Raw genomic sequence first — 57,671 nt, 5'->3', positions numbered from 1 at the left:
CACCGGGTTGCTCGCCCGGTCCGGCCCGGCGCCCTTGGCGTTGACCGCGTGCACCTGGAACGTGTACGTCTCACCGTTCGTCAAGCCGGTCACGGTCAGCGCGCGCTGGTCGGCGCCCACGTCGAACGTCTTGTTGTTGCCGGTCACCACGTACTTCGTGATCTCGGCGCCGTTGTTGGGGGCCGCCTGCCAGGTGACCCGGGCCTCGGCGTTGCCGGCCGCGGCTCGCACGTTCTTCGGCGCGCCCGGCTTGCTGACCACCGGCTTGTTCGGCTTCTTCTTCTCCGGCGGCGGCGTGACCGGCGGCGTCTTCACCGGGGGCGGGTCGCCGCCGAGGACGTCGTCCGCATACTTGTCGACCGGGCGGACGCCGTGCTGGTTGTCGACCACCTGCGCGATCGGCGAGCCGGGCGCGTTGACGAACAGGTAGTTCTCCCGGACGTCGAGTTCCAGCGAGCCGCCGGGCCGGTCGAACGTGATCGGCTTCTGCTGAGCGCCGCTCTGGTCGAAGACGTGCACCGTGCCGCCGTCGGTGTCAGCCGCGTAGTAGTAGCCCTCCCACGCGACCGCCGGCTGCAGCTGCGACTCGCCGCCGGGGACGGTGAACTGCGCCTTGATCGTGCCCTGCGGGTCGACGCCGACGATCTGGCGGGTCGCCGGAACGGTGACCGCGACGGTGCTGCCGTCGGTGTGCGGGGCCAGGACGCCCGGCCCGGTCAGCGGCAGCGTCGTCTTCGAGGTCGGGGTGTCGCCGACGCGGAAGAGATCGTTCGTCGTCCGGTCCAGCACCGCGATGCCGTCGTCCAGAGTGGTCATGGTGAAGTCGTGGCTGGCGCCGCCGACCTGCTCGGTGCGCACGCGCTGCGGGTCGCCCCCCGGGCCCTCGGTGGATTTCGGCGCCGGGGAGATGGCGGTGGCCGTGCCCTCGCTCGGCGCCACGATCCAGAGGCGGCCCTTGCCGTCGAAGTCGCCACCGGTGATGCCCGGCGGGAAGCTGACCGGCTGGCCGATCGCCTGCAGGCTCTTCGGGTCGACCTGCTGCACCTTGCCCTGCACCGAGTCGACGACGAACGCCGAGTCGTCGTGCAGGGCGACGCTCACGCCGATGCCGGGCGACGACTGCTGGCCCCAGTACGCCTGGAGCTCCTTGAGGTCCATCGAGCCGATCGCGCCGGTGTTGACGTCGCGCAGGATGACGAACCGGTCGCTCTGGCTGACCTCCAGGCTGTGCCCGCGGGCCTGGCCCACGTCGACCCGGGTGTCGATCTTCGCGGTCACGCCGTTGACCCGGGAGACCTCGCCCTTGCCCTTGCTCCACACCCAGGACGCCGCGTCGTAACTGGCCACCGCCTCGTCGGCCTTGGCCAGCCCGAGGACGGTCGCGCCGAGGCCGGCAGCGAGCGCCAGCACCGTACCCATGGTGACCAGATAGCCACGACTGGGCAATCGACGCTTCCGAGCACCCTCCGGTGCGGCGTCTGTGCTGCTCACAGCGGCTGTCCTCCCCGTTTGCGAAACCTGGCGTGCCAAGGACGCAGGCCACCATACCGGGATCGCGGCGGCCGTCGATACCCACCGTTCCCGGCTGTGGACAACCAGCTAGATCACTTCTTGCCCCGATCGGTGCAGACCTGTGGCGAAGTGGCGAACTTGTCGGTCGCATAAACGGCCACCACGGCGAAGCAGTAGTCGAGTGACGGGCTCAGTCCCTCGATGCGCCGGGAGGTCTGCCCCGGGCCCACGGTGCTGACCGGTTTCAACTGCTCACCCGGGTGCGCCATGGTGACCATGAAGCTCACCGTGGCGTCCGTCGGATCGCTCCAGGTCACGTCGATCTTGGTGCCCGCGTCGGTCAGCTTCACGTTGCCGGGCGGCGCGCCCGCCAGCGTCGGCGAACCCGGCGCAGTGTCACCCTCGTCACCCTCGCGAGTGTCCCGGGCCAGGGTGAAGACCAGCGCCGCCACCGCGACGACGGCAGCGAGAGTGGCGGCGATCACCGCGAACAGCGCCATGCCCCGCTTGCGGTTACCACTTTTCCCGTACGTCGTGAGCGCGTCCGCCGCCACCTCCTGCGCGGGCGCGGGAGCGGGGCCACCCTGCCAGGTGCCGTCCGTGCCCTGGTGATAGACGCCGGGCTGCTGCTGCTCGTAGACACCCAGGTGGGTGGACCGCTGGAAACCGCTCGGCACCGGATCCTGCTGACCGTGGACGTCCTGCTGCCGGTAGACGCCCGGATGCGCAGTCGGCTGAAAACTGCTCGGGGCGACATCCTGCGGCCCGCTCCCCGCCTCGGGAAAGTAGACGGTGGACTGCGGGGCGTCCGCGGCCTCGCCCGGCCACCGGTTGAAGTCCGGCCAGGCGGTGAACGGCTCGTCCCCGGCCGGCCCGGCAGTGACCTGGGGCAGTTGCGAGGTGGCGTCGTCGACGGGGTGCGGGGTCGGCTCGTGGGTCCAGGAGGGGGGTTCCACGACGCGATCGCGTGCCGGTTCAGTCGTCTTCGGCGCAGCCTTCCACTCCGGAGCAGGTTCCCACTCCGGAGCGGGCGTCAACTCCGGTGTCGGCTTCAGCTCCGGTGCCGGCTGGGGTTCCGCCGGCTTGACGTTTGCCGGCCCGAGTTCCGCCGGGTCGGGTTCCTCACGGGCGGGCGCAACCGGAATCGCGGGGAACTGCGGGCGTGCCGGAGAAACCGGGACGGCCGGAGCCGACACGCCCGGAGTGACCGATTCTGGTCGTGCTTCGGGCGCAGGCTCATGCCATACCGGAAACTTGATCTGAGCCGGAACCGGATCGTCCGGGGTGATCGAATCCGGTCGCGGCTCCGGCGCGGGCAGCGGCTCCGAGCGCAGCGGCATGACCACCGGGTCAGGCCGCTGAACAACCACGGCATCATTTGAGCCGCGGTGGAAGAGAGCCGGCCCGGACTCCGCCTTCGGCACACCGAAAACGCCCGGCTTCAGCTGCTGGAACGGCGTTTCGGCAGGCTCTTCGGCGGTCCAGGGCGCGGGCCCCCAGGGCGACCCCGACTCCTTCTTCCCCGCCGGCGGCTCCCTGTCCTCCGGCCGCTGCGACACCTCACTCACGGCCTGCGATCCCGTTTGCGGTGTCGTCCTGCTCTCCGCCGGCCGCGTCGCGTCGCCGCCCACCCGCGGCGTCGCCCTGCTTTCCGCCGGCTGCAGAACCGGCGGCTCCGGCAGGCGCCGCGCGGGAATCGGTTGCCCCGAGGGGGTCGTCGGCTCCGTCACTCCCCGCGGATGGCCAGGACCCTGCGCCCACGGATTGCCCTGCCGCGGCGCCGGGATGCCCTGCCAGGGTGACGGCTGCTCCGGCGCCTGTGCATCCTGGGCGGCAGCCGGGCGGGTGATCTGCGGTGGCGGCGGAAGCTGAACGCTCGGCTCCGGCCGCAGAATCGTCGGGTGGTTGTCCGGCGGCGGCATCGCCGGGCCGCTCTGCGGCATCTGGCGCGCGGGCTCGTCCCGTACCGCCGAAGTCTGATCTTGTCCGAGATAGGCCTGTGCCCGGACGACCGCCCAGTGCCCCGGCCCCAGCATCATCGGCCCGAAGTCCGCCACCCGCCCGAACGCGACCCGCGCCTCGTCCCGGTGCCCGAGCTCCTCGGCGAGCACCCCGAGGTCGTAGGAGATCTGCAGCATCAGCGGGTCATCGTCCCCAAGACTGAACTGCCCGGCCTCGTGCGCCTCCTCCAGCACCAGTTTCGCCGCCGCCGGGTTCCCCGCCTGATGATGCAGCGACGCCAGCTCCCGTTGCGTCGCCAGAACATCCGGATGGTCCTGGCTAAGATTCGCCTGACCGATTTCGATCGCACGTTCGAGCAGCACGGCCGCCCCCGCCAGATCACCAGCGGCAACCAGCGAGTGCGCCCTTTCCAGGGCCGGAGTCAACGGGGAGGGGTGGGACACCCCGCCATGCTGCCCGCTACGCCCCCGCAAAACCAGGCCGGATCCCCATTCGCCCCCAGATGCCCCGCAATGTCCACGCCCCCACCCCTCCTGCGACCCCCCTCCGGGACCGTGTACTGTTCTCACCTGTGCGGCCGACACGGCAGCCGAAACCCCCGACAAACACGGGGAAAACGGGTGCCGCTAAGCTGTACGAGCAAGTCCGGGTGGCGGAATGGCAGACGCGCTAGCTTGAGGTGCTAGTGCCCTTTATCGGGCGTGGGGGTTCAAGTCCCCCTCCGGACACAAACTAAATCCCCATGAGAGTCCGCTACAGACTGTGTCTGTACGCGGACTTTCTGCTTATCCGGGTGATACGTGAGCCGGATCGCCAGTTGCTGATAGACCTCCGCCCGGTCGGCGGGATCCGCCTCATCCAGAACAGTGAAGATGTCACCGAGCTGGCCGACGAGATCCGCGATCTGTTCCCGGCTCATCCCGCGCGACCGGCTGCGGCCGGGGCATGTTCAGCACTTCGAGAACCTGCCCGCGTTCCTTCTGGACCTCGCTGATCCAGCCGGTGACCACCACCAAATCAGCACCGGCCTCGAGCGCCGCCCGGATACGCCTGACGAGCTGGTAGCCATACGGTGGGTGGCCGCGGATATGACGGCCCTGATCACGGACTTGGGCCGTTGTCACCGCGCTGGTCCGCGACCGGTTACGCAGCACCTCGCGCTCCGAGGTGCCGATCAGATCGGCGGAACGCTCACCCAATCCGGATGTCGTCGGTCTTGGTGTCACGGGTGGGCGGATGCCGGACGAGCAGCGCGGCGCCGGGACGGCCAGGATCGACGCCCACTGGCTCTCTCGCTGGCCTGCCGCCTACCCCGGGCCGGGCAGGACTCCTGTGACGCTCATGGACTCATTCGGCCGCGGCGAGCTGGTCTTGCAAGCTTTCCCGGCGCTGCGTGAGGAGGTTGATGACGGCCTCGGTCTCCGCGATTCCGGTCAGACGGCACTCCGCCTCGCACACGGCTGAACGTATCGACGTGGACTTTCGGCGCGGTGATTGTTCACTGAACGCGCAACGCGCACGATCGCTACCGCGGCGAGTTCGCCGACACCACCGCCCCCGGTTGGCGGGCAAGGGCGGTGGTGGCTGGTCCGTAGCGGTATTTCAGCTGGCCGGCGCTGCAGGCAACGTCGCCCGGACCGCGCGCACATTCGCGGCATACATGCGGGTACCGATCATCTTGTAGATGGCTCGGGCGGGTGCCGGCATCTCGTGCAGGAACCAGTGCCGCTCGGCCGGTGTGGCGTCTTCGAGGACGACGCCGGCGAGGATCATGAGTGACTTGAAGTCGCTGGGCAGGTTCTTCATCGCGGCGGCCTGTGGGGCCTTCCACTCCGGCACGCTCAGGTGTTCACGGACCAGCGGCAGGACGTTGCTTTCCTCGAGGTCGAGGTGCTCGTCGAGCAGGGCAGCCAGTTCTTCCAGGTGTTTGGCCAGGCCGGCGCCGGTTTGCGGGTCGGCGACACCTGCCCACCTGGTCAGCCCGGCAGTGATCTGGTCGATGAGCTCGGCCAGCGTCTCATGCTGTTGCTGCATCGTGTCGATGATGGCGTCGCGGTCAGGAAGCCGCTGATGCAGCAGTGGCCAGATGTACTCGTCTTCGCTCTCGTGATGTTCATGGAGCATGGCCAGCATCAACTTGGCGTGCCGCACAACCGTCTCGGAGGCGGCCTGGTCGCCTGGAGACACGGTGGCGACGATCGGCGCCAGCAGCCGGAACTCGCGGCGCAGCGCTTTGTGGATCACCTTCATCTCATCGGTGTCGGGGATGTCCGCCGGGGCAGCGGGATTCAAGGGGACGGCCACGTTTCCTCCAGCATCGGTAGTTCGCTACAGACGACGGCGGACAGCGGCGGAAGTTCACTGCCGTACCAGGAAATTGCGCCTTCTGAGACCTACAACACTGACTGGAGAACGTAACTCCTTCTTCAGTTCACATTTAGTCGGGACCGTCAGACTGGTAAGGACTCAGTCGACGACGAACTTCGACGGCCATGATCCGCGCATCCGGATTTGCGTCCATTTCTTCGAGGAGCTTCGTCCAGACAAGATACGCGTCACTGATTTCACCGCTGGCGTAGAGGATGTCGCCGAGCGAGACTCGTGTGTTCATCTCAGCCTGCACATTGCCTTCGCTGGCGTTCAACGCGAGATAGTAGATGACGATCTTCAGTGCAGCGGCGTGCCTGCCCTGGTCGCTGTAGATGCTGGCGAGAGTCGTCATCATGCGGTCTTCTTGCCGGAGATCTTTCAGTTCCCTCGCCAGCTGTGCTGCCGCCAGCGCTGCGTCTTGGCTACTCTGCAGGTCACCGACAGCCCGGTAGTCGTCGGCGATGATGGTGAGTGCGTTCAGTTGGAGGTCGCGACGCCCGGCGTCCTGAAAGACCTCTAGTGCCGGACGCAGGTGCTGGATCGATTCTTGGTATTTCCGCTGCGTTTGAGCGATGTAGCCGAGGTTCACCAGGATCTGCGCCTGGCCTAAGTGATCGCCGTCCTCCCGGAAAAGGTCCGCAGCTTCTCTGAGATGGTATGAACTGGCGGTCGGATCGCCCATGAAGTGGTATGCGCCGGCGATGCTGTGGTGACTGTAAGCCATACCTTTTATGTTGTTCGAGCGCTGCGCGGCATCGAGTGCTGTTCGCGCCGTCGCCTCCCATTCCCGGAGGAGCAGATGGAAGGTGTACATCTCTTTGGCGAACAGTGATAGATGCCAACATGCGTCACTGTCGTCATCGCTCGCGGCCTCGACGACAGCTCGGATATTGGAACGTTCGGCCATGAACCAGGCAGAGGCCGCCGCCCGATTATCGAATCGCTCCGGCGTGACTCCTGCCAACTGTTCTGGCTGACCGATCGGCGCATATCCGGGACGGATGGCCTGGCTGGTGGCGTACGTGCTGCAGAGGAAGTGACTTATCAGGCGACGGCGTGCCTCGCCCTGGGCGGACAACGACTCCTCAGCTGCGCGGAGTTCAGCAGCGTATGCACGGACCAGGTCGTGCAGCCGGTAACGGTTGGATTGCTGCCGATTCAACAGCCGGGTACGCACCAGTTCGGTCATCTGTGATCGCGCGTGCTCTGGCGCGACTCCGGCAAGACTGGCCGCGACTTCGACGGTTACCTCAGGCCCTGGATGTAGGGACAACAGCCGCAGCATCCGGGCAGATTCTGGGCTCAGCAGCCGGTAGGACCAGGTGAAGACCGTTCGCAGATCTCTTTCGAGTTCGTCGTCACTGAAGCCGTCCAAGGTCGTGGTGTCCGAGCTCAGCTCTTGGGCGATTGCGGTCAGGCGATGATCGGCGTCTGCTGCAGCCCGGGCCGCGACGATGGCCAGAGCAAGCGGAAGCCGGCCACAGCGCTCGATGATCTGGTCAACCGCTCGCGGTTCAGCCGCGACCCGGGCGCTGCCAAGGCGCCGCGCCAGGCAGTCGCGTGCGTCATCGACGGACAGGACGTCCAGGCTGCGCAGATAGGCACCGTTGGTGGCCGCGAGGCTGCTGAGCCGGCCACGGCTTGTCACCAGGACGGCATGTCCGGCCGTTCCGGGCAGCAGCAGCCGCACCTGCTGGGCGTCACGGGCGTTGTCGAGCACGATCAGCATCTGACGGCCGGCGACCATGCTGCGGTAAAGAGCGGCTCGAGCGTCGAGCGAAGCCGGGATCACGTCCTGGCCGACGCCGAGAGCCCCGAGAAAGGCCTGCAGGACGTCGGCCGGTTGAGCGATGCGGCTGTCGGGATCAAAACCACGCAGGTCGGCGTACAACTGACCGTCAGGAAAGTGCGGTGCAACCGCATGGGCGACATGCACTGCCAGGGTCGTCTTGCCGACGCCCGGCATACCGTCGAACACCAGAATGGGCAGGCTCGACCGCTGCCCTCGCAGCAGCCGCACACCGTCGCGGGTCAGTTCGGCGCGCCCGGCGAAAACCCGAAGGTCCGATGGAAGCTGGGCGGGCGGCACAGCAGGCATCGGCGGCACGGGTGGCGCTGCGGCGGCAGCACCCGTTGCCACGGGTGTACCGCTGGCAGGCGCTTCGACGGCCGCGCCATCGCCGCGGCTGATGACAGCCCGGTATGCCGCCTGCAGTTCCGGGCCGGGTTCCACGCCGAGTTCCTCGGTCAGGCGGCCACGGATGCGGCCGTAGGCGGCGATTGCCTCGCTCTGGTTGCCGTCGGCCGCCAGGAGCATCAGGAGCTCGGATTGCAGGCCTTCGTCGAACGGGCTGCGGATTGCGGCGTCGCGCAGCGACGGGAGTGCCCGTGCCGCGCCCCCGCACCGCAGAGCCGCCTGGGCGGCGTCGCGGACGGCTCCGATGTACTCGCGTTCGATGGCGACGAATTCGGGGTGGGAGTCGACAGCTGCGCCGAGGCCTGCGGCGCAGCGGCCCCGCCACAGGTGCAAGCCGGCAAGGGAGGCATCCAGTGCGGCCGAGTCGTCGCCCTCGCCGCTCAGGCGCCGCCCGGCGGTGACCTTGGCCCGGAATTCGGCCAGGTCGAGGCAGCTGTCATGCAGGACGAGCCGGTATCCGCCGACGTCACGCAGCAACCATCGGCCGGTCTCGCGAGGCGGCAATCCAGGTTCCAGGACGCGCCGCAGCGCGCCGACGTAGCGGTGCACCATGTTGACGGCGGTCGGGGGGACGTCATGCCCCCAGAGGAAGTCGACGAGCTCGGACACCTCGACGAGACGACCGGCTTTGGCCAGCAGCAGCGCGAGCAGCAGGCGCTGGTGTCTGGTTCCGATGACAAGCTCGGTGGCGCCTCGCCACACACGGACCGGTCCTAGAACAGCGAAACGCAGCCGATCACCATCGCCGTTACTGACCGGCATTTCTCCCCCGTTCGCCCTCGCCTCTGTGCTCGCGACGGCATCCCAACATACGCCGGTAGCGGTTCGGCCCCTTGCTTACGGGTGAGGATTGGCTACGGGCTGGGCTGCGAAAACAGGCGTGAGCCGTCCCGGTGGTGGGCTGCCCCACAGTCGCTGGGACAGCGGTTCGGCGTACACCACGCGGCACGAAGGCCCGAACGGGCGGAACCAGGCCGGCGGCACGGGTTCGCTGACGCGGGAGAGACGCGAACGGGCAACCCGGCTGTCACTGGGATCAGCGAGCGTTCACTGATCATTAAGACCTACCTGCCTAGCCTTTGCCGTGGCGGTGCGCCGACTGCTTGAAGCAGCAATGCGATCACGGTTGTCGCACTGATACTTTCACGGAAGGGCCCCGGGGTGAGCACGAACAACAGCACCAGTGCAACTGTTGCGACTCGAATGGAGATCGCTCACAGAAACCACTCCCAAGCGTTGTTCACCTATTTGCGCGGGTTGAACCGTCACGAGCCTCAGCTGGCTGAGGACCTGTTGCAGGAGACGATGCTCAAGGCATGGCGACACCGTGACTCGCTTCCGGTCGAGGATGAACGAGCCCGCCGATGGCTGTTCACGATCGCGCGCAACATCACCATCGATTCCGTACGCTCACGTAAGGCCAAACCAGCCGAAGTGCGCCTGGCGGATGCCGGCGACGCGGCCGGCGGTGAGTTCATGGACTACACACTGTCGCTGCAGGCGATGAGGGCGGCGTTCGAGCAGCTCAGCCCCATGCAGCGCACAGTTCTGCACGAGTTGTACGTTGAGGGACGCGCTGCTGACGAGGTCGCCGTGCGGCTCGGTGTGCCTGTGGGCACCGTCAAGTCCCGCGCTTTCTATGCGCTACGGGCCGTACGCAAGGCGATGGCTTAGGCTTCGGGAATCAGTATCAATGTGCGCGCGGGCAGCCATGCAACCAGTCGGCCAGAACCCGCCGCGGTGATATATCAGACTCCAGTTACTGATTTCTTATTTACGAATGAATGCAGTTTGCGATGGCACGCGACGAAGAATCCGAGGTAGCTTTCCCGGCATGTCTGACCATTCCATCAACACCACTGTTGCGCCCTCGGGCACCGGCTGCGTCGAATGTCTGGCCACCGGCCGCTGGTGGCTGCACTTGCGGCGATGCGCCGAGTGCGGGCACATCGGCTGCTGCGACAACTCCCCGTCACAGCATGCGACCAAGCATTTCCATGCCACGGGACATCGGATCATCCAGTCATTCGAACCGGGCGAGGAGTGGTTCTTCGATTACCGCACTGGCCGGTTCGGAGGCGGTCCAGCGCTCGCCCCACCCTCCAGCCACCCCAGCGATCAGCCCGTTCCTGGTCCGGCGGGGGCCGTGCCGGCCGACTGGGAGTCCCAGCTCAACGACTGACACCCGTACCGAAAGCCTGATCCCGCCTCTGAACGTCGCACGTGGCAAGCCCGGCGGGCGGAGCCGGCGGTGCGCGACCTGAACGAGCAACGCCGTTGATCGGGGACCGATCGGCACCGGGAGCACTGTCGGAGGGGTCCCGGCGCCAGCCGGCAGCGGCCAGCCGAGTATCGATCCAGCGGGCGGCTCGCACCGATAAGTGATCATCCACTGCTTGATCAGTGCTGATCTTTACCGTCTTGCATACCGGCACCTAGATGGAAGGCACTTGCATGCGAGTCACCGTCATCCGCGCAGCCGTCGGCCTCGCCGTTGCGGCTACCGCCGGCGAGTACCGCGCTTTCTAGAACCGCTGTGGTGAAGGCGTCAGCGCTGCCGCCCTCACCACTCCTACCCCTCACCGGAAGCCACCGGTACCGCCGCAAGCCACGTGCCGTGGGTGGATCACCATGGGCGAAGGAGCACACCGATGAGCAGGACCAGGGCCACCGTGCTAATCGCGGCGGGAATCGCGATCATCACCGCAGCCGTGATCTGGGCGGTGCACCTGCCACCGTCGGGCACGACCGCGAACACCGCGGCAGCCTCGGCTACGTCCTCCACCCCGGCACCGGCGATCTGGAGCGCACCGGCCGCCTACGACTTCGTCCTCGCCGGTGACTGCCACCGCGGTCCGACCAGCGGCCGGTGGCATGTCACCGTGGCGGGCAACGTCATCGTGCAGGTCACCCCACTCGACGCGGGATTGTCCGCGCCGGCGTCATTCGGTGACTTTCCCACCCTCAGCGACCTGCTGCAGCGTGCCCGGGACGCGATCACCCGCGGCGACGAGGCAACGCTGGCGGTCGACCCCGCCGACGGCCACCCGACCCGGGTGACATTCGGCCGATCCGCCGCGTCCACCGACGGCGCGACCTGCTTCACCATCAGCCAGTACCACGCCTGAGCATGCGCGCACCCGCGCCTGCATGCACCCCCGGCGGTCCACAGGACCTGGCCGCGGCTGCACAGCACACATCTGATCTGAAAGGCACGACATGACTGTCCTCGTCACCGGGGCAACCGGCACCATCGGCAGCCGGCTCGTCCGGGAACTGGCCAAGAACGGCACCGACGTGCGCGCGGCTGTGCGTACCGTCGATCGCGCCGCCGTTCTGGGCGACCTGGCCGACCTTGCGGTCCCCGCGGACCTCGACGACGCCGCTGCCGTCGACCGGGCGGTGGCCGGCAGCGACCAGGTCGTGCTCATCGCCGCGAACAGCGAACGGCAGCTGCAGCAGGAGCTCGCGGTCATCGACGCGGCCCGCCGTCACGGTGTCGCGCACCTGATCAAGTTGTCGGTCGGCGGCCCTGCGCCGGACGCGCCGCTGGCGCTGGCCCGCGATCACTATGCGGCCGAGCAACACCTGAAAGGCACTGGTGTGCCCGCCACCGTCGTGCGGCCCGGCTTCCTGATGCAGAACCTGCTGCAGTACACCGCCTGGATCGAGGCCGACGGCACGTGGCGGCTGCCGTTCGGTGACGGCGCGATGGCCATGATCGACGCCGCCGATGTCGCAGCGGGCCTGGCTGTGCTGGTCGGCCGTGGCACGCCGGACGATGACCAGGTGTGGACCGGACCGGAGTCGATCGACATGTACGAGGCCGCCAAACAGCTCACCGCCGCCACCGGCCGGGTCGTCGCCTATACCGACAGCGACGGTGAGAGCTTCTACGAGCAGTACGTCGGTGACGGCAACGAGCCGCAGTACGCCCGCGACATCGCCACCCTGTATGACCAGATCGTGCGTCCGGGCTGGGCCGCCGCGGTCTCCCCTGGCCTGCAGCAGTTGCTGAACCGTCCGCTGCGCACCTTCAGCCAGTTCGCCGCCGATCACGCCGAAGACTTCCGGGCCTGAGCAACGAGGGCATTGCCTGACAGCGGGCCGGTGGTCGCGCACGCCTTGAGCCGAACAACCACCGCGCCGCAAAAGGAGCCCGAACACCGAGCGCAGGCCGGCACCCCGTTGGCGGCCTGCGCTCGAGCCAACCCCGAAACGGCAGGCGCGAACAGCTTCGAAAGCCCTGGCGACTTCAAAGGCGTGCCTACGCTTGTCGGATGCATCGTAGGATCCACGGCCGATGAAGCAGCCCCTGCTTCGGGCCGCACTGCTCGGACCGTTACAGGTGTGGCACGACGACGTCGAACTGTCGCTGGGGCCCGGTCAGCAACGGCTGCTGCTGGCGCTGCTGCTGGCCCGCGCCGGCGACCTGGTCGAAATCTCCGAGATCACCGCCCTGATCTGGGGAGACGACCCGCGCCCCAGCGCCGTCAACATGGTGCATCGGTACGTGGGAGCGCTACGACGCCTGCTCGAGCCCGGTCTGGCCGAACGATCAGGCGGCCGCTGGATCATGCGTGAAACAGGCGGCTATCGGTTCGTCCCCCGCGACGCCGACCTCGACGTACTGGCGTTCCGCGACCACGTCACCAAGGCCAGAGAGCTAGCTGAGGCCGGCGACGACGCGGAGGCACTCGCTTCCTTCATCGCCGGTCTGCACCTGTGGCGCGGCCGCGCCGGGGCGGGCTTCGGCCACGAGGTCGGCGAGCATCCGGATTTCGCCACGATCAACCGCGAATACGTCACGGCAGTACGCGAAGCCGCACAGGCCGCCCGCCGCTGCCGGCGAAGTCAACTGATCCTGCCGGCAGTCCGCGAAGCCGCCACCCGTAACCCGCTGGATGAGGCGTTGCAGGCCGAGCTGATGCTCCTGCTGGCCGCCGACGGCAAACAGTCCGAAGCCCTGACAGTGTTCGGCGACATCCGTGACCGGCTCGACGACGAGTTGGGCATCAGCCCCGGACCTGAGCTGAACTCAGCGCACGAGACCCTCCTGCGCCGCACCACGCCGGCAGCGGCCACTGTCACCTCCCGACCGGCTGTTCCGACACCCGCCCAGCTTCCCTCCGACCTACCGGTCTTCACCGGGCGGGACATCAGCGTGCACACCGCGCTGCGAACACTCACCGAACCACGCACCGCCTTGTCGATGGTCGCGTTCACCGGCATGCCCGGCATCGGCAAAACCACCCTGGCCGTGCATGTCGCGCATCTGGCAGCACCGCACTTCCCCGATGGGCAGCTCCACGCCGACCTGCACGGCTTCGACGCGCACGGCGACATCACCGCTCCTGCCGATGTGCTGCGCGACTTCCTCGGCGCGCTCGGTTTCGCCGACGCTGACATACCGGCGTCGCTGGACGCCCGCGCCTCACTGTTTCGCAGCGTCCTGGCGGAACGGCGCATGCTGGTGCTGCTCGACAACGCCCGCGACGCCGAACAGGTGCGGCCGCTGCTGCCGGGAACGGCCGGGAACGCGGTCATCATCACCAGCCGCAGCCCTCTCGTCGGGCTGGCCTCGGACGGTGCTGTCGTACAGGCCCTCGACGTCCCCTCGATGGCCGAGGCCCGCACCGGTGTCATCGAGCGCATCGGACTCCGGCGGGCGGCCGCCGATCCCGGCGCCCTGGACGAGTTGATCCGCTGGTGCGGACGGCTACCACTGGCGCTGGCGCTGATCTGCGCCCAAGCCACCGCGCACCCCGATCAACCGCTGGCTTCCATCGCCGATGAGCTGCGCCGGATCCCACGCTTGGACGCCGTCGCCGACGACGACGCCGACCAGGACGTACGAGCGGTGTTCTCCTGGTCCTACCGCCTGCTCAGCGCCGGCGCCGCACGCCTGTTCCGGCTGTTGCCGCTGCATCCCGGTACCGACTTCGCCGCCGAGGCCATGGCCAGCCTCACCGGCGAGCCGGAGCGCACCGCCCGTGTCCACCTCGCCGAGCTGGTACGCACGGGCCTTGTCAGCCGATACCGGCCGACCCGGTACCGGCTGCACGATCTACTGCACGCGTACGCCCTCGAATTGGGCGCCGGCACGGAGACCCCCGGCGAACGCCGCGCAACTCACCGGCGGATCTTCGACCACTACCTGCACACGGCTGCCAACGCTGTGGCTCTGGTACGGCCCGGGTACGCACCGATGACCATCCCCGCGCCGCCCAGCGATGTCACCGCTCAGCCGTTCTCCGACGAGTCAGCGGTCATGGCCTGGTCGGCTGCCGAACGGCACACCCTGTCGACCGTCATCGACGAAGCGGCCACGCGGGACGACGGCACCACTGTCTGGCAGCTCGCCGTACTCGTCAAGGATCTCTACCACCGGCACGGCTGGTGGAAGGACTGGGCTGCCATGTTCAGCCGAGCGCTGAGCGCGGCCGAGCGCGCCGGTGACCTGCAAGGGATGGCACACAGCCACCGCAGCCTGGCCGTGGCCTGTCACTACCTTCACGATCCGGATGCGGCCACGCATCACCTCAAGGTTGCCTACGAGTTGTTCACCTCCGCCGATGATGCGCTGGGACGCAGCATGGTGCAGATGAACGTCGGCTACATCGCCCACCTTCGCGGCGAGCCGCAAGCAGCATTCGACAACCTCAACGAGGCGCTGTCCGCCTTCCGCCGGCTCGACCAGCCGCAACTGGAAGCGGTCGTTCTCGCCACCCTGGCCGATGCCTACCTGGACGTCGACGACGAGGAATCCGGAAGACGCGTGGCCATACAGGCTGCTCAGCTGTGCTGCCGGCTGCAAGACGTCTGGAACGGTACCCGCGCCGCGAACGCCCTCGCTCGCATCCACCGGCGCAACGGCCGATTCATCACCGCGATCCGGCTGCACCAGCACTGCATCGACCTGCTGCGCCGGCGCGACGCTGTCCTGGAGGTCGGTCATCACCGCAACCATCTCGCCGAGACGTTGCTCGCTGCCGGCGACACCGACGCTGCCCGGCAGGTGTGGGCCAGTGTCCGCAGCGACTTCGCCGAGCATCCCACCGCACCACCCGCGATCACCGCCGGACAACGTCTCGCCGGCCTCAGCGGGTGAAGCAGCGGTGGTCTCGCGCGCTCGGTCCTTCGACCGCCGGTGGGATGTCCTGGGTCACGCGGCGCGGTGTGAGCGAGCGGAGCCGGTGTCACCTCGTGCGCCGCGGGTGCCGGGCTCTGGTGCAGTGATGACCGCCAAGGATCGTCGTGCCGCGACGTCGGCCTCTCCCCCGGTCGCCTGTCGTAGTTCGGCAGCGAAGGCGCGGACGATTTCGTGCATGCGGTAGCGGTCGGAGCCGTCGCGACTCAGTAGCCGTGCCCGTGCCAGTTCCTTCATCTGATCGACGACTTGGGATGCGGGTACGCCGAGGAGACGTACGGCCGATTCGGTGGTGATCTCGGGACGCGGGTGCAGTGACAGCAGCCGTAGCGCCCGCGCCGCGCCTGGTGTCAGGAGCCGGTACGACCGGGCGAGGACACAGCGGAGGTCGTGGTCGATGTGGTCGTCGCTGAAAGCGTCGAGCGTGCCGCTGCTCTGCTTCAACTCCGTCACCATCGACTGCAGGGATCGCCCGGGATCCGCCGTGACGCGGGCCGCGCAGACGGCGAGGGCGAGCGGGAGACGGCCGCAGTGCTCGGCTATCTCGTCGGCGACGGCCGGCTCAGCGGCCACCCGTTCGGCGCCGAGCCGTACCCGCAGGCATTCGCGGGCGTCTGCGGCGGTGAGGACGTCAAGGGTCGCCAGATGGGCGCCCTGCTGGGTGGCGAGACTGGTAAGTCGGGTACGGCTGGTGATCAGGACTGCGTTGCCGCCGGCGCCCGGCAGCAAAGGGAGCACCTGGTCGGCGTCGCGCGCGTTGTCGAGCAGGAGCAGCATGCGGCGGCCCGCGAGCAGGCTGCGGAAGAGGGCTGCGCGAGCGTCGCGGCCGGCCGGAATGGTGGCGCGGTCCACGCCGAGAATGATCAGCAGATCCCGCAGGACCTCGGCTGGATCCGCTGGTTGCCCGGTGCGGGCGTAGCCGTGCAGGTCCGTGTAGAGCTGCCCGTCAGGGAAGTCGCCGGTGAGGTGATGGGCCAGGTGCACGGCCAGGGTGCTCTTGCCGACGCCCGGCATCCCGTCGTAGGCCAGGATCGGCATCCCGTTTGCCTGGTCGCGCAAGTGGGCGGCACCCCTTGCGAGCTCGGTGGTACGGCCGGTGAAGAAGCGCAGATCGGCAGGAAGCTGCGCGGGCCGGATCCGATGGGCCGCCGGCGTTGCCGGGAGGGCCGGGCGCTCCGGGGCAGACGGAGAGATCGCACGGTCGCTCTGAGGACGAAATCGGTGTTTCTGCTGGTCGCCGCGAAGTACTGCTTGGAACGCGGCCTGCAATTCCTGGCCGGGACTGATGCCCAATTCGTCGGCCAGTCGTCTCCTGGTCTCTCCGTACAGCGATACGGCTTCGGCTTGGTTGCCGTCGGCGGCGAGCGCGTGCAGCAGGTGAGCGTGTACGGCCTCGTCGAAGGGGTTGCGGGCGGCGACCTCACGCAGCAGCGGCAGAACGCGGGTGACGTCGCCGTGCCGCAGAGCCGTGGTGGCCGCGTCACGGGTGACGGCGACGAGTTCCCGTTCGATGGCCACGACGTCGGGGTGAGCGGTGACGGCAAGGCCGGCGCCGGCAGCGCATCTGCCGGTCCACAGGGCCAACGCGTCGACGTACAGGTGAAGGGCTGCCCGGTCGTCGCCTTTGCCGGTCAGCCGGTGTGCCTGCTGCACCCGGGCACGGAAGTCGAGGAGGTCGAGACTCTGCGGCGAGACGGCCATGCGGTAGCCGCCGGCCTCGCTGAGCAGCCAGCGGCCGCCGTCGCGGGCTGCCAGGCCGGGTTGCAGGGCGCGGCGTAGCAGTCCGACGTAGCGGTGGACCATGTTCACGGCGGTGTCCGGCACCTCCTCGCCGTCCCACAGCAGGTTCACGATCTCGGGGATGCCGACCGGCTTGCCGGCGCGGGCCAGGAGCAGGGCCAGCAGCGTCCGCTGGTGGCCGCCGGCGACGGTGATCTCGGTGTTGCCATGGTGTACGCGCAAGGGTCCCAGCAGCGTGAACCGCAGAGCGTGGGTGATGCTGTGGTGCTCGATCATCGTGGTTCTCCATCTCGGTCCCGGGGGGTGAGGCGCTCACGTGATGGCGCCATCAGCGGGCGAGGCCGTAGACGTCGGGTGTTCAGCTGCGGTGAAGGGCTATTCGCCGGTGAGCAGGCGGGGTGCGTTACGGCGCAGCGCGACGAGGGTGGGTATGACGGTGGCGGGCACCATGAGCAGCGCTGCACCGCAGATGATCACGGCGACGGCGGTGGCCGGCTGCGACACGGTGCTGGGCAGTCCGGTGCCGGCGGCCCAGAGCCCGACGATGCGGGTCACGGTCACCGCGGCAACGCCGAGCAGGGCAGCGGTGCCGACGTAGATGAGGGCTTCGGCGACTGCTGCGCGGATGGCGGTGGCCCAGGTCGCTCCGGTGGCCACGAGCAGGGCCACTTCCCGTTCACGGGTGCGGCTGGACATGAAGACGGACACGGTGGCACCGACGAGCGAAAGCACCAGCGGGCCACCGAGGAGCAGGACGACGGTGCCGGCGGACAGGGATCCGGCGTCGGTGGTGGCTGCGCGGACGGTGTCGTTGGCGGCGTACAGGCCGCCGGCGAGGGCGGTGGCGACGACCAGCGGGTTGATCACGGCGGCGCTGCGGCTGATGTGGCTGGCCGTGGTGTTGCGCGCCAGATACCAGGCACTGGACCAGGTGGTCGGGACGAGCGCGGTCCAGGCGCGTACCAAAGGTGCCATGAAAAGCGGGCCCATCGTGGCGAGGATGCCGGCGACGAGCGGGCCGATCAGCATGAGGGGGACGGCCAGTCGCTCGACAGCGGTGCCGGGCAGCGTGCTGACGATCCAGGCCAGGAGCCCGACCATGATCGTGGCGGTGATCCACCGTTTGCCTGTCATGGGCACGCGCGGCACGTCGGCTTCGCGCAGCGTCGCGATGGCCGGTGTCAGGGCCGCTCGGCGGGCACCGCGCGCGCTGCTGGCAACCGCGAGCAGCAGGACGAACAGCACGACCCCGGCGGCGGAGAGGACGCCGAAGCGAGGTGTGGCGGTGTCGAAGTCGGCGGTGCTGGCGAAGCTGAAGCGGAACAACGGGCCGACGGCGGGCAATGCCAGCGCACAGCCGATGCCGCTGCCGAGGACGGCCAGGATCGCGACTTGGGCGTGAACGACCGCCCGCACGTGCCCGGGCCGGAATCCGACGAGTTGCCACAGCGCGTAGGCGCGCTGGTGCAGGGTGACCGCGAGGGCGGTGACCGAGCCGAGGACGATGATGGCCGTCACGGCGCTGAAGAGGATGATGACGCCGCTGATGGCGTACAGGGCCAGGGCGACGTTGCCGCCGGCGGTGACGCCGGTTTCGATGTCACTGGCGACGACCGCGGCGACCAGTGCGGTGCTGATCATGACGAGCAGCACGCCGAGCCACACCCGGCTGTTGTCGAGCAGGTCGGCGAGGATGAGCCGCCGCATGTCAGGCCACCGCTTTGCGGGCGTGCGCGAGGGCGTCGAAGACGTCGTCGGCGGTGGGCCGCAGCAGCTCGCGGTGGATCGCTCCGTCGCGCAGGACCAGGACGCGATCGGCGCGGGCCGCGGCCTGCAGGTCGTGGGTGACCATGACAACGGATCGGCCGCTGTCGGCGACGTCGCGGAGCAGGTCGAGCACCTGGGTGCTCGCCTCGGTGTCGAGGGCGCCGGTCGGTTCGTCGGCGAAGACGATGTCGGGCCGGGTGGCCAGCACCCGGGCGATCGCGACGCGCTGTTGCTGTCCGCCGGAGAGGGCTGAGGGTTTGTGGGAGGCGCGGTCGCCGAGGGAGACCTGGTGCAGGGCGCGGCTGACGTCTTCGGCGCTGATGGCACGTTTGGCGAGCCTGGCGGGCAGAGCGACGTTCTCCCAGGCGCTGAGCGAGGGGATCAGGTTGTAGGACTGGAAGATGAACCCGACGTGGTCGCGGCGGATCTTGGCTTGGGCGCGGCGGCTCAGGCCGCTCAGCCGGCGCCCGGCGATGCTGACCTCGCCGGAGGTCAGGTCTTCGAGACCGGACAGGCAGTACAGCAGGGTTGATTTGCCGGAGCCGCTGGGACCGACGATGGCCACGAATTCGCCGGGGAACACGGCGAGGGACACGCCGCGCAGGACCGGGGTCGGTGGCTGGTCGTCGACGGGCGGGAATTGCTTGGTGACGGACTGCGCTTCGAGGACATGATCAGTCATGGCCGCCTCCTGGCGGTGGTGTGGGGGACGTCGACCATGGTGGCCGGGTGGTGTGCTGGTGCGCGTCGGTCGTGAGAGCGACCGGGGGTCTGTCTCACGGCATACATGCCGGGCACCGGTGGTGCCCGGCATGGTGGTGTTTGCCGCTGCGATCGGGCGGTGTCTAGGGTGGCGAGCGTGATCATGGGGCGGCGGGTTGCCGTGCCGCTGCCTGCGCGTTTGTGGCGGCGGCTGCTGGATGTCGTGCTGGTGGTTGCGGCATTCGGGACCGGGGCGCTGAGGTTGCAGCCGTGGCATCCGCGACTGGATCTCGGCTTTGCGGCGGCGCTGGTGCTGACTGTCAGCGCGGTGTCGATGCTGTGGCGGCGTCAGCGGCCGGCAACGGTGTTCGTGGTGGCGCTGCTCGGCAACACGCTGCAGCTGTTCGCCGAGGTGTCGACCACGATCAGCATCGACGTCGGCCTGGTGGTGGGCGCGTACGCGCTGGCGGCTCACGGGCGTGGACCGGCGCGGGTGGCGCTGCCCGCGGCCGGGGTCGTGCCGATGGCGGTGGCAGTGGTGCACGGCTTGGATGCCGCGGCCGGGCGGTACACCGTACTGGCCGGTGCCGCCGCCGCCGTGGTGTCGATCGGTGTTCCGTGGCTGGTGGGCGCGAATGTCCAAGCGCGTCGCCGGGCGCTGACCGCCTTGTCGGAGCGGGCTGCCCGGTTGGAGGTCGAGCGGGAGCTCCGGGCAGTGCGGGCCGTTCTGGACGAGCGGGGCCGGATCGCGCGGGAGCTGCACGACATCGTCGCGCACCACGTGAGCGTCATGGGGGTGCAGGCCGGCGCGGCACGACTGGCAATGGCCGCCGATCCGCAGCGCGCGGAGGCGGCGTTGCGCACCGTGGAGTCGACAGCCCGGCAGGCGGTCGGTGAGATGCGCCGCATGCTCGGTGTGCTGCGCGACCCCGCTGATGCGCCGCCGGCTGACAGCGGGCAGGCCGGTGAGCAGGTGCTGCTGAGCCCTCAACCGGGGTTGGCCGATCTTCCGCGGCTGGTCGGCGGGTTCGCCGAGACAGGGATGGTGATCGAGATGAGCGTCGACTGGCGGCTCGACGCCGGTGGTGTGACCGTCGCCGACGCTGTGCAACTGTCGGCGTACCGGATCGTCGAGCAGGCGTTGACCAACGTGGTCGAGCACGCAGCGGCGGCACCGGCAACGGTGCGGGTGGTGGTGACCGCGGACGCGGTCGAGGTGACCGTCAGCAATGCCGCCGCGCCGGAAGGCATCGGCGGCCGGATTGCGCCGGCTGCCGGCCGGCACGACCGCGGCCACGGGACAGTAGGGATGCGGGAAAGGGTGAGAATGTACGACGGTGTCCTGAACGTCGGCGCGTTGCCTGACGGCGGCTACCGGGTCCACGCGCGGCTCCCGCTGGCGCCGCGATGATCCGCGTGGTGATCGCCGATGACCAGCCGCTGATGCGTGACGCGTTGCGGACGGTCGTCGGGCTGCAGCCGGACATGGTCGTGGTCGCCGAGGCGGCCGATGGACGAGACGCGGTCGCGCAGACGTTGCGGGAACGGCCCGACGTCGCGGTCTTCGACATTCGTATGCCCGGTCTGGACGGGATCGCGGCCGCCCGCGAGGTGACCCGGTCGGTGTCGAGCAAAGTGCTGATCCTGACGACGTTCGACGACGACGATTACGTGCATGCGGCCCTGAAAGCGGGCGCGTCGGGTTTCCTGACGAAGAACTCGCCGCCGGAGGACATCCTCGCCGCCATCCGGGTGCTGGCCGGCGGCGAGGCGTTGCTGGCCCCGTCGGTGACGACACGGCTGATCGAGCATGTCGTGGCCAGCACGCCCCGCGTCGACGCCGGGCTGGCGGCCACGTTGCAGCGTCTGACGCCGCGGGAGCTCGACGTGTTGCGTGAAGTCGCCAAAGGTTTGTCCAACGCCGAGATCGGCAAGCAGCTGCACATCGGTGAGGGAACGGTGAAGACGCACGTCTCGCGGATCCTCGTCAAGATCGGGGTACGGGACCGGGTGCAGGCAGTCATCTACGCCTACGAGAGCGGCCTGATCGCGCCCGGCGGCTGAGCCGGGCGGCGGTTACGGCGCGAGCAGTGTGACCATGCTGGTGATGCGCCCGGCGTCCACGGTGATCACGTCGACCCCTCGGGCGATCGGTGCGTCGGCGGGTCCGAGCCGCCAGGCCAGCGCGCCCCGGTCAGGTCCGAGGTAGATCGGTCCGGCGTCGGTGAACGTGACCTGCTCGGGGATGCCGGCGAGCAGCTTGTCGATCTTCGCGGCGACCTGCGCACGGCCGGTGGTGACACCGTCGGGGTCGGTGAAGACGATGTCGTCGGCGTAGATGTCGCCGATCATCGCGGCGCGCCGGTCGGCGTCTCGGCAGCCGAAAACGTCGTGCAGGTTGGCGGCGAGCAATTCTGCGATACTACGCACAAGCATTCCTTTACACAGATCCGGCAGATAGGAATGGCATTCTAAAGCATTGCTCTTATTGGCGACTGAATTGCCAGTGACTGCTTTTCGAGTTGCTGCTCAATCGCGATGAGACCCTATGCTGGGCGCATGAATCATCCGGGCATGCGAACCCTCCGTGCACGAATGACCGCCCGGGAGAAAGACGAGCAGCACCGGGCGTCGACGCCGCTGGAACTGCTGTTCGACCTCACCTTCGTGGTCGCGGCCGGCCACATCGTCGACCAGCTGGCGCACAGCCTCGAGGCGGGGCACGGCTGGTCAGCGCTCGGGACGTTCCTGGTGGTCTTCTTCGCCGTCTGGTGGGCGTGGATGAACTTCACCTGGTTCGCTTCCGGCTACGACACCGACGACGTGCCGTACCGCCTGTTCACGATGTTGCAGATGGCCGGAGTCCTGGTCCTGGCCGCCGGCGTCCCGGCGGGGTTCGAGCACGGCGACTTCCGCGGCATCACCATCGGATACCTGATCATGCGGGCCGGTCTGATCGCACAATGGATCCGCGCCGCGGTCAGCGATCCGCGGCACCGGGGCGTCTCGCAACGCTCCGCGCTCGGGTTCAGCCTGGCGCAGATCGGCTGGCTGCTGCGGCTGCTGTTACCGGCGCCGCTCGCGCTGCCGTCGGCGGTGGCGCTCGCGGTGGCGGACATGGCCGTGCCGTTGTGGGCCGAGCGTGCCGGCGGCGCGAGCTGGAATCCGCATCACATCGCCGAGCGGTTCGGGCTGTTCACGATCATCCTGCTCGGCGAAAGTGTCCTGGCTGCCAGCACCGCGGTCGAGTCGGCACTGCACGTGGCAGGACACAAGGGATCCTTGGCGGTGGTGGCGGTGTCGGGGCTGGTCCTGGTGTTCGCGCTGTGGTGGTTGTACTACTTGCAGCCCGCCGGTGAGGGGCTGCAACGCAGACGGCATCTGGCTTACGTGTGGGGTTACGGGCATTACGGGGTGTTCGCCGCGCTTGCCGCGCTCGGCGCCGGGCTGGAGGTCGCGGTGCTGCGGTCCGGGCACCGGCTGCCGGCGGCTGATGAGGTGATCAGCGCCGCGGTCGCCGTCCCGGTCGCGTTCTTCCTGGTGCTGTTGTGGGCGGTGCACACGCGGCTGGCGCCGGGAGTCGGGACTCGTGCCGTTGTCGTGCTTCCCGCCGCGGCGGTGGTGCTGGTGTCGCCGCTCGCAACGGGCGTGTTGACACCGACCGGGGTGATCGCGGTGGTGGCGATGATCTGCTCGGCGGTTGTCGCGGACACCGTGCTGTGCCGGTCCCGCGAGCCGCGGTAGGCGCGCGAGGTCAGTGACAGTTATTGATGCGCATCCGACGGTCAGTAGGCGTTAAGTGGTTTTTCATCGCCGCCGTGGATGCTGATGGCTGTCAGCGCCGCTGTTCGCCTTTTATCGGGGGTGGCGAGGCGGCCGAGGCACATGCCAGAACAACACCACACCTGCTTGCCGCAGGGGAAAGGAATCCCTATGTCCGGGAATCCGAAGAATTACGCACTCGAGCCGGCTGCGCAGGCGTTCGTCGACGCGACCGCCAACCCGCCGTACCTGTACGAGCTGTCTCCGGAGGAGGGCCGCAAGGTCGTCGACGGCGTCCAGGACGCGCCGATCTTCAAGCCCGAGGTCGACGACGAGTGGATCGAGATCGTGGGCGGCCCGACCGGCACTGTCAAGGTTCGCCTGGTCAAGCCGGTCGGTGCGAGCGGCCCGCTGCCGGTGATCGTCTACACCCACGGCGCCGGCTGGGTCTTCGGCGACGCTCACACCCACGACCGGCTGGTCCGTGACCTGGTCGTCGGTACCGGCGCGGCCGTGGTCTTCCCGGAGTACGACCACTCCCCCGAAGCTGGTTACCCGACCGCGGTCGAGCAGAGCTACGCCTCCGCGAAGTGGGTCTTCACCGACGGCGCCGGCAAGGGCCTCGACAGCAGCCGGGTCGCGATCAGTGGCGACTCGGTCGGCGGGAACATGGCGATCGCGTTGTCGCTGCTGGCCAAGGAGCGTGGCGACGTCACCTTCGTCAAGCAGGTGCTGTTCTACCCGGTGACCAACGCCGCCTTCGACACTCCGTCGTACGAGGAGTTCGCCGAGGGCTACTGGCTGCGCCGCGACGCCATGAAGTGGTTCTGGAACCAGTACACGACCGACGAGGCGACCCGGGCCACGATCACGGTCTCGCCGCTGCGGGCCAGCCTCGAACAGCTCGCGGGCCTGCCGGACACGCTGATCATCAACGCCGAAGCCGATGTCCTGCGCGACGAGGGCGAGCAGTTCGCGGACAGGCTGCGCCAGGCCGGCGTCAAGGCGACCAACGCCCGGTTCGGTGGCATCGTCCACGACTTCGTCATGGTCAACTCGCTGCACGACACCGAGGCGTCCAAGCACGCCGTCATGCTGGCCGTCGCGGCGCTCAAGGCGGCGCTCACCAGCGAGCAGTAGCAGCTCCGCACTGTCCGGGCGGGCCGCGCTGCGCGGCTCGCCCCGGCGGTTCGCACCACCAGCTACCTTGGTGATCACGCCGTCCTCGGTGTCGCCATGCCCCACCCCTAGCGGACCCTTGTCCACCCCCGGCAACGAAAGTGATGAGGCACCCTGTGGACCCGCTGGAAGATGTGCTGGCCCTCGTGGATGCCTCCAGCTACGTGTCGGCGGGCCTGCGCGCCGGCGGTGACTGGGCTGTGCGGTTCGAGGCGCCGGCCGGGGTGAAGTTCAACTCGGTACGCCGCGGCAACTGCCTCATCCGCGTTGACGGCGTAGGCGCGCCGATCCGATTGGAGCCGGGCGACGCGTTCCTGCTCACCCGACCGGCGGCCTTCGTCATGGCAAGCGACCTGACGCTGGCCGCGGTATCCGCGCACACCATTTTCGCGGCCGCCACCGACGGCGTGGCGCAGGCGGGGACCGGCGACGACGTCGAGGTGATCGGCGGCGGGTTGTTGTTCAACGAGCGGGCACGCACCCTGCTGCTGGCGCATCTGCCGCCGGTCATGCACGTACCGGCGGCCACTGCTCAGGCCGACAACATCGCCTGGGTGTTGCACCACATCGCCGTCGAGGCCCAGCAACCGCGGATCGGAGCAAGCGTCATCGCCAAGCACCTGGCGATGGTGTTGTTCGTCGAAGTGCTGCGCCTGCATCTGGCGCGGTCGCCGCAGGATGTCTCGGGGTGGCTGGCCGGCTCGGTCGACCCTGTCGTCGGGCCCGCGCTGCAAGCCATCCACGGCCGGCCGGAGCGCGGCTGGACGGTGGCCGGCCTCGCCCAGATCAGCCGGGTGTCGCGGTCGACGCTGGCCGCCCGCTTCAAGACGATCGTCGGAACCGGTCCGCTGGACTATCTGACCGGCTGGCGTATCCAATTGGCCTCGCAGCGGCTGAGCCGGACCACGGAAACACTAGACACGATCTCGCGCCGGGTCGGCTACGCGTCGGAGAGCGCGCTGAGCACCGCGTTCAAACGGGTGACCGGGCTGACGCCCCGCGAGTACCGCAAGCAGCACACCGTAATCCGGGCCGCGATGTAACGACGCGGCAGACGATCGCGCTGCCGGATGAACTTCGGTGCCACCGATCCGTCGTCATGGGTGGCGGCTGCCGCCGCTCGCGGTGGGGCGCAGGAGGTCACACCCGACGCCCCACCGCGCCGCCGTTCCCGCCACAACCGCCGTTGTCCTTCGCGCCGCAGAAGGCCCAGGCGACCACCCATCCGGCTGGACGATCAGTAAAGAGTGCCGGACTCCTGAAGACAATATGTCCAGCGGTACGGCGGTTGAGTACGTCAGAAAGGCCGCAAGGGCCGACTCTGAAGGAGATGCACGTGACCACCACCGTCCCGGGTCCCGCCGCCGCGACCGACGACAACCGCATCGCTGTCACCTCCGGCGCACCGAGCAGAGGCCGCATCGCCGTGCTCACCACCGACAAGGTCGAAGAGGTCGAGTTCTTCTACCCCTACTACCGGTTCGTCGAGGAAGGCTACGACGTCGACGTGATCACCCCGTCCGGTGGAGCCCTGACCGGCGCCCGCGGCTTCGGTATCCAGACGACCATGGCGTTGGCCGACGCCGATCCGGACGACTACCTGATGCTCTACATCCCGGGCGGTCACGCGCCGATCGAGTTGCGGGCCAACGAGCAGGCTCTGACCTTCGTGCGCGCCATCGCCGGCGAACGCAAGCTGATCGGGTCGGTCTGCCACGGCCCCCAGGTGCTGATCTCCGCCGGCCTTGTCGCAGGCCGCACGATGACGTCCTGGTACGGCGTCGAGCCGGAAGTGACCGAAGCCGGCGGCACCTGGGTCAACGAGGCTGTCGTCGACGACGGCCTGATCGTCACCGCGCGCAAGCCCGGCGACCTGCCCGCCGAAATGCACCGCATCATGCAGCGCCTGAACGCCGCCGCCTGACCAACCAGAACGAAGGCCTTCGACATGACCCTCCTCACCACCCCGTTCTCGGCTGACGCCACCGCCAGCGACGTCCTCGACGGCGTCGACCTGACCGGCCGGCGCGCCATCGTCACCGGCGGCGCATCGGGTATCGGCGCGGAAGCCGTTCGCGCACTGGCCCGCGCCGGTGCTCACGTCACGATCGCCGCTCGTAACCCCGCCGCGGCGCGGCCGCTGCTCGACGAACTGCCCGGGGTCGACGTACGCGCGATCGACCTGTCCGACCTGGGCTCGGTCCGCGCGTTCGTGGCCGGCTGGGACGGCCCGCTGGACATCCTGGTCGCCAACGCCGGGATCATGGCCGTACCGACCCGGCAGCTCACCGCCGAAGGCTGGGAGTTGCAGCTGGCGACGAACTACCTCGGCCACTTCGCGTTGATCACCGGTCTGCACGACGATCTGAAAGCCGCGGGCCGGGCCCGGGTGGTCGTCGTCAGCTCCGGTGTGCAGCAGCGCGCCCCGTTCGACTTCGACGACCCCCAGTTCGACAGCCGCCCCTACAACCCCTGGACGGCGTACGCGCAGTCGAAGGTCGCCGGTGTGCTGCTGGCCGTCGGGATCAGCCGCCGGTGGGCCGGTGACGGCATCACCGCCAACGCGGTCATGCCCGGCTGGATTCACACCAATCTGCAGCGGCACGTCGACGACGCGACCATGCGGGCCATGGGCGCCATGGACGAGCACGGCAACCTGCTGACCCCGGACTTCTACAAGACCCCGGAGCAGGGCGCTGCGACGTCCGTGTTGCTCGCCGCGTCGCCGCTGGTCGAAGGGGTCAGCGGTGGATACTTCGAGGACAACCAGCAGGCACCGGTTGTCGAGGCGGGCGAGGATCGCACCGGTGTCGCCGCGTGGTCGGTCGACCCGGACGCCGCCGAACGACTGTGGGACTACGCCACCGCCGCGCTGATCCGGGCCGGCGACGGCCTGCGGGCCGGCAGGTAACAGCAAGGGTGCCCGGCCGCAGTGGGCATCATCGCGGCCGGGCCGGTTGCCTCTGGCGGACGATTGGACCGTCGGTGGGCGCCGTGGCGCAACGGCTGAACTGGCCCTGGCACACGTTCAGTCGCGGATCAGTGGCCGCCTCTACCGTCGGGCCAGTGATCGCTACCCGACAACCAGCACAGTCGTCCGGTTCTGCGTGGATCCTCGGCCTGGTCTGTGCCGCGCAGCTGCTGCTCCAACTGGACTTCAGCATCGTCAACGTCGCGTTGTCGGTGCTTCAGCACGACCTGGGTTTCACCGCGGTGTCACTGCAATGGGTGGTCACCGGCTATGCCTTGGCGTACGGGTCGCTGCTGCTGCTGGCAGGTCGCGTCGGTGACGTGCTCGGGCACCGGCGGGCCATGCTCATTGGGTTGGCGGTGTTCGCGGTGGCATCACTGACCGGCGGTCTGGCTGTCAGCCCGGCGATGCTGGTGGTGTCCCGGTTCGTCCAGGGCTGCGGTGCGGCGCTCGTGGCCCCGTCCGCCCTGGCGATCCTCACCGCGGCATACCCGTCGACGCAGGCGAGGACCCGGGCACTGGGTGTGTTCCAGGCCAGTGTCGCCGGCGGCGCCACGGCCGGCATCGTGCTCGGCGGCGTGCTGGTCGAGTTCTTCGGCTGGCGGTCGGTGCTTCTGGTGAATCCCCCGATCATCGCGGCACTGCTGCCGCTGATGCTGCGCCGGCTGCCGGCCCGCTCCCCCGCCGCCGCCGGCACCCGTCTCGACGTTGCCGGCGCCACGCTGATCACCGCCGCGCTCGTGGCGTTGGTGCTCGCGACCAGCAGCGGCGAACGGTACGGGTTCGCGTCCGCGTGGGTACTGGCCGCCGTGGGGGCCTCAGCGGTGTTGATGTTCGGTTTCGTGGCCGTCGAGCGGCGGGTGCGCCAACCGATGCTGCCGCCGGCACTGCTCCGTGACAACGCCCGTACCGGATCATTGATGATCATGGTGCTGATGGGTGCCGTGGTGGCGGCGTACGTGTACTTCATCGCCTTGTACCTGCAGCAGGTGCTGCACCTGAGCGCGTTGCGAACCGGTCTGGGGCTCGTTCCGGCGACGGTGACGGTCATGGTCTGCTCCGTCGTGCTGAGCCGTCGGCTGCTGCCACGCCTGGGAACCCGGTGGATGCTGGTCCTGGCGCTGCCGGTCACCGCCGCCGGTCAGCTCCGGTTGAGCCGGATCACGGCCGACGGCAGTTACCTGGTCGACGTGCTGCCGGGGCTGCTGCTGACCGCGGCCGGGATGGGCTTGGCGCTGCCCACAGTGTCGGTGGCCGTCACCGCCGGAGTCCCCTCGGACCTGCGCGGTGTCGCCGGTGGTCTGCTGGTGACCGCGCAGCAGGCCGGCGGCGCCGTCGGCCTGGCCGTGCTCGCCGCCGCAGCCGCGACCCGCGCTGCTCCGGTCGACGGATTCCGCACCTCGTTCCTGATCGGTGCCGGGGTGGCGCTGTGCGCGGCCGCGCTCGCGCTGGCGTTCATCCGCAGCGACAACCAGCAGCGGGCGCAGCTGACCGTCCGGCCGCACCAGGACTGAGGCCGGACAGCTCACAGCGGTCCGACGCCCAGCACATCCTGCAAGCCCAGGCGCGAGGTGACTCTCAGCTTGCGGAACACGACGGCGAGGTGTCCGCCCACCGTACGGTCGGACAGGAAGAGCTCCGCCCCGATCTGCCGATTCGTCATGCCTTTGGCGGCCATCCCGGCAATCTGGATCTGCTGCTGCGTCAGGCCGGCAAGTTCAGCCGCGTTGACCGGAACCCGCTCGCCCGAGGCACGCAGTTCCTCGATGGTTCGGGTGACCCACGGCGCGGCATGCAGCTGCCGGAAGGTGCGCAGGGCGGTATTCAGCATCGCTCGTGCCTCGACGAGGATCTGGCGCCGGCGCAGGTAGGAGCCGAAAGCAAGCTGGACGCGGGCCTGTTCGAACGGGAACCGCGCTGCTTCCGGCCGGGACAGAGCATTCTCGTAGAGCGCGCGGGCCGATTCCTCGTCAGAGCTCATCGCCGCTGCTCCCGTAGTCACCAGCGACGGCACCGCGCTGGACAGGGTCTTCGCGAACGCGGCCAGAGGGCCGCTTCGGCCGTCGACGTCCACCCGCCGGGCCGGCCCCGCCGACGCCTCGATGATGTCGATGGCGAACATCTGTGCGCCGTTCTGGGTGCGTTCGGTCATGACGACGCGCTCCAGGTAGTTGTAGGCGGCTTCGGTGTCGCGCCTGCCGAGCGCGTCGAGCGCCAGAACGTGACAGGCGCGGCCCTCCACGGCGGCGAGCTTCCGCGATTCGGCCCACTCGAGCATGTCGCCCGCCATCGAACGAGCTGTTTCGCTGTCACCGCGCAGCGCCGCGAGCAGTGCCCTTCGGTAGTACAACTGCCATCGAAACATCAGGTGATCCCGGGCGTTGCACAACCGAAGTCCGTCGTCGGCGAGTCGCTCGGCCTCGTCCCAGTCACCAGAGCTGAAGCCGGAGTCGCTCAGGATGACGGTGGCGAAGATGACTGATACCAGGGCGCCTCCGGAGGGACCGGCTTGGTAGACCCGGCGCACCGCAGCCTGGCATTCCGAGCCGCGACCGGCGCCGTCCGCGATGAATGCCGTCCGGACGATCACCACCGGATCCAGTTCGTGGGTGAGACCCGAGACAGCGGTGTTCAGGTCCTGAACGTCTGCCCTGGTCATTTCGGTCGGGCCCGCTGAGATCGGGCCGATCAGGCGTAGGTAGGCCGGTAGGCGTTTGGCGAACCGGGCGATCAGGTCGCGCAGGGGCACCCACAGCTCGGGCCGTCCGCTGAACCAGCAGATCTGGAACAACATCCATACGGCCTCGGTCAGTGCCCGGTCGTTGGCCGCGTCACCGCCGCGGTCGAGTGCCGCGACGAGCTGCTGGTGAGCAGCGGTGACGCCACCGGCCTCGCCCAGCAACAGCACTGCCTTGGCCGTGACAGCCGGCAGGGTGTGGCCGGAGTGCGGATCTTCTAGTTGCGCCCGGTCGAGCAGACGCGTCGCGGCCGTGAGGTCACCACGGATGTCGGCTTCGATCCGGGCGGCCCCGGTCAACAGCCGGGCCCGCTCGCTCGGCTGGTCGCTGAGAAAGGCAGCTCGAATCAGTGCGACCACAGCTTCGGAAACGTCGCCTCGTCGCTGGATCTCGCGGGCCGCACGTTCGAACATCAGTGATGCGCGGGGTTCTCCCGCTGCGGCCGAGGCCTCGGCCAGATGCCAGGCGCGGCGGTCGGGCCGATGCTCAAGTGCCGCGGCCAGGGCTTGGTGGGCCCGCCGCTGCTGCTCGCGGCCGGCGAGGGCCACCACCGCCGACCGGATCAGGGGATGCGAGAAGTGCACGTGCCCGGCCGCGGTCTCCACAATGGCGCCCGCGGCCTCGAGCTGCGCCAGCAGTGCGGCGATATCGAAGCCGGCCGCCGATCGCAACACGCCGGCATCGCCGGTCCGGTCCAACGCCGCGATCAGCAGCACCCATCGTCCGGCAGCGGGCACATCTCGCGGCACGCGATGAAAAGTCTCCAGCAGACGCGCGGTGAGCGGCAGCGTAGGCGCAAGCGGTTGGCTGCCGTCGCGCTCAGCGCTCGTCATCGCCGCGGGCAGCTCCCGCAGGGCCAGCGGCAGGCCGTTGGCGTCGTCGGCCACCCGGGCGGCCACGTCGGGTGCCAGCTCGGGGAAGTCGCGCCGGAGCAGGCTCTCGGACGCGGCACGATCCAGCGGGCGCAGGTACGTCTGCCGCACTCCGACCCGGGCGGTGAAGGTCCCGCCGCCCGGCCGGGTAGCGATGATCATCGCAGCGCGGCTGCCATGGAGGCGGCGAGCAACGAACGCCAGAACCTGGGCGCTGTGCTCGTCGATTCGCTCGGCATCCTCGACGAGGATCAACAGCGGTAAGGTCGTCGCTGCTGCTCGTACAGCAGCGGCAGCGGCTTTCATCAGGACGACAGGCGGTGACGACATGCCGGTTCCGGGCAGAGCGCCGGCCAGAAAACGACTGTCGGCTTCCGGAATGTCAGGCAATTCGGTCAGCAGGTCGAGAAGGTCCGCAAGAGCGGAGAACGGGCCACCGACAGGCGGCTGTCCCGGGCCGGCTCGCAGGACGCGCGTCGCACTGCAACGAGAAAGGGCCGCCTCTACGAGGGCGGTTTTACCGACACCCGGCTCGCCGATCAGGATGAGTGCGCCGCCGGTGCGCGTAGCCTCGCACAGGAACGCCGCCAGTTCTGCTTCTTCCTGCTCACGGCCGACAAGTTCGCCAGACAGCGATGCGTCCACAAGGCGGTCCTGTCGTCCGGCGGGGCTGCATGTGATCGATACGAACAGATCCTTACGGCGCCGCAACGCCGCACAGCCCTAAATGCCTCCGAGCTTCGGTCAGTTCCTGATCTTAATAGCCTTACCGGAGTGACCCCATGCGATCCACCCCCAGCGGCTTATCGTCCGACTCTGCTGACCCCGCTGAATGCGGACAGCTCATCGGGCGCGAACAAGAGTTGCGACTCATCCGCGACCTCATCGCCGGATCGGCCACGGGTGGTTCGCTGCTGTTCGCGGGAGCCGCCGGCATCGGCAGGACCACGATCGTTCAGGCCGCGGTCAGGCTGGCGAACCGCGCGGGTCTCACGGTGCTGCCAGCGACCGGCGCGGAGTTCGAATCCACCATCAGTTTTGCCGGCCTGCACCAGATCCTGCTCCCGGTGTGGACCGACGTCGCCGGGCTGAGCCCGCTTCATCGGCACGCCATGGAGGCGACGATCGGCTCCGGGGACGGGCCGCCACCCGACGCGGCCCTACTTGTCGATGCGACGCGGACACTCCTGCTACGCCTTGCGCAGCGGCAGGGAGTGGCCGTGGTGATAGACGACCTGCAGTGGATGGACCAGGCTTCCATCGCGGTCTTGACGGCGCTTGCCGATGACCTGGCGGGAACGGGTATCACGTACCTGGCCACGGTGAATACCGACTCCCCGGCCCGGGAAGCTGAACTGCACAGCATCCCGGCCCGTCGGCTGCACCCTCTAAGCGAGCAGGCTGCCGGCCGTCTGCTGGAACTTCGCCATCCTGGTCTTGGGTCCGAGGTTCGCTGGCGGCTGCTGGCAGAAGCACAAGGCAATCCCTTGGCCATCGTCGAGTTGCCGCTGTCACTTGACGAGTCCCAGCGAAGGTCGGCCCGGGCACTCCCGCCGGATCTACCTCTGACGTGGCGCCTGAAGGCCGTATTCGAGCCGCGTCTCGCCCCGCTGCCAGAAGCGACACGCCGCCTGCTGCTGATGACTGCCCTGGACGGATCCCTACCGCTCAGCGTCCTTGCCGAAGGGCCGTCCGAGCTGACCACCCAGGATGTGCTCCCCGCCGACGCGGCCAACCTGGCAGTGGTGAACACCGATGGCCGGATCTCATTCCGACATCCCCTGGTCCGCACCGCTGTCCTGACCATGTCCACCGTGCGGGAGCGGCGCCGTGCGCACCTGGAACTGAGCGAGGTGCTCTCCGGACGCGATGATCAGCTCGAACGCTACGCGTGGCACCTGGCACAGGCTGCGACGGAGGCGGACGAAGCCACAGCGTGCCGGCTGGAAAACACCGCGCAGGCCCTGGCGCACCAGGGAAGGGCATCCGCGGCCATGGCTCTGTTGAGCCGAGCGGCCCAACTCAGTCCTCTGGCTGTGGACCGCACCCGCCGCAACGCCGCCGCCGCGTACCTGGGATCAGAGCAGACCGGGGATGTACTTCACGTTTCCGGGCTGCTGGAGGAGGCTCGCCGCAACGACCCCGACTTTCATGACTCCCTGGTCGCCGCCACCGCCGCCGCTTCCATCCTGCTGCTGCGTGATGGCGACGTCGACGCAGCTCACGCGTTGCTGGTCAACGCCATCGAGAGGTACGACCGTAGAACCGATCCCCATGACGAACCTCTGCTGGAGGCCATCCACACCTTGACCATGGTCTGCGTGCTGGGTGGACGGGCCTATCTGTGGAAGGCCTACCACTCGGCGGTGCAGCGGCTCGGCCCTCGACCGCCGCGCGCGCTGATGGTGTCGGCCCAGCCGGACTCGGCCCGGGTGTCACCGGATGTCAGCGACGCCCTGTCTCCCGCGATTGCCGCGCTGGCCGGCGAGCAGCGGCCCGGTCCGGTCGTGCGAACCGCTGCGGCGGCATACCACTTCGACCGTATCGGCGACTGCTCGACAGCCATGCGCAGAGTGATCGCGGACGGACGTTCCGCAGGCAACATCGCTTCCGCGATCAGCTGCATGGTCCTGCTCGCCGTCGACGACTGGCTCAGCGGACAGTGGTCGCGCTGCAAGAGCCGGGCCCTCGAAACGCTCGACCTGTCAGTCGCCCACGGCTACGAACCTTTCGCGGCATCCTGCCGATATCAGCTCGGACTGATTGCCGCCGCCAGAGGCGATGACGAGACGGTCCAGGAAATCACGCATCAGGTCGCTCGGTGGGCTGTTCCACGCGGTGCCATGCTTGCCTGGAGTTACACCGCCCAGATCAGCACCTTGGCCGCCATCGCTCACGGCAACTTCGAGCAGGCCTACCAGCATGCCATCACGATCAGCCCCGCCGGCCGCCTCGATTCCCACGCCCGCCTCGCCCCTCTGGTCATCATGGACCTGGTCGAATCAGCCGTCCGGACGGACCGTCTCGCGCAGGCCCAGGCGCATGTCATCGCGATCAAGGCGTGCGACCTCGGCGCTCTGTCGCCGCGCATGAGGATGCTGCAGCTTGCCTGCGAGGCGCTCGTGGCCGACGACGAGGACGCGGGGGCACTGTACGAATTGGCCCTGAGCGTTCAGGACAACCATTCCTGGCCCTTCGATCTGGCCCGCGTCAAGCTCGCCTACGGCAGCTACCTGCGTCGCCGGCGAATGTCAGCGGCGGCACGCCCCTGGCTTACTCAAGCTCGTGACCTCTTCGACGAACTCGAGGCGACACCATTTGCGGTACGGGCGGAGCGGGAACTGCTCGCAGCCGGAGCCAAGCGCATGATGCCGGAAATCGCGACGGGACAGCTCACAGCCCAGGAACTGGAGGTTGCGCAGTTAGCGGCCGCCGGCCTGACCAACAAGGAGATCGCCGAGCGACTGTCCATTTCCGCCCGGACGGTCTCAACACACCTGTACAAGATCTATCCCAAACTGCGGATCAACAACCGCGCCGGCTTGCGCGCCGCGCTGGCCCTGCAGTCCGACACCGAGGACTGACAACCGTCGGCTGAGTTCCGATGTGACCGCGAGCTTGCGAGCATCCGCGACCGGATCTGGGGTGGCCCACGTCATGCGGGCCTCCGCCTCACTCGGGTCGAATGACGTATGCCCACCGGCAGACGGCACGGATACGGTCGGTGATCAGTACGGCGGGGACCGTCGGACCAAGACGGGATGAAGGTGCCAGAGGCGCTCCATATCCGCTGCAAGGAGAACCCTATGGAACGAGCGGATACGCCAGCCATGAGATTTGCGGTGCTCGGGCCGGTGCAGGTGTGGCGGGGCGAGACCGAACTCGTCATTCCGTCGCGGTACCAGCGACTTCTTCTGGCTCTGCTGCTCGCCCGCACCGGGCGCCTGGTCGAGATGTCGGATCTGATCGATCTGTTGTGGGAGGGAGAGCCGCCGCCAACCGCGGTGAACATGGTGCATCGGTACGTCGGGGCGTTGCGCCGGATACTGGAGCCAGGATTGTCACCACGGACAAGCGGAACCTGGCTGATCCGCGATGTCGGCGGATATCGCCTTCTGACCGGACCGTGCGGATCCGATCTGGTCGAGTTCCGGGAACAGATCGGGGCGGCCAGGCGGCTGGCCGGTGTCGGTGATCATGCGGCAGCCCTGGACGCGTATCTCGATGCGTTGCAGTTGTATCGAGGGCGGTGCGCGACGGGGCTCGGACCTACGGCCGAGTTGCACCCCGAATTCGTGGCGATCGAGCAGGAGTATCTTGCAGCCACCCGGGAGGCCACCCGGACTGCCATGGCGTGCGGCGGTGCAACTCGGATCCTTCCCCTCGTACGGGCGGCGTCCGTCCGCAACCCGCTCGATGAAGCCCTGCTCGCCGACTTGCTCCTACTACTGGCCGCGGACGGCAAACAATCCGAGGCGATCACCCGGTACGGCGAGGTCCGAGAGCGGCTGGCCGAGGAGCTGGGCGTCAATCCAGGACCCGAGCTGCGCGACGCGTACGGTGCTGTACTGAGGCACGGTGAGCCGAGCATCGTCCCGGATCGTCTCGGCGAGGTTCCGGTAGCACCACCGGCGACCGAGGCCGGTATCGCCGTGAACCCGGCACAGCTCCCGCCGGACCTCGGCGTGTTCGTCGGCCGCACCAGCCAGGTGGCCGAAGCCATGGCGTCCTTGACGGACCGCTCGGCGTCGTTGCCCATCCTGGCCATCGACGGCATGCCCGGGGTCGGCAAGACCACTCTCGCGGTGCACGTGGCGCACCGGGTGGCCGCTGCCTTTCCCGACGGGCAGCTCTACGCTGATCTTCGCGGCTTCCACCCGGACACCCGCAGCGCCGACCCGTCCGAGGTTCTGCACGCGTTCCTCGTCGCTCTCGGCACCAGCCCCGCGGACATCCCAGCATCGCTGGACAGCCGTTCCGCGCTCTACCGCAGTGCTCTGACCACCCGCCGGATGCTGGTCCTCCTCGACAATGTCCGCAACGCCGATCACGTCCGCCCGTTGCTACCGGGAACAGCCGGCAACGCGGTACTGATCACCAGTCGAGGCCGGCTCAACAGCCTGGCCATCAGCAATGGCGCGATCTTGCAGAGTCTTGACGTGTTGTCGGTGGCAGAGGCCCGGCAATGCTTCACCGAACGCGTGGCACCCGCAGGGACGGTCCAGGAATCGGCCGCTCTGGCAGAGATCGTCGACCAGTGCGGGCGGCTCCCTCTCGCCCTGGCCATCGTGGCGGCCCGCGCCACAGCGGACGTACGCCCGTCGCTGGTAGAGATCGCCGCAGAGATGAAGCGAGCCCACGGCACGCTCGACGCGTTCTCCGATGAAGGGCTCGATCGGGACCTTCGGGCGGTGTTCAACTGGTCTTACCACTTGCTGAGTCCGGGAGCGGCACACCTGCTGAGGCTGCTGGCCCGGCACCGCGCGCCGGACATCTCCGTACAGGTGGCGGCGGGTCTGATCGGTGGCACGCCGGCCCAGGCTCGCGAGCAACTGGCCGAGCTACTACGAACCAGGTTGGTGAACCGCTCACGTGGCCATCACTACCACATGCACTACCTGGTAAGGGTCTATGCGGGTGAGCTGTGCACGGCCCGTACTGCCGGAGATCGTTCGAGCTTCGTCCCAATCCGGAAGGCGTCGTAGGAATCGACGCCGGAAATCTTAACGACCGAGCCGAACCAGACCGATGACTGAGATCTCGCGACCTGCAGAGTGCTGCGCCCGCTTGCGGTGCCGGGCGACTGGCATCTCCATCGGTGAACTGCCGCTCAACATTGCACAGCCGTGCCGGCGCGCTTGGCCAGCGTTGTGCTCAACGCCCTGTCGGGCCGGTGCCATCCGTATCGATGCCGGCCACCAGCGCACGAATGAGCCCCGGCGGCACACCGCCGAGGCTCATTTCGATCCGACCGGGCCGAGGCAACGACGTCGAACTCATGGAGCTCAGTTCAAGGACAACTGACGACGAGAGCCCAGCTTCGGACAAGAGGATCAGGGTCAGCCGCAGCCTTCGCCGGCACCGACCTTCTCCCGCTCGGCCGGCGACAATTCCTTGCCGTCGGGACGGCCGGGATACTGCGGCACGTCGAGCGCCTTGGTCCAGGAGATGCGGAACTTGGTGAAGATCTCCATGATCGGCGGCTTGACGGCCTCAGGGTTGTCGAGGCTGCCGAGCATCACGAACACCTGCCCCGGGAACCCCGACAGTTTGTCGGTGAACACCCGGGCGCCACAATCGGGGCAGAAGTTACGCTCCAACGTGTTTCCGCTGGCCGCGATGTAGGGGTAGGAACGCGGGTTACCGCTGAGGAGCTTGAAGTCGTCGGCGGCGACACTGAAGTAGGTTCCCATGACGGCACCGGATGACCGCTGACAGTCCTTGCAATAGCAGTTGGCGACGAAATCAGGCGCCTTGCTGAATTCATATGTGACGGCACCGCACTCGCAGCGTCCCGTGAACTTCTCCGACATTCCCACTCCTCCGATGTAACCGCGTTCCGTGACACTCACAGCAAGCACCCAGACCCCGCTCGGGCCTGCGACAAACCCGATCAGCAACCTGCTGGTACCGGCAGGGGAAAACGTGATCAGCGCCTTGGCACTGCCTGGACCGACATGCTCAAGGCCCACGTATACCGCCTCGCCGGCTTTCAATCGTCGCCTGCTTATCGCTGGAAATGAAATTACTGCGGCGCACTGAATGTGGACTGACTTCCCACTGACAGCTTCTACCGGGAAATCGTCGGCGGCTTCCACAGATACTGACGGCTGGCACCAATCAGTGGAACGATGAAACTATATGGTCAACCGGAGTGTTTCAAGAAGAGTGGTTCCGCATGCGCCGCAGTGTAGGAGTGCGGCCCATGCGGCGGGCGGCCCTGACGGCGCCGCCTCTTCGCACACGCTTGTCCTTGAGGGGCCGGCTTGTCCTGATGGCTCGGGCCGCCGCAGGGTCTATGCGTGAAGGTCTTCGGCGGTGCTCGGCGGTGGGATCGTGCAGGTCAGTGTGACGGTGGTCCCGCGGCTGTCGCTGGTGCAGGCGAGTTCGCCAGCGTGCTGGGCCAGCCACAGGCCCCGTCCGTTCAGTGCGTCGACGGCCGGGCGGATCCGCGGTGATACGTGCGGCATGCCCGGCCCGTGGTCGCTGATCCGGCAGCGGAGCTGGTCGCGGGCGCGGCACAGTTCGAGGTGTCCGTGGCCGCCACCGTGGCGCACGGCGTTGGTGGCGAGCTCGTGGACGCCGAGCACGAAACGGTACAGAACGGGATCGACAAGGCCGCTCGCCCGGGCGAACAGCGTGACGTCGTGGCGTAGCGCATGGAGATCGTCGACGGTGAAGTCACGCACCGATGGCGGGGTGTCGTCCTCCGGCCTCGGCTGACGGCCCGAATGACGCGAGTGTTCAGGCATGGTCACCTTCGGAGTGATCGGGCGCTTCAGGCGTGTGGTTGCGTACGGCAAGAATGCAGGTGTCGTCGTCGGGGTTGGCCCGGCGCAGTCGCGACAAGAGGTCGGCCAGTGGCTGGCGGCTGCCGGAGGCCGAGATGTCGTTGAGGGTGGCGATGACGGGGGCGAGTCCTTCGGCGAGGGTGTGCCGGCGGTGTTCGATCAGTCCGTCGGTGTAGAACAGCAGCAGGTCGGCGGGGGCGAGGCTGACCGTGGCGGTGGCGTAGCAGGCGGCGCGGACGGCGCCGAGCAGTGTCCCGCGTGGCGCGGTGAGCTCGGTGGTGGCGCCGGCGCGGGCGTGCAGCGGTGCCGGGTGCCCGGCCTGCGCCCAGACGAGGGAACGGCTTTGCGGATCGAGTCGGGCTACCGCGGCGGTCGCGGTGGTGGCGCGGGAGTAGAGCAGCCGGTTGAGGTGCCACAGCAGCTGCGCCGGGTCGGTGGTGGTGGTCACGGTGAGGCCGGCGAGCACGTGCCGCAGTTCGGCCATGACCGTGGCGGCGTGCATTCCGTGGCCGGCTACGTCGCCGATGCCGAGGACGACGCTGCCGTCTTCGGCGGAGGCCGCGTGGAACCAGTCGCCGCCGACCCGGCTGGCCTCCTCGGCGGGTAGGTAGCGGACGGCGACCCGCAGCCCGGGCAGGTCGAACGGCTCGGCGGGCACGGGCAGCACGATCTGGCGCAGCTGGGCGGCGAGTTCGTGTTCGGCGGCGAGGCTGTTCTGGTGTTGCTGCAACAACTGTTCCGCCTCGGCGAGCTGTGCCCGGGTGGTGTGCTGCATCGTGACGTCCTGCACGATGCCGTACACCTTCACCGGCCGGCCCTGCGCATCGCGGACCGCGTCGGCGATGGTGCGCACATGTTTGACCCGCCCGCCGACGCGGATGCGGACGGTGACATCGACGGTGTCGCCGCGGCCGAAGCCCTCCGCCGCCTGCCTGCGGATCGGCTCGTCCTCGGGCACGGTCAGGGCGTTCTGTTCCTCGCTGGACATCGGCCCCAGCGCCGCGTCACGCTCGTAGATGCGATACAGCTCGTCCGACCAGACGATCTGGCCGGTGACCAGATCGGCTTCGCCCCAGCCGAGCCGGCCCAGCCGTTCGGTCTGCGCGATCCGCTCGGTCTGCCGGGTCTGTTCGTCGTGGCGCACCCAGCGGCTGAGCACTCCCGGCCCCACCCGCGACACCCAGGCGGTCATCAACACGTCGGCGGGAGCCCGGGTATTCGCGCCCACATAGGGAAACGGGCCGACCTTACGCGCACGGCCGTCGGTCACCACGTCGCGCCAGGCCTGCCACACCGGTGTGTCCACCGTTGCCGGATACACCTGGGTGATGCGCCGGCCCACCGCCTGGGCCACGTCGCGGCCGGAGAAGTCGGCAGTCTGCTGACTCACCGCAACGATCACCCAGTCGGTGATCCCGGCGTTGTCACCGAGCACCGGTGACAACGCCATGTGGTTACCGGGCATCGCGTCGAGGATCTGCTGCACCAGCGGACCCCAGTCGCCGGCCGCCTGTGACGGCGGGTGCGCGGGAGGCCTGCGCCCCGCGGCCGGGCTCCGGCCCCGCGGGCGTAACGCCGTGTCCACCTCGGCGTCCAGGGGCCGGGTCCCGGATCCCGGCCGGCTTTGCAGGGCCGTCAGGATGTCACCGGCCACCGCAGCCGCCGGGCGGCCCTGCTGTGCCGCCCGGTCCAGCAGATACGTGTGGGCCTCGTCGACTCGGCACCCGACCCGCCCGGCCAGTAGCCCCGCCGCCCGATGCACCTGCGCCTCGGGATCCAGCCGGGCCCGCGCCACCGTCTCGTCCAACGCGGCCAGCCGCTGCCGGTACTCGTGATGCTGTTCCACGCTCATCGCGCCTCCCGCCCCGATCCGCATTCGCCCCGGCTCACCCGCTGATGGCGACGTTGCTCACCGCCTTGCACAGCCGCGGCCACCATCGCCATCGGCCAGGCCGAACATCTCCACGAGGCCGGCGATCTCGAATTGGCCGTACACATTGGCGTTGGGACGCTCCACCCGGAACACCGCACCGCAGTCCGTCGCGACGCGCAAGGCAGCGACCAGAGCTCCGAGACCGGATGAATCCAGGAAGCTGACCTCGGCCACGTCCACCCGGACCAGCGTCGGCCGGCCCTGCAGCACCGCCTCCCGGATCGCTTGCGTGATCGGTCCCGAGTTCACGAAATCGATGTCACCATTGAGCGCCAGGCAGAGCGTGCCTCGATCGACACTGACCGACAGCGGCCCCATAGCCGCCACCTCCTCACGACAGACACGCGCCACCAGTTGCGAACCGGCACTCCCACGGGTCTACCGGACACCGCCCGTCCGGCATATGGCCCGACCGGTGCGGATGTCCCACGTTCACCCGCACGGTGCGCGGCCATCGACCGCCGCCACGCGGTTCATGCGCTGTGAGTGATGTCAGACGCCCGGTCCGCTGCTTACGGTGCGGATGCCGGCCCCAGCAGCAGGAAGTCCACGGAGTCAGGCATCGGCACGGGGCAGCGCGTCCCGGTCACGGAGGAAGTGCCTCAATGATGACGAAGGTCGAGCACCTGAGCACAGCTGACCGCCGGGCACGGGGCAAGGACGCCGCACGGCGTACGCCTGCCTCGTCCCACGCCGGATGGCGGCCCGCAGCGGGTCGCCCGGACCCGGTCGCTCTGTTCGAGGACCAGAACGTCACGCGGGAGCCGGACCTCGTACCCGTTCGGCACGGCCGGATGATGGCGTCACCGTTCACCTTCTACCGGGGCGCCGCCAAGATCATGGCAGCCGATCTGAACGGCACGCCGACGGCCGGCCTGCATGCACAACTGTGCGGCGACGCCCACCTGTCCAACTTCGGAGCGTTCGCCTCGCCGGAGCGTCAGCTCGTGTTCGACCTCACCGACTTCGACGAGACACTTCCCGGCCCCTTCGAGTACGACGTGAAACGGATGGCGGCGAGCTTCATGGTCGCCGCCCGCAACAACGGTTTCGCCAAGTCGGATGCCCGGGCCGTGACCACCGCGTCGGTGCGGGCCTACCGCGACGCGATGGCCGAGTTCGCGCAGATGCGCACGCTGGACATCTGGTACGCCCACCTCGCCGAGGACGACATCCTGGCGGCCATGCGGACGCAGACGAACGGCAAGAGAGCGGCGAAGGACCTCGAACGTACGAGGACCAGCCTCGGCAAGGCCCGTAGGCGGGACAGCCTGCAGGCGCTGTCCAAGCTCGCCGAGCTGGTCGACGGCAGGTACCGCATCGTCAGCCAGCCCCCGATCGTGACACCGCTGCGCGACCTGGAAGCCACCTACAAGATGGAGCCGGCGGAGGTGGACAATGCGGTGCACGAGCAGTTCCGCGCCTACCGGGGGACCTTGCAGTACGACCGGCGGCACCTGTTGGAGCGTTTCGAGTACGTCGACGTCGCTCGCAAGGTCGTCGGCGTCGGCAGCGTCGGCACCCGCGCGTGGATCATTCTGCTGCAGGGCCGCGACGACCAGGACCCGCTGTTCCTGCAGATCAAGGAGGCCACCGCCTCGGTGCTGGAGGATCACCTGCCGAAGAGCCGCTTCAAGGAGCCCGGGGAACGCGTCGTCCAGGGACAGCGGATGATGCAGGCGGCCAGCGACATCTTCCTGGGCTGGACCAGAGGAGTGGACACCTCACGCCATTTCTACTGGCGGCAACTGCGCGACATGAAGGGCTCGGCGCTCGTCGAGAGCATGTCACCCTCGATCCTCGGCTTCTATGCCAGGACCTGCGGGTGGACGCTGGCCCGCGCGCACGCCCGATCCGGTGACCCGATCGCCATCAGCGAGTGCCTCGGCGAGTCCGACGCTTTCGACAAGGCGATCGCCGACTTCTCGAAGCGATACGCCGACCAGAACGAACGTGACTACCAAGAGTTCCTGACCGCGATCAAGTCCGGCAGGATCCCCGCGCTCCAGGGCGTCTGACCTTCGATGCACCAGCGGAACCACGGCCCCCGGCGGATGCCGGGGGCCGCTGCCGGCAGTGGGTCAGTTGTTACCGGCGGAGTTGCACTTGACGGACTGGTCGATGCAGTTGCGTACCCGGGCGGCCTGTGCGGCGGGCTGCCAGGCGTTCATGAAGTCACCGTGCATCGACGACGCCATCCCGGAGGCCAGCGCGAACCCGGCGGCGGTGCCGTGGACCGGATAGTCGATGACGAACGACAGCGACGGGATCGTCACCGGGAACCTGCCGCTGGCGCAGGTGCCGTCCGGGCCGGTCGGGCCGACGTGGTCCTTGTGGTTGGGGCTGTCCAGGTGCACGCCGTCCCAGCAGTCCGGGAAGACGAGCTGGTAGGTCAGGTTCGCGGTCGGTGCGCAGATCGGCCAGTTCCCGTCGGCGCTGCGGCCGATCTGGCCGCCCGGCCCGGCGCACCAGAACTGGTTGCCGCTGCTGGGCACCTGCAGCTTCGCGTCACCGGCGATCATCCGGAAGCCCGGCGGGAACGGCTGGGTCCGGCTGGGGTCCCTCAGCCGCGAGCCGTAGTAGACGGTGACCCCGGCGGGGTCGATCACCGTTCCGTTCTGCAGCAGCGAGGGGATCCAGTACGCGGAGAGGTCCTCGGCCGGGGTGCAGGTCGTCGCGGAGTGCCCGAGCAGGGACTGGTTGGTCGAGTTCGCGTTGGTGCTGGTGTTGCCGAGGAAGGTGTGCGCGTGCGAGGCGCCGGCCATTCCGGGGAAGACGATCGGGTCGTCGTTGAGGTGATGGCTGACCGTGCAGCCGGCGTTGAACTCCGGCACCCGCACCACGTCGCCGGTGATCGGCCGCGGCGTGAGCGCGAAGAAAGCGGCAGTGTCGGCGGCCTGCTGCGCCGGGTCCACCGTGGGCCATCCGGGACCGGACGTCCCGGTGGGGGCCGGGCTGGAGGGCGTCGTGCCGCCGGCCGCGGCGACCGAGAACCAGTTGAGGTTGACGAAGTTGTCCGCCTGCGCGCTGCTCATGGTGAGGAACACCGTCTGCGCGCCGGTCGGGTGCGTGGTCGCCACCGCGGACGTGGTGACCCAGGTCTGCCAGCCACCGGTCCGGGTCACCGGGATGCTGGCCAGCACGGTGCCGGTCGCCGACCCGGTACGGATCTGGATGCTGCCGGTGGCGCCGCTGTCGGAGGCCAGGCGCGCGCCGAAGGTGATCGCCCCGGCCGGGCCGAGGTCCACGTTGTCGTACTTGAGCCAGTCGCCGTTGGCCAGGTAGGCGACGTTCTGCCCGCCACCGGTGTCGGCGGTCGGCTCGGTCTGCGCTCCCGACTGCGCGGCGTACGACTCGGCCTGGACGGCCACCGGGGTGGCGGCCGACGCGGAGGTGCCGGCGATGCCGACGGCCACGAGGGCGCCGGTCAGCGTCGCACCGAGAACGGCGCGACGCATTCCGCGGCCGCGGCGGTGGGGCGACGGCCCTGGCTCGTCGAGGGAGTCGGGCTGCGTCCGGGGGGTCTTGGTGGCTCTGCCTCGGAAGACGGGGGAATCCATGAAGCTGCTCCTTGGTGAAGGGGGATGTGTCGGAGCCGTTACCGCGTTGGGTGTGAAAGCGCTCTCACGGTCGTCACTGTGAACGCCGTGTTAATGACTGTCAATGGCCCCGAACGCCCCGCGAATCGCCTTCAAGATCCGTTACGACGTACGTCCATGCAGGTCAAGGTTGTGATCGGCTTTTCCGGCAGTCGCCCGTCGGGCAGCGCGGGCTCCTCGGTTCCGGAACCTCGAGCCTTGTTGGAGGGCCTCATCGACGCAGCAGCACGCCGCGAACCGGCGACCCGCCGACAGCTGTCGGCAGGACCCGTCCGGCCGAGATGACACCATGATCGGCGTGACCGCTGACGAACACGCCGCACGCGCCGCCGAACTCGCCGCCGAAGCCGAACGCCTCTACCAGATCTGCCTGGTCGACTACCAGACCAACATCAACGAGGACGACCACTCCGACGAGCCGTACGTGCCCGGTGCCGACCTCGCGATGCTCACCGCCACCACGCAACTCGCCCAGGTCCACGCCACTCTCGCCCTGCGCCGCCCATCGACCGCAGAGCAGCGCTGAGGTGCGGGCGCTGATCGTACGCGGCGGGTGGGAAGGTCATGAGCCCGTCGCCTGCACCGACCTGTTCATCGAGTTCCTCGCCGGCCAGGGCTTCACGGTCGATGTCGCCGACACCCTCGAGGTCTACACCGACCGGCGCCGGCTGGCCAGCGCCGAGCTGATCGTGCAGTGCTGGACCCGGGGGCGGCTGACCGCCGAACAGGAGGACGGCCTGGTCGAGCGGGTGCGTTCGGGCGCCGGCTTCGCCGGCTGGCACGGCGGGATCATCGCTTTCGGGTACGAAAATGCCCGCTACCAGCACATGGTCGGCGGACGTTTCGTGTTCCATCCGGACGGCTTCCTCGACTACGCCGTGGACGTCGTCGGCGACCACCCGATCATCGCCGGGGTGCCGCGGTACGAGGTGCACACCGAGCAGTACTACTGTCACGTCGATCCGACCCTGGACGTGCACGCGACCTGCACGTTCGCCGACTCCGGCGCGGTCATGCCGGTGGTCTGGACCCGCGAGCACGGCGCCGGCCGGGTGTTCGTCTCCACCCTCGGTCACAGCCCCACCGACCTCCTGGTCCCGCACACCCGGACGATCACCGGACGCGGCCTGCTGTGGGCGGCGGGAATGCTGTCCCCGGACCTCCCGTCCAGGACCGGTTCCCCGGACTGATGCCGGTCGCAGTCGAGGAGCCGATCACGTCGGGCCGCCACACCCGATGGTCGTAGGTGTCGCTGGAGACGGCGACCTGCATCGCCCGGAAAGTGGTGACGTTGAAGTAGACCGTGCCGATCGACTGGCTGATCGCGGCCCACCGGGCCGCACGCCGCCCGCCCGCCTTGACCTGCAGCACGCCGCCGGCGGTGAAGAGCACCGACCCGGCGAAGAAGGTGGCGGCGCCGGCGGTGGGACCGACCAGGTCGGCGTAGGCCGGGACGGGGCCGATCAGGAAGCAGATCGACCCCAGCGCGAAGCACCACGCCATGGCCACGTCAGTGGTGGAACCCGGAGGTGGTGGCGGTGCCCTGCGGCTTCTCCAGCCGCTGCACGTGGCGGCGCAGGTCCTCGACGAGCATGTCGGCCAGGTCGTGGGTGAAGCCGCGCCGGATCACGACCCGCAGCACGGCGAGGACGTCTCCCGTCCTCGGGTCCCCGCCATCGGAGCCGCCGGAAGGGTCAGGCCACCTCCTCCCCCGCGGATGACCGGCGGAACCCGCATGGGAAGCAGCGCCGGGCAAGCGTTCACCGGCCGCCGCGAAACTGGTTTGCCCCGCTGATATCCGCGTGGCACAGTCCGCTGCCGCCGGCATTCCCGAAAGGGGCGGCCGGCCATTGTTCCGAAACCACTACCGACAGGGCATGACACCGCAGATGAGCATTTCCACCATGGACCGCGAGCATGCCGAGCAGTGCCGCCGCACACTCGCCGGGGAGCAGGCCGCCAGTCTCGCCGCGACCGGTGATTGGGCCCACGTCGACAAGGACCAGGTTCACCGCGATTGGCACGAGTTGTACGGCGAGCTCGCGGCTGCCATCACCGCCGGCGCCCAGCCGGATGACGAAGCGATCCAGGAACTGGTCGGCAGGCACTACGCCATTGCCGGCCGGTTCTACGTCCCTTCCCGGGACGCCTATCTCGGCATGGCGCTCCTTTACGCCGAGGACGACGCCATGCGGAACTGGCACAACTCCTACCATCCGGAAATGGTGGAATTCCTCGGCACGGCGATGCTCCGGTACGCCGGGACGCGTCTCTGACGCTGCCGCCGCCCTGGTGGTGGTACCGCGGTACCACCGCCGTCGGGCAAGTGCCGCCCGTGGTACCACGACGCCGCAGTGATCTCTCCCTAGCGTGGATCTCACCAGGTCAGCACGGAAATGAGACTCCATGATAGAAGTTCGCGACGTCACCAAGCGGTACGCCGACAAGACGGCCGTCGACCGGCTCAGCTTCGTCGCCAGGCCGGGCGAGGTCACCGGATTCCTCGGCCCGAACGGCGCCGGCAAGTCCACCACGATGCGGATGATCGTCGGCCTGGACCGCCCGACCTCCGGGTCGGTGCTGGTCAACGGGCGCCGCTACGCCGAGCACGCCGCCCCGTTGCACGAGATCGGGGTGCTGCTGGAGGCCAAGGCGGTGCACCCCGGCCGGTCCGCGGTCAGTCACCTGCTGGGTCTGGCCCGTACGCACGGTATCCCCCGCCGCCGCGTCGACGAGGTGATCGAGCTGGCCGGGCTGACCAAGGTCGCGGCCAAGCGGGTCGGCGGCTTCTCGCTGGGCATGGGCCAGCGGCTGGGCATCGCCGCGGCGCTGCTCGGCGACCCGGCCGTGGTGATGCTCGACGAGCCGGTCAACGGCCTCGACCCCGAAGGCGTGCTCTGGGTCCGCAATCTGCTCGCCGGGCTGGCCGCCGAGGGCCGTACGGTGATGCTCTCCTCGCACCTGATGAGCGAGACCGCGCTGATCGCCGACCACCTGGTGGTCGTCGGCCGGGGACGGCTGCTGGCCGACACCAGCGTCGCCGACCTGATCGCGCAGACGGCCGGCGGCGGGGTGAAGGTCGCCACCACCGAACCGGGCGCGCTGCGCCAGGCCCTGTCGCGGCCCGGCGTGACAGTCACCTCCACCACCCGGAGGAACTCCTGGTCAACGGGTTGTCCACCCGCGAGGTCGGGTTCCTGGCCGCGGAGTACCGTATTCCGCTCTACGAGCTCGGCCAGCACCAGGTCTCGCTGGAGGAAGCGTTCATGGACCTCACTCGTGACGCCGTCGAGTACACCGCGACCACCACCCTGCAGGGAGCCGCCCTGGTGGCGGGACTGGCCACGCGCACCCGGACGGCGTATCTGAGCGCTCTCGCCGATCGGGCCGCCTGGCTGGAGACCGAACGCGACCAGCGTGCCCGGCTGGCAGCGGCCGCCGAGCGGGCCCGCGTCGCCCGGGAGATGCACGACCTGGTCGGGCACCACGTCTCGATCATCATCGGGCTCGCCGACGGCGGCGCCACCCTGGCCGGCAACCGCGGCGAGACCACCGCCGAACCGCTGCGGCTGATCGCCGCCACCGGACGCCAGGCCCTGGACGACCTGCGCCGCGTCCTCGGCGTGCTGCGCGAGGAGACCGGCGATCCGCAGCTGAGCCCGCAGCCCGGCATCGCCGACCTGGAGAGACTCCTGCCCAGCCTGCGCGCGGCCGGGCTCTCGGTCAGCTACCGCACCACCGGGGAGCTGCACCGGCTCTGGCCGGGACTGCAACTGACGGTCTACCGGATCGTCCAGGAGTCCCTCACCAACACCCTCAAACACGCTGGCGCCGGTGCCGTCGCGACCGTCACCATCACCGCCGGCCAGGACGCCATCAGCGTACGGGTGACCGACAGCGGCCCGGCCGACGACACCGTCGCCCGCGGTCCCGCCGGCACCGGACACGGCATCGTCGGCATCCGCGAACGTGCCGGCCTCTACGGCGGCACCGTCACCGCCGGCCCGGACGGCCGGGGCGGCTGGACCATCGACGTCACCCTCGACGAGGAACCCGCATGATCACCGTCCTGATCGCCGACGACCAGCCGCTGCAGCGCCTCGGGTTCCGGATGCTGCTGGACGGCACCCCGGAGACCGAAGTGCTCGGCGAGGCCGAGAACGGCACCGAGGCAGTACGCCAGGCCGAACGCCTGCGACCGGACGTGGTGCTGATGGACGTGCGCATGCCCGGCATGGACGGCATCGAGGCCACCCGCCGCATCACCGCCGCCGGCGACCGTACCCGCGTCCTCATCCTCACCACCTTCGACCTCGACGAGTACGTCTACGCCGGGCTGCGCGCCGGCGCCTCCGGATTCCTGCTCAAGGACGCCCGTCCCGAGGAACTGATCCCCGGCATCCGGGCCGTCGCCACCGGTGACGCCGTGGTCGCGCCCCGGCTGACCCGCCGGCTCATGCACGCCTACACCGAACAGCCGGCCACCGCCGCCGGAGCTCCCGGACCGCGCGGCGACGATGCGCGACTGGCGGCGCTCAGCGAGCGGGAACGCGAAGTGCTCGTCGCCATCGGCCAGGGCCGCACCAACGCGGAGATCGCCGGCCAGTTCACCCTCACCGAGTCCACCGTGAAGAAACATGTCGGCCGGGTCCTTGCCAAGATCGGCGCCCGGGACCGGATCCAGGCGGTCATCGTCGCCTACGACACCGGTCTCGTCCATCCCGGCGGCGGGTGACGGCCCGTCAGCACCGGCCCGCTGCCGCGAATTCTGGGACGATTTCCGGACGCGTTGTAAAGCAGACCTTTTCCGGATCCGCGCCGGCACCTCGCCCTGACGCCGCATGACCGCCATTCGTCCAGCCTGCCGCGCTCGCGACGCATATCGGTGGATCGATGAGGCCGGAGTGACCCGCATCCACCATTCCGACGATAACTACCAGGTCGACCTGTGTTTTGTTGTCCACCGGCATATGCTTTGGCCCGTACACGGCTGCTGGCCGATGCCCCGGCGTGACCGGGTACAGCGTGCCGCGAAATCGCGTTGGCCGGTGTTCTCCGATTACTTTGCCGAAATTGTCGGGCATTAAGTGCCGGCTCGCATTCTTCGCCCTGCAGAAATCGATGACCATCGCGGCGGGTCCCTGATCATTTTCAGGTGATTCTTCGCGCGATGAAACGTGGGAGGTAGGTTCATGGGAAACAGGGGATCGCCGGCGGCGACTCCGGTGCTCGGGTCCAACGGCGACCGCACCGTTGTCGTCCTCGGCGCGGGCGTCGCCGGCCTGTCCGCCGCCTACGAGCTGCAACGGCTGGGCGTGCCGGTCGAGGTGCTGGAGGGCACCCGCCGGCTCGGTGGCCGGATCTACACCTTCCACTTCGGTGACTCCCCCGACGCGCCCTTCGCGGAGCTGGGCGCGATGCGCATCCCGGCCGGGCACAGCAACACCCTCCGATACATCGCCGAGCTGGGTCTCGCCGACGAGCTGCGCTCCTTCCACAGCCTGCTGGCCGACAAGAACGCGTTCCTGCGCACCGCCGAGACGTACGTCCGCATGCACGACGCCGCCCGCCAGCTGATCGGCGAGCTTCGCGAGGGGCTGTCGCACGACGGCTACCACCCGGAGACGCTGATGTTCGGCGCCTGGCTCACGCTCGTCGTGGACGCCATCGCGCCGCCGGGCCAGCGTCACGACCTGCGCCGGGACCTGCGCACCCGGCTGCTGGACCATGTGGAGCGCCTGAATCTGGCGCCGTTCGTGCGCGACAACGGCAGCGCCTTCGACCTGCACGGCGTGTTCGCCGCCCATCCGGCGCTGCGTGAGGCGTGTGGTGGCCCGCTGCGCGGTTTCCTGGACGACATCCTGCTGGAGACCAGCACCGAGCTGTTCCGGCTGCGCGGTGGCATGGATCAGCTGGTACGCCGTCTCGCGCGCCGCATCCAGAGCCCGATCCGCCGCCACCACGAGGTGATCGGACTGGAGAGCCGTCCCGACGAGGTCCTGGTCCACCTGCGCGTGGCAGGGCAGCACGTGGTGCGCCGATGCGCCCAGGTGCTGTGCACCCTGCCGTTCCCGGTGCTGCGCGGGATGCCGCTCGACGGCTTCGGCGACGACAAGCTCGACGTCATCCACCAGGTGCAGTACGTGCCCGCGACCAAGGTGGCGTTGCACTGCCGGGAGGCGTTCTGGCAGCGCGAGGGCATCAACGGCGGCGCGTCGTCGAGCGGCGGGCGGGTGCGGCAGACGTACTACCCGCCGATCGACGGCGACCCGGCGCACGGCGCGGTGCTGCTGGCCAGCTACAGCGTCGGCGAGGACGCCGAGTTGCTGGGCCGGATGTCGGCCGCGGCCCGGTACGCGGCGGTCCTGGCCGACCTCGCGCCGATGCACCCGCAGCTGCTGCGCCCCGGCATGGTGCTCAACGCCCGCAGCCTCGCCTGGGGCCAGCTGCCGTGGAGCGGCGGTGGCTGCTCGGTGCAGTGGGGGCTGGACCCGGCGGTGGCCGACGAGCAGCGCCGGCGCGCCCAGGAGCCGGAGGGCCGGATCTACTTCGCCGGCGAGCACTGCTCGTCCCGCCCGGCCTGGATCGACGGGGCGATCGAGTCGGCGTTCGACGCGGTGAGCCGGATGGTCATGCGCATGCCGGCCGGTCTGGCCGACCCCGAGCCGGATCCGGTCCACGCCGACGTCCCGGACGTGCTGCCGGTCTACGCGAAGGTGCCCGGATGAGCACCGTCCGGCACGCGGCCGCCGCCGAGCGGCGGACGGCCCGATGAGCGTCCTGGAACTGCCGCGGCTGCACTTCCGGGGCACGGCCCTCACCAAGCTGCCCACCGGCCCGCGCAGCGGACTGATCGACCTGGCCACCAACCGGGCGCTCGACGACGCGGGCCCGGTCCCGCCCGAGCGGCCGCCGGCAGAGCATCACGCCTGGCTGGAGCGCCGCGGCGCGACCGGCTACCAGTTCGGCGGCAGCGGTCACTTCTGGATCGACGCCGAGGTGGTCGCGGCCGAGACGCCGGAGCGCCCCGGCCGGGCGGATCCGGTGATCGGGCGGCGGGTCGACATGTGGGGCCACTACAACGAGTACCTGGCCACCACCGCGAACCGGGCCCGGGTCTTCGACCTGGACCCGACCTCGCGCTGGACCACCACGATCATGGTGGGGCAGTTCGGCCTCGGCCGCGGCGAGCGTTCCTACGAGGACGGCTACCTGCTCACGGGTGCGGTGTCCGGCTTCCAGCCGCCGCGCTGGCACCATTTCGACTACCTACGGGGGCTGGGCGGGCATCCGCTGGCTACCGAGTTGGCCCGCTCGACCGTGCACCAGTTCGTGGTGGCCGGCGACGAGGGGCTGCGCTGGCTGCCGGCCTCGCCGGAGTCCCCGTCGGTCGCCCGGCTGCGCGACGCCGCCCGGGACGGCCTGGTCGTGCAGTTCGCGCTCGCCACGATGGCCGAGCCGGTCGCGCCGGACGCCCCGAACAGCTGGGCGGTGTGGGGAACTGTCGCGCCGTGGCACCACGCCGAGATGCGCACCTGGCCGGCCGGGCGGCTGCTGACCCCGCGGGCCGCCGGGTGGGCCGTGCCGGCGAGACCGGCGGCGCCCGGGCCGGTGGGCGCGCCGGCGCCGCTGCACGAGCTCACGGTCGCGATCGAGCCGGATCACGTCACGCTCAACATGATCACCGCGGTGCCGGTGGCCGACGGCGTGCGGCTCGACCTCGGTGACCTGGAACTGCGGACGGCGCGCGGTGGCGAGGTGATCGCGCGGATACCCCGTACGTCGTACGCGAATCCGGGCTTCGATCTGCGCAGCGGCATCGTGACCGTGCCGAACCTGCGGCCGGACGCCCCCGCCGGTGACGCGTTGTGCCTGGTGGACACGGCCGGGCGGACGCTGGTCGCCGAGGAGACGGTGATCGTGCAGAGCGACGACGCCTGCCTGTTCGTCGACCATCCCGACCGGCGGCGCGGCGACGACCACGCGGTGACCGTCGCGATCCGGTCCTACGTCCGCGGGTGTCCGGCGCCGGTCGACGGCATCCGCGTGCGGCAGGTGCTCAATCCGCGCTCGCGCCCGCTGGATCCGGCCGCGCAGCGTGGCGAGACCGACCTCGTGCAGGTGCGTGCCGGCGGCGAGTTCATCGCCGGGTGCGAGGTGAGCACCGACGAGCGGGGCGAGGCCCGGCTGACCGTCCGGGGTGCGCACGCCGGGGCCGGGCATCTGGAGCTGGAAGCGGCCGGGAGCGGACCGGGCTACCTGGACGTCCGGGTGCTGCCCGACGACTGGCACCTGGCCGGCGTCCCGGACCAGGACGTCACGTTCGACCTGTTGTACCGCGAGGTGTTCGCCGACTACGAGTTCCTCTACTCGTTCATGAGCGCCGAGGTGTTCAGCCTGGCCGACCGCTGCAAGGTGGCCACCTACGCCCGCCTGCTCTGGCAGATGTCCGACCCGGACAACCGCTCGCGCACCTGGTCGATGCCGCCGACCCGGGACATGTCCGCGGCCAAGGCGGGCCTGCTGCTGACGTATCTGCGCAACGAGCAGTCCGCCATGCCGGTCCCGCGGCCGGTCAGCGGCGGGCAGGCCGCGACCGGGTTGCCGATCACCACGCGCGGGCAGCTGCTCACCGCGCTGCGCCAGGCGGTGACCCTGGAACTGGCGGTCATGCTGCAATACCTGTACGCGGCCTACTCTGTGCCCACCCACGCCGCGGCCGGCGAGTTCGTCCGCCGCGGGCTGTGGACGCCGGAGCAGGCGCGGCTGGCCTGCGGCGACGGCGGCCACACCCGGGACGGCGGGATACGCGGCAGGCTGATCGAGGTCGCCCGCGAGGAGATGATCCACTTCCTGGCGATCAACAACATCATCATGGCGATGGGTGAGGGCTTCCACGTCCCGTCGTTCTCGTTCGGCACGCTGAACGACACCCTGCCGGTCGCGCTGGACTTCGCGCTGGAGCCCCTGGCCCTCGGCAGCGTCCAGCGGTTCATCGCGATCGAGCGCCCCGGCGGCGCGGTCTCGCCGCTGACCGGAACGCCCGACGTGCGGCCCGGCCGTGGCCAGCATCGATACCACACTATTCCGGAGCTCTACGACGACATCCGGGAGGGGCTGCACCGCGTGCCCGACCTGTTCCTGATCCGGCGTGGCCGGGGCGGCGGCGAGCACCACCTGTTCCTGCGCGAGTCGATCAACGCGGTGCACCCCGATTACCAGCTCCACGTCGACGACCTGGCCGGCGCCCTGTTCGCCATCGACGTGGTGACCGAGCAGGGCGAGGGCGGCCGGATCACCGCGGACACCGACGGCTCGCACTACGAGATCTTCCTCGGCCTGGCCGACCTGCTGCTCAGCGACCGCGTCCCGGGGCGGGAGCTGTGGTGCCCCGCGTATCCGCTGGCCCGCAACCCGACGCTGTTCCCCGGCAACCTGAACACCGAGCCGGTCACCGAGCCGGAGTCGATCGCCGTGCTGGAGCTCTTCAACCGCTCCTACTTCATGATGATGCAGCTGATGGTGCAGCACTTCGCCCAGGACCCGGACACCAGCCTGCGCCGCTCCCGGCTGATGAACGCGGCCATCGACGTGATGACCGGCATGATGAGCCCGCTCGCCGAGGTGCTGGTCACCATGCCGGCCGGGCGGCCCGGCACCAGCGCCGGCCCGTCCTTCGAGCTGGAGACCGAACCGCGGTTCGTCCCGCGGCCGGATGTCGCCCGGCGCTCGATCGCGCTGCGGTTCGAGCACCTCGCCGCGGGCTCCGGCAAGGTCGCCGCCGCACCCGCGCGGGTCACCGAGATGTTCGCGCACTACGCCGCGTACTTCGGGCGGGACCGGCCATGACGATCACCGTCGCTGACCCGTACCCCGATTACCGGCGGCTCCGCGAGGCCGCACCCGTGCGACAGGCCGGCGACACCTGGTGGGCCTACGGCTGGGACGAGGTGAACGCGGTCCTGACCGACCGGCGCTTCGGCCGGTGCCCGCCCGGCGGCGGCTCGGCCGTCCCGATCCCGCCGCAGTACGCGACGCTGCACCACGTCGTCGCTAACTGGCTGGTCTTCCTGGACCCGCCCGAGCACACCGCGGCACGCTCGCGGGTGGCCGGCCTGTTCACCCCGGCACGGGTCGCCGCCCTGCGCCCGCGGATCGAGGAGCTGGTCGACGAGCTGCTCGCCGGCCTGGCCGACCGGCCCGTCGCCGACCTGGTCGCGGACTTCGCGGCGCCGCTGCCGATCCGGGTGATCGCCGACGTGCTGGAGGTGCCGGCCGGCGAGCACCGATGGCTGCGCGAGCGCGCTGTCGCCCTGCAGCAGGCGAACAGCTCACATCACGGCGACGGGTACCCCGCGGCGGAGCGGGCCGCCCGGGAGCTGTCGGCGTTCTTCGCGATCGAGGCCGGCCACCTCGACGTGCCGACGGCCGTCCACCTGCTCACCGCCGGGCACGAGACCACCACCAACCTGATCGCCAAGTCGGTCCTCGCGTTGCAGCGCCACCCGGAGGTCCGGGCCGAGCTGAGCGCCGAGCCGCGGCTCATGCCCCAGGCCGTCGAGGAGCTGGTCCGGTACGACGGCCCGGTCCAGCTGGTCCGCCGGCGCGCCCAGCAGGACGTGCGGATCGGTGGCCGGCACGTCGCGGCCGGCAGCGGGGTGGTTCTCGTGCTGGGCTCGGCCGATCGCGACCCGGCCCGCTTCACCGACCCGGACCGGCTCGACATCCACCGCACCCCGCTGCGGCACGCCGGGTTCGGGCTGGGCGCCCACTACTGCCTCGGCGCCCAGCTCGCCCGTCTGGAGGCGGAGATCGCGCTGACCGCCCTGCTGCGGCGGCTGCCGCGGCTGCGCCTGGCCGAGGACCCCGTGCCGTACGCCGAGGATCTGGTCTTCCACGGTCCTTCCCGGCTGCTCGTCCACCCTTCCCGAAGCACACGGAGATGACACGATGACGACTCGACAGCTCGCTCCCGAGCACGACACGACCCTGACCCTGCTGCGGATGGCCGAGGGGCTCGGCGCGGCACGCCTGCTGCAACTCGCCGTCGAATTCGAACTGGCGGACCGGCTGGCCGACGGACCACGCACCGCCGACGACCTCGCCCAGGCGACCGGAGCCCACGCGCAGGGGCTGCACCGCCTGTTACGCGCGCTGGCAGGCGTCGGCGTCTGCACCGAGCCGGCGCCCGGCTCGTTCGCGCTGACCGAGATGGGACGGCGGCTCAGCGCCGACCATCCACAATCGCTGCACTGGTGGGTCCGTTTCCAGACCATGCTCAATCCGGTGTACGACGGAGCCGGGCGCAGCCTGCGCGGGCCGGACCCGGCGTTCTCCGCGGTCTACGGCGAACCGATCTTCGAACACCTCGCCAGCAACCCGGAGCACGGCGAGATCTTCCATGCCGCGATGGCCGAGCACAGCCGAGTGATGGGCACCGCCCTGGCGGCCGGCTACGACTTCGGCGGCATCGGGCGGATCGTGGACGTCGGCGGTGGCGACGGCAGCCTGCTGACCGTGCTCCTGCAGCGCTATCCGGAGGCCCGGGGCGTGGTCTTCGACCTGCCGGAGGTGGCCGGCGTGGCGCGCGAGCGGATCGAGGCGGCCGGGCTGGCCGACCGGTGCGCCGTCGTCGGCGGTGACTTCCTCAGCGAGGTTCCCGCCGGTGGTGACCTCTACGTGCTCAAGGGCGTGCTGCACAACTGGCCCGACGCGGACGCGCTCACCCTGCTGCGCAACTGCCGGGCCGCGATGGGGCCGGAGAGCCGCCTGCTGCTGATCGAAGCCGTGGTGCCGCCCGGCGACGACTTCCACCCGAGCAAGGTCCTCGACGTCGCCATGATGATCGTCTACGGCGGCCGCGAGCGCACCCTCGCCGAGCACAAGGAGCTGCTCGCCCAGGCCGGTCTGCGGTACGGCGGCACTGTGGAGGCGACCGCGCCGCTCAGCGTCATCGAGGCGTATCCGGCCGCGGTGGAGGGCTGAGCGATGCGTACGGACCTGGAGGTGCTCGTCGTCGGGGCCGGCCCGATCGGACTCACCACGGCGATCGCGCTGCGCCGGCTCGGGATGCGGGTACGCGTCGTCGACCGCGCCCCCGGCACGAACCGCGAGCCACGAGCCGACGTGATCTTCCCGCGCGCCGGCGAGGCCCTGGGCGCGCTCGGTGTCGGAGAGACGATCCGGCAGCACGCGTACGAGATGGAGAGCAGCACGATCTACTCGTCCGGCCGCCGCCTCGGCACGTTCACCACCGGCCGCCTGAGCAGCGACTACCCGTGTGCCATGACGATCGAGCAGCACCACATCGAACGGCTGCTCACCGAGGAGCTGGCCGGTCTCGGCGTGACCGTCGACTGGCGCACCAGGGTGATCGATCTCGAGCAGGACGAGCATCGCGTAGGGGTCACCGTGCAACGCCAGGGGGAGCCGCCGGAGCGGGTCGAGGCGGCCTGGGCGGTCGGCTGCGACGGCATCCGCAGCACGGTCCGCCGGCTGCTCGGCGTCGGCTTCCCGGGCGCCGAGCGGCGCAACATGCAGGTGGTCCAGGGCAACGTGATCCCGTCGTGGTCCCTGACCGACAAGCCCGGCAACGGCTACTTCTTCCTGGCGCCGTACCGCTCGGTGATCGCCTTCCCGACCCCCGGCTGCGGCTATCGGATCTTCTGTGTCCGCGACGACTCCCAGCCGCCGGAGACGCACCCGCCGACCCTGCCGGAGCTGCGCGACCTGGTCGCCGGCGCCGCCGGGATCCCGGATCTGGACATGGTGCTGACCGAGCCGGTGTGGCTGTCCCGCGCCCGGTTCGCCGACCGCATCGCCGACCGGCTGCGGTCCGGCCGGGTGCTGCTGGCCGGCGACGCCGCGCACACCTGGGCGCCGCTCGGCGGTCACGGCATGAACGTCGGGATGCTCGGCGCCTACAACCTCTGCTGGAAACTCGCGGCCGTCCATCGGGGCCAGGCCGCGGACGACATCCTCGACTCGTACGACGTGGAGCAGCGCACGCTGGCCGCCGGCGTCATCCGCGACATGCGCACCAGTCCCATGGAGATGATGCTGCCGCCGATCGCCCACCGGCTGCGCGGCCTGCTGCTGCGGGCCACCCTGGCGTCGTCGGCGATGCAGCGCCGCGTCGAGTGGATGATGAGCGACTTCGGCCGCCACCACCGCCGCAGCCCGCTCTCCGCGGAGCCCGGCTTCCGCCGGGGCCTGCCCGGCGGGATCCGTGCCGGTGACCGCCTGCCCGCGGTCCAGGTCATCTCCTCCGGCCGCCCGGTGCGATCGCACAGCCTGCTCGGTTACGACCGCTGGACACTGCTGCACCACGTCCGCTACGCCGGCACCGAGCAGGCGAACGCCCTGCGCCTGGCGTTGGCGGCGTGCCCGGCGCCGGTCTGCTTCGCCCCGATCGCCGCCGCCGGGCGGGAGGCGGCCCGGGCGCTCGGCGATCCGGCACACCTTCTGCTGGTACGGCCGGACGGTCACGTCGGCCTGATCTGCCCGGTGGATCGCCCTGACCTGGTCCGCGACTACGCCCGCCGGCACCTCTCCGGGACGGCCGCCGTCCGGCCGGTCGCGGAGGTGGCCGGCGGGGTCTCCTGAGGCCCGCACCTCGCGAGGGCGAGCGCCCGGCTCTCCCTGGCCGCGACCGCCGAGAAAATCTGGGTTGTACGGACTAGACATTCTCTCCGGCATCGGGTACG

The 57,671-nt window shown here is 69.4% G+C and carries 44 protein-coding genes, 1 tRNA gene and 1 pseudogene (1 of these 46 running past the window's edge); 28 read left to right on the top strand and 18 right to left on the bottom strand.

Going from position 1 to position 57,671, the window contains the following annotated elements; genetic code table 11:
* Both Acy02nite_RS30140 and Acy02nite_RS30135 read right to left on the bottom strand, forming a co-directional pair.
* On the bottom strand, window positions 1–1,419 hold the 5' portion of the coding sequence (locus Acy02nite_RS30140; RefSeq protein ID WP_203747668.1) for a fibronectin type III domain-containing protein. The gene continues 1,146 nt to the left of window position 1, outside the view; only the first 1,419 of its 2,565 coding nucleotides appear in the window; it begins with the start codon at window positions 1,417–1,419; its stop codon lies beyond the left edge, outside the window.
* A gap of 185 nt (window positions 1,420–1,604) precedes the next feature.
* Window positions 1,605–3,917, bottom strand: a complete 2,313-nt coding sequence (locus Acy02nite_RS30135; RefSeq protein WP_203747023.1) for a fibronectin type III domain-containing protein — start codon at window positions 3,915–3,917, stop codon at window positions 1,605–1,607.
* A gap of 200 nt (window positions 3,918–4,117) precedes the next feature.
* Here Acy02nite_RS30135 and Acy02nite_RS30130 point away from each other — a divergent pair.
* A tRNA-Leu gene (locus tag Acy02nite_RS30130) sits at window positions 4,118–4,202 on the top strand.
* Window positions 4,203–4,349: 147 nt separating this feature from the next.
* Here Acy02nite_RS30130 and Acy02nite_RS30125 read toward each other — a convergent pair.
* The 3 genes from Acy02nite_RS30125 to Acy02nite_RS30115 form a co-directional block, all read right to left on the bottom strand.
* Window positions 4,350–4,673, bottom strand: a complete 324-nt coding sequence (locus tag Acy02nite_RS30125; protein ID WP_203747019.1) for a hypothetical protein — start codon at window positions 4,671–4,673, stop codon at window positions 4,350–4,352.
* A gap of 403 nt (window positions 4,674–5,076) precedes the next feature.
* Entirely contained in the window at window positions 5,077–5,778 is a 702-nt protein-coding gene (locus Acy02nite_RS30120; RefSeq protein WP_203747016.1) for a hemerythrin domain-containing protein, read from the bottom strand.
* Between the two features lie 133 nt (window positions 5,779–5,911).
* Complete coding sequence (locus tag Acy02nite_RS30115; protein WP_203747014.1) at window positions 5,912–8,803, bottom strand: AfsR/SARP family transcriptional regulator; 2,892 nt, start codon at window positions 8,801–8,803, stop codon at window positions 5,912–5,914.
* A 399-nt stretch (window positions 8,804–9,202) separates the two neighbouring features.
* Between Acy02nite_RS30115 and Acy02nite_RS30110 the strand changes: the two genes are divergently transcribed.
* The 5 genes from Acy02nite_RS30110 (at window position 9,203) to Acy02nite_RS30090 (ending at window position 15,152) form a co-directional block, all read left to right on the top strand.
* Window positions 9,203–9,715 (top strand): sigma-70 family RNA polymerase sigma factor, encoded by a 513-nt coding sequence (locus tag Acy02nite_RS30110; RefSeq protein WP_203747012.1) that lies wholly within the window; start codon window positions 9,203–9,205, stop codon window positions 9,713–9,715.
* Window positions 9,716–9,875: 160 nt separating this feature from the next.
* The gene (locus Acy02nite_RS30105; RefSeq protein WP_203747010.1) at window positions 9,876–10,223 is read left to right on the top strand and encodes a UBP-type zinc finger domain-containing protein; all 348 of its coding nucleotides are present in this window, start codon (window positions 9,876–9,878) and stop codon (window positions 10,221–10,223) included.
* A gap of 469 nt (window positions 10,224–10,692) precedes the next feature.
* A complete protein-coding gene (locus Acy02nite_RS30100; protein ID WP_203747008.1) occupies window positions 10,693–11,169 on the top strand; it encodes a DUF6174 domain-containing protein in 477 nt (158 codons plus the stop codon).
* A 91-nt stretch (window positions 11,170–11,260) separates the two neighbouring features.
* Complete coding sequence (locus Acy02nite_RS30095; RefSeq protein WP_203747006.1) at window positions 11,261–12,121, top strand: SDR family NAD(P)-dependent oxidoreductase; 861 nt, start codon at window positions 11,261–11,263, stop codon at window positions 12,119–12,121.
* 223 nt (window positions 12,122–12,344) lie between these two features.
* Window positions 12,345–15,152: an AfsR/SARP family transcriptional regulator gene (locus Acy02nite_RS30090; RefSeq protein ID WP_203747004.1), complete on the top strand. Its 2,808-nt coding sequence runs from the start codon at window positions 12,345–12,347 to the stop codon at window positions 15,150–15,152.
* Between the two features lie 54 nt (window positions 15,153–15,206).
* On the opposite strand, the gene Acy02nite_RS30085 is transcribed toward Acy02nite_RS30090, so the two are convergent.
* The 3 genes from Acy02nite_RS30085 to Acy02nite_RS30075 form a co-directional block, all read right to left on the bottom strand.
* On the bottom strand, window positions 15,207–17,207 hold the full coding sequence (locus Acy02nite_RS30085) for an AfsR/SARP family transcriptional regulator (protein WP_203747002.1): 2,001 nt from the start codon (window positions 17,205–17,207) through the stop codon (window positions 15,207–15,209).
* A gap of 99 nt (window positions 17,208–17,306) precedes the next feature.
* Window positions 17,307–18,638, bottom strand: coding sequence for an FtsX-like permease family protein (locus Acy02nite_RS30080; RefSeq protein ID WP_203747000.1), 1,332 nt, complete (start codon window positions 18,636–18,638; stop codon window positions 17,307–17,309).
* A 1-nt stretch (window position 18,639) separates the two neighbouring features.
* A complete protein-coding gene (locus Acy02nite_RS30075; protein WP_203746998.1) occupies window positions 18,640–19,380 on the bottom strand; it encodes an ABC transporter ATP-binding protein in 741 nt (246 codons plus the stop codon).
* A 105-nt stretch (window positions 19,381–19,485) separates the two neighbouring features.
* Between Acy02nite_RS30075 and Acy02nite_RS30070 the strand changes: the two genes are divergently transcribed.
* Both Acy02nite_RS30070 and Acy02nite_RS30065 read left to right on the top strand, forming a co-directional pair.
* Window positions 19,486–20,811, top strand: a complete 1,326-nt coding sequence (locus Acy02nite_RS30070) for a sensor histidine kinase (RefSeq protein ID WP_203746996.1) — start codon at window positions 19,486–19,488, stop codon at window positions 20,809–20,811.
* Window positions 20,808–21,464 (top strand): response regulator, encoded by a 657-nt coding sequence (locus Acy02nite_RS30065; RefSeq protein ID WP_203746994.1) that lies wholly within the window; start codon window positions 20,808–20,810, stop codon window positions 21,462–21,464. The genes Acy02nite_RS30070 and Acy02nite_RS30065 overlap by 4 nt, the downstream gene beginning before the upstream one ends.
* A 12-nt stretch (window positions 21,465–21,476) precedes the next feature.
* Here the strand turns inward: Acy02nite_RS30065 and Acy02nite_RS30060 are convergent, their stop codons facing one another.
* On the bottom strand, window positions 21,477–21,836 hold the full coding sequence (locus Acy02nite_RS30060; protein ID WP_425548244.1) for a nuclear transport factor 2 family protein: 360 nt from the start codon (window positions 21,834–21,836) through the stop codon (window positions 21,477–21,479).
* 138 nt (window positions 21,837–21,974) lie between these two features.
* Between Acy02nite_RS30060 and Acy02nite_RS30055 the strand changes: the two genes are divergently transcribed.
* The 6 genes from Acy02nite_RS30055 to Acy02nite_RS30030 all read left to right on the top strand — a co-directional run bounded on the left by Acy02nite_RS30055 (window position 21,975) and on the right by Acy02nite_RS30030 (window position 28,826).
* Window positions 21,975–23,144 carry a low temperature requirement protein A gene (locus Acy02nite_RS30055; protein ID WP_203746990.1) on the top strand — a complete coding sequence of 390 codons (1,170 nt, stop codon included), beginning with the start codon at window positions 21,975–21,977 and terminating at the stop codon, window positions 23,142–23,144.
* 189 nt (window positions 23,145–23,333) lie between these two features.
* Window positions 23,334–24,302, top strand: a complete 969-nt coding sequence (locus Acy02nite_RS30050) for an alpha/beta hydrolase (RefSeq protein WP_203746988.1) — start codon at window positions 23,334–23,336, stop codon at window positions 24,300–24,302.
* 155 nt (window positions 24,303–24,457) lie between these two features.
* Window positions 24,458–25,384: an AraC family transcriptional regulator gene (locus tag Acy02nite_RS30045; RefSeq protein WP_203746981.1), complete on the top strand. Its 927-nt coding sequence runs from the start codon at window positions 24,458–24,460 to the stop codon at window positions 25,382–25,384.
* 293 nt (window positions 25,385–25,677) lie between these two features.
* Complete coding sequence (locus Acy02nite_RS30040; protein WP_203746979.1) at window positions 25,678–26,265, top strand: type 1 glutamine amidotransferase domain-containing protein; 588 nt, start codon at window positions 25,678–25,680, stop codon at window positions 26,263–26,265.
* Between the two features lie 24 nt (window positions 26,266–26,289).
* Window positions 26,290–27,252, top strand: a complete 963-nt coding sequence (locus Acy02nite_RS30035) for an SDR family NAD(P)-dependent oxidoreductase (RefSeq protein WP_203746977.1) — start codon at window positions 26,290–26,292, stop codon at window positions 27,250–27,252.
* 155 nt (window positions 27,253–27,407) lie between these two features.
* Window positions 27,408–28,826, top strand: a complete 1,419-nt coding sequence (locus tag Acy02nite_RS30030) for an MFS transporter (RefSeq protein WP_203746969.1) — start codon at window positions 27,408–27,410, stop codon at window positions 28,824–28,826.
* Between the two features lie 11 nt (window positions 28,827–28,837).
* Here Acy02nite_RS30030 and Acy02nite_RS30025 read toward each other — a convergent pair whose 3' ends face one another.
* Entirely contained in the window at window positions 28,838–31,567 is a 2,730-nt protein-coding gene (locus Acy02nite_RS30025; RefSeq protein ID WP_203746967.1) for an AAA family ATPase, read from the bottom strand.
* Window positions 31,568–31,704: 137 nt separating this feature from the next.
* Here Acy02nite_RS30025 and Acy02nite_RS30020 point away from each other — a divergent pair, with 137 nt between their 5' ends.
* Entirely contained in the window at window positions 31,705–34,506 is a 2,802-nt protein-coding gene (locus Acy02nite_RS30020; protein WP_203746965.1) for an AAA family ATPase, read from the top strand.
* Window positions 34,507–34,728: 222 nt separating this feature from the next.
* Window positions 34,729–36,627 (top strand): AfsR/SARP family transcriptional regulator, encoded by a 1,899-nt coding sequence (locus tag Acy02nite_RS30015; protein ID WP_203746963.1) that lies wholly within the window; start codon window positions 34,729–34,731, stop codon window positions 36,625–36,627.
* A 354-nt stretch (window positions 36,628–36,981) separates the two neighbouring features.
* Here the strand turns inward: Acy02nite_RS30015 and Acy02nite_RS30010 are convergent, their stop codons facing one another.
* From Acy02nite_RS30010 to Acy02nite_RS29995, 4 genes are all read right to left on the bottom strand, one after another.
* On the bottom strand, window positions 36,982–37,614 hold the full coding sequence (locus Acy02nite_RS30010) for a GFA family protein (protein WP_203746953.1): 633 nt from the start codon (window positions 37,612–37,614) through the stop codon (window positions 36,982–36,984).
* Between the two features lie 324 nt (window positions 37,615–37,938).
* Window positions 37,939–38,445, bottom strand: coding sequence for an ATP-binding protein (locus Acy02nite_RS30005; protein WP_203746951.1), 507 nt, complete (start codon window positions 38,443–38,445; stop codon window positions 37,939–37,941).
* The gene (locus tag Acy02nite_RS30000; protein ID WP_203746949.1) at window positions 38,387–40,285 is read right to left on the bottom strand and encodes a SpoIIE family protein phosphatase; all 1,899 of its coding nucleotides are present in this window, start codon (window positions 40,283–40,285) and stop codon (window positions 38,387–38,389) included. The genes Acy02nite_RS30005 and Acy02nite_RS30000 overlap by 59 nt, the downstream gene beginning before the upstream one ends.
* Before the next feature lie 57 nt (window positions 40,286–40,342).
* Window positions 40,343–40,684, bottom strand: a complete 342-nt coding sequence (locus Acy02nite_RS29995; RefSeq protein ID WP_203746940.1) for an STAS domain-containing protein — start codon at window positions 40,682–40,684, stop codon at window positions 40,343–40,345.
* A gap of 287 nt (window positions 40,685–40,971) precedes the next feature.
* Between Acy02nite_RS29995 and Acy02nite_RS29990 the strand changes: the two genes are divergently transcribed.
* Window positions 40,972–42,384 (top strand): DUF2252 domain-containing protein, encoded by a 1,413-nt coding sequence (locus Acy02nite_RS29990; protein ID WP_239175345.1) that lies wholly within the window; start codon window positions 40,972–40,974, stop codon window positions 42,382–42,384.
* 63 nt (window positions 42,385–42,447) lie between these two features.
* Here Acy02nite_RS29990 and Acy02nite_RS29985 read toward each other — a convergent pair whose 3' ends face one another.
* The gene (locus Acy02nite_RS29985; protein WP_203746938.1) at window positions 42,448–43,824 is read right to left on the bottom strand and encodes a DUF1996 domain-containing protein; all 1,377 of its coding nucleotides are present in this window, start codon (window positions 43,822–43,824) and stop codon (window positions 42,448–42,450) included.
* A gap of 430 nt (window positions 43,825–44,254) precedes the next feature.
* Between Acy02nite_RS29985 and Acy02nite_RS29980 the strand changes: the two genes are divergently transcribed.
* Window positions 44,255–44,491: a hypothetical protein gene (locus tag Acy02nite_RS29980; RefSeq protein WP_203746936.1), complete on the top strand. Its 237-nt coding sequence runs from the start codon at window positions 44,255–44,257 to the stop codon at window positions 44,489–44,491.
* Window position 44,492: 1 nt separating this feature from the next.
* Window positions 44,493–45,155: a ThuA domain-containing protein gene (locus Acy02nite_RS29975; RefSeq protein ID WP_203746934.1), complete on the top strand. Its 663-nt coding sequence runs from the start codon at window positions 44,493–44,495 to the stop codon at window positions 45,153–45,155.
* On the opposite strand, the gene Acy02nite_RS29970 is transcribed toward Acy02nite_RS29975, so the two are convergent.
* Both Acy02nite_RS29970 and Acy02nite_RS47290 read right to left on the bottom strand, forming a co-directional pair.
* Entirely contained in the window at window positions 45,079–45,474 is a 396-nt protein-coding gene (locus tag Acy02nite_RS29970) for a hypothetical protein (RefSeq protein ID WP_203746932.1), read from the bottom strand. The genes Acy02nite_RS29975 and Acy02nite_RS29970 overlap by 77 nt on opposite strands.
* Window position 45,475: 1 nt before the next feature.
* Entirely contained in the window at window positions 45,476–45,607 is a 132-nt protein-coding gene (locus tag Acy02nite_RS47290) for a hypothetical protein (protein ID WP_264653340.1), read from the bottom strand.
* Window positions 45,608–45,842: 235 nt separating this feature from the next.
* Here Acy02nite_RS47290 and Acy02nite_RS29965 point away from each other — a divergent pair, with 235 nt between their 5' ends.
* The 4 genes and pseudogenes from Acy02nite_RS29965 (at window position 45,843) to Acy02nite_RS29950 (ending at window position 48,700) form a co-directional block, all read left to right on the top strand.
* Window positions 45,843–46,241, top strand: a complete 399-nt coding sequence (locus Acy02nite_RS29965; RefSeq protein WP_203746930.1) for a TipAS antibiotic-recognition domain-containing protein — start codon at window positions 45,843–45,845, stop codon at window positions 46,239–46,241.
* Between the two features lie 130 nt (window positions 46,242–46,371).
* Window positions 46,372–47,288, top strand: a pseudogene (locus tag Acy02nite_RS29960) (ABC transporter ATP-binding protein); the annotation flags it as partial.
* 141 nt (window positions 47,289–47,429) lie between these two features.
* Window positions 47,430–48,026, top strand: a complete 597-nt coding sequence (locus Acy02nite_RS29955; RefSeq protein ID WP_239175368.1) for a sensor histidine kinase — start codon at window positions 47,430–47,432, stop codon at window positions 48,024–48,026.
* A complete protein-coding gene (locus tag Acy02nite_RS29950; RefSeq protein ID WP_203746928.1) occupies window positions 48,023–48,700 on the top strand; it encodes a response regulator in 678 nt (225 codons plus the stop codon). The genes Acy02nite_RS29955 and Acy02nite_RS29950 overlap by 4 nt, the downstream gene beginning before the upstream one ends.
* Before the next feature lie 7 nt (window positions 48,701–48,707).
* On the opposite strand, the gene Acy02nite_RS29945 is transcribed toward Acy02nite_RS29950, so the two are convergent.
* On the bottom strand, window positions 48,708–49,094 hold the full coding sequence (locus Acy02nite_RS29945) for a hypothetical protein (protein WP_203746926.1): 387 nt from the start codon (window positions 49,092–49,094) through the stop codon (window positions 48,708–48,710).
* A 63-nt stretch (window positions 49,095–49,157) separates the two neighbouring features.
* Between Acy02nite_RS29945 and Acy02nite_RS29940 the strand changes: the two genes are divergently transcribed.
* From Acy02nite_RS29940 to Acy02nite_RS29920, 5 genes are read left to right on the top strand one after another with little or no spacing between them, the layout of a single operon-like run.
* Complete coding sequence (locus tag Acy02nite_RS29940) at window positions 49,158–50,693, top strand: flavin monoamine oxidase family protein (protein ID WP_203746924.1); 1,536 nt, start codon at window positions 49,158–49,160, stop codon at window positions 50,691–50,693.
* 43 nt (window positions 50,694–50,736) lie between these two features.
* Entirely contained in the window at window positions 50,737–53,814 is a 3,078-nt protein-coding gene (locus Acy02nite_RS29935) for a ferritin-like domain-containing protein (protein WP_203746922.1), read from the top strand.
* Complete coding sequence (locus tag Acy02nite_RS29930) at window positions 53,811–54,911, top strand: cytochrome P450 (protein WP_203746920.1); 1,101 nt, start codon at window positions 53,811–53,813, stop codon at window positions 54,909–54,911. The genes Acy02nite_RS29935 and Acy02nite_RS29930 overlap by 4 nt, the downstream gene beginning before the upstream one ends.
* Before the next feature lie 4 nt (window positions 54,912–54,915).
* Window positions 54,916–55,950 (top strand): methyltransferase, encoded by a 1,035-nt coding sequence (locus Acy02nite_RS29925; protein WP_203746918.1) that lies wholly within the window; start codon window positions 54,916–54,918, stop codon window positions 55,948–55,950.
* 3 nt (window positions 55,951–55,953) lie between these two features.
* A complete protein-coding gene (locus tag Acy02nite_RS29920; RefSeq protein WP_203746916.1) occupies window positions 55,954–57,570 on the top strand; it encodes an FAD-dependent monooxygenase in 1,617 nt (538 codons plus the stop codon).
* Window positions 57,571–57,671 lie beyond the last annotated feature (101 nt).

Source organism: Actinoplanes cyaneus, assembly GCF_016862095.1.
Lineage (GTDB): Bacteria > Actinomycetota > Actinomycetes > Mycobacteriales > Micromonosporaceae > Actinoplanes > Actinoplanes cyaneus.
The sequence above is the reverse complement of the archived record's forward strand: the minus strand, read 5'-3'. Positions and strand labels throughout refer to the sequence as shown.

Bases quoted from the DNA above. Each gene is read 5' to 3' on its own strand.
- Acy02nite_RS29935 (WP_203746922.1), top strand. From the start codon at position 50,737: ATGAGCGTCCTGGAACTGCCGCGGCTGCACTTCCGGGGCACGGCCCTC.
- Acy02nite_RS30065 (WP_203746994.1), top strand. From the start codon at position 20,808: ATGATCCGCGTGGTGATCGCCGATGACCAGCCGCTGATGCGTGACGCG.
- Acy02nite_RS30050 (WP_203746988.1), top strand. From the start codon at position 23,334: ATGTCCGGGAATCCGAAGAATTACGCACTCGAGCCGGCTGCGCAGGCG.
- Acy02nite_RS30100 (WP_203747008.1), top strand. From the start codon at position 10,693: ATGAGCAGGACCAGGGCCACCGTGCTAATCGCGGCGGGAATCGCGATC.
- Acy02nite_RS30035 (WP_203746977.1), top strand. From the start codon at position 26,290: ATGACCCTCCTCACCACCCCGTTCTCGGCTGACGCCACCGCCAGCGAC.
- Acy02nite_RS29945 (WP_203746926.1), bottom strand. From the start codon at position 49,094: ATGGTCATCGATTTCTGCAGGGCGAAGAATGCGAGCCGGCACTTAATG.
- Acy02nite_RS29990 (WP_239175345.1), top strand. From the start codon at position 40,972: ATGATGACGAAGGTCGAGCACCTGAGCACAGCTGACCGCCGGGCACGG.
- Acy02nite_RS30105 (WP_203747010.1), top strand. From the start codon at position 9,876: ATGTCTGACCATTCCATCAACACCACTGTTGCGCCCTCGGGCACCGGC.
- Acy02nite_RS30115 (WP_203747014.1), bottom strand. From the start codon at position 8,803: ATGCCGGTCAGTAACGGCGATGGTGATCGGCTGCGTTTCGCTGTTCTA.
- Acy02nite_RS30000 (WP_203746949.1), bottom strand. From the start codon at position 40,285: ATGAGCGTGGAACAGCATCACGAGTACCGGCAGCGGCTGGCCGCGTTG.
- Acy02nite_RS30070 (WP_203746996.1), top strand. From the start codon at position 19,486: ATGCCGGGCACCGGTGGTGCCCGGCATGGTGGTGTTTGCCGCTGCGAT.
- Acy02nite_RS30085 (WP_203747002.1), bottom strand. From the start codon at position 17,207: ATGATCGAGCACCACAGCATCACCCACGCTCTGCGGTTCACGCTGCTG.
- Acy02nite_RS30020 (WP_203746965.1), top strand. From the start codon at position 31,705: ATGCGATCCACCCCCAGCGGCTTATCGTCCGACTCTGCTGACCCCGCT.
- Acy02nite_RS29930 (WP_203746920.1), top strand. From the start codon at position 53,811: ATGACGATCACCGTCGCTGACCCGTACCCCGATTACCGGCGGCTCCGC.
- Acy02nite_RS29925 (WP_203746918.1), top strand. From the start codon at position 54,916: ATGACGACTCGACAGCTCGCTCCCGAGCACGACACGACCCTGACCCTG.
- Acy02nite_RS30075 (WP_203746998.1), bottom strand. From the start codon at position 19,380: ATGACTGATCATGTCCTCGAAGCGCAGTCCGTCACCAAGCAATTCCCG.
- Acy02nite_RS30090 (WP_203747004.1), top strand. From the start codon at position 12,345: ATGAAGCAGCCCCTGCTTCGGGCCGCACTGCTCGGACCGTTACAGGTG.
- Acy02nite_RS29965 (WP_203746930.1), top strand. From the start codon at position 45,843: ATGACACCGCAGATGAGCATTTCCACCATGGACCGCGAGCATGCCGAG.
- Acy02nite_RS30080 (WP_203747000.1), bottom strand. From the start codon at position 18,638: ATGCGGCGGCTCATCCTCGCCGACCTGCTCGACAACAGCCGGGTGTGG.
- Acy02nite_RS30055 (WP_203746990.1), top strand. From the start codon at position 21,975: ATGCGAACCCTCCGTGCACGAATGACCGCCCGGGAGAAAGACGAGCAG.
- Acy02nite_RS29995 (WP_203746940.1), bottom strand. From the start codon at position 40,684: ATGGGGCCGCTGTCGGTCAGTGTCGATCGAGGCACGCTCTGCCTGGCG.
- Acy02nite_RS29920 (WP_203746916.1), top strand. From the start codon at position 55,954: ATGCGTACGGACCTGGAGGTGCTCGTCGTCGGGGCCGGCCCGATCGGA.
- Acy02nite_RS29950 (WP_203746928.1), top strand. From the start codon at position 48,023: ATGATCACCGTCCTGATCGCCGACGACCAGCCGCTGCAGCGCCTCGGG.
- Acy02nite_RS30015 (WP_203746963.1), top strand. From the start codon at position 34,729: ATGGAACGAGCGGATACGCCAGCCATGAGATTTGCGGTGCTCGGGCCG.
- Acy02nite_RS29985 (WP_203746938.1), bottom strand. From the start codon at position 43,824: ATGCGTCGCGCCGTTCTCGGTGCGACGCTGACCGGCGCCCTCGTGGCC.
- Acy02nite_RS30060 (WP_425548244.1), bottom strand. From the start codon at position 21,836: ATGCTTGTGCGTAGTATCGCAGAATTGCTCGCCGCCAACCTGCACGAC.
- Acy02nite_RS29955 (WP_239175368.1), top strand. From the start codon at position 47,430: ATGCACGACCTGGTCGGGCACCACGTCTCGATCATCATCGGGCTCGCC.
- Acy02nite_RS29980 (WP_203746936.1), top strand. From the start codon at position 44,255: ATGATCGGCGTGACCGCTGACGAACACGCCGCACGCGCCGCCGAACTC.
- Acy02nite_RS29940 (WP_203746924.1), top strand. From the start codon at position 49,158: ATGGGAAACAGGGGATCGCCGGCGGCGACTCCGGTGCTCGGGTCCAAC.
- Acy02nite_RS30095 (WP_203747006.1), top strand. From the start codon at position 11,261: ATGACTGTCCTCGTCACCGGGGCAACCGGCACCATCGGCAGCCGGCTC.